The organism is Pseudoalteromonas sp. McH1-7, from assembly GCF_013366255.1.
GTDB classification, from domain to species: domain Bacteria; phylum Pseudomonadota; class Gammaproteobacteria; order Enterobacterales; family Alteromonadaceae; genus Pseudoalteromonas; species Pseudoalteromonas peptidolytica.
Genome location: NZ_JABWPQ010000034.1, coordinates 1 through 57,507, shown reverse-complemented (window position 1 = coordinate 57,507; position 57,507 = coordinate 1). Strand labels below are relative to the sequence as shown.

General features: G+C 42.6%; 59 protein-coding genes and 1 rRNA gene (1 of these 60 only partly in view). 13 read left to right on the top strand and 47 right to left on the bottom strand.

Annotated features, from left to right (window positions below; translation table 11 throughout):
- Nucleotides 1–269, bottom strand: the start of a protein-coding gene (gene murI, locus HUZ36_RS19960) for a glutamate racemase (protein WP_128732256.1). The gene continues 499 nt to the left of window position 1, outside the view; the window shows 269 of its 768 coding nt (coding positions 1–269); its start codon is at nt 267–269; its stop codon lies beyond the left edge, outside the window.
- Between the two features lie 63 nt (nt 270–332).
- Nucleotides 333–1,463, bottom strand: coding sequence for a DUF5610 domain-containing protein (locus HUZ36_RS19955; RefSeq protein ID WP_176033789.1), 1,131 nt, complete (start codon nt 1,461–1,463; stop codon nt 333–335).
- A gap of 164 nt (nt 1,464–1,627) precedes the next feature.
- Between HUZ36_RS19955 and trmA the strand changes: the two genes are divergently transcribed.
- Nucleotides 1,628–2,722, top strand: a complete 1,095-nt coding sequence (gene trmA, locus HUZ36_RS19950) for a tRNA (uridine(54)-C5)-methyltransferase TrmA (RefSeq protein ID WP_128732255.1) — start codon at nt 1,628–1,630, stop codon at nt 2,720–2,722.
- Between the two features lie 10 nt (nt 2,723–2,732).
- Here the strand turns inward: trmA and HUZ36_RS19945 are convergent, their stop codons facing one another.
- From HUZ36_RS19945 to ccoG, 5 genes are read right to left on the bottom strand one after another with little or no spacing between them, the layout of a single operon-like run.
- Nucleotides 2,733–3,191, bottom strand: coding sequence for a DUF523 domain-containing protein (locus HUZ36_RS19945; protein WP_128732254.1), 459 nt, complete (start codon nt 3,189–3,191; stop codon nt 2,733–2,735).
- 48 nt (nt 3,192–3,239) lie between these two features.
- The gene (locus tag HUZ36_RS19940; RefSeq protein WP_125253701.1) at nt 3,240–3,869 is read right to left on the bottom strand and encodes a thiol:disulfide interchange protein DsbA/DsbL; all 630 of its coding nucleotides are present in this window, start codon (nt 3,867–3,869) and stop codon (nt 3,240–3,242) included.
- An 18-nt stretch (nt 3,870–3,887) separates the two neighbouring features.
- The gene (locus HUZ36_RS19935; protein ID WP_125253702.1) at nt 3,888–4,511 is read right to left on the bottom strand and encodes a thiol:disulfide interchange protein DsbA/DsbL; all 624 of its coding nucleotides are present in this window, start codon (nt 4,509–4,511) and stop codon (nt 3,888–3,890) included.
- A gap of 16 nt (nt 4,512–4,527) precedes the next feature.
- Nucleotides 4,528–5,502: a serine/threonine protein kinase gene (locus HUZ36_RS19930; RefSeq protein WP_128732258.1), complete on the bottom strand. Its 975-nt coding sequence runs from the start codon at nt 5,500–5,502 to the stop codon at nt 4,528–4,530.
- Nucleotides 5,503–5,551: 49 nt separating this feature from the next.
- Nucleotides 5,552–7,009 carry a cytochrome c oxidase accessory protein CcoG gene (gene ccoG / locus HUZ36_RS19925; protein ID WP_128732253.1) on the bottom strand — a complete coding sequence of 486 codons (1,458 nt, stop codon included), beginning with the start codon at nt 7,007–7,009 and terminating at the stop codon, nt 5,552–5,554.
- 409 nt (nt 7,010–7,418) lie between these two features.
- Between ccoG and HUZ36_RS19920 the strand changes: the two genes are divergently transcribed.
- Together HUZ36_RS19920 and HUZ36_RS19915 are read left to right on the top strand one after the other, a co-directional pair.
- Nucleotides 7,419–7,778 carry a hypothetical protein gene (locus HUZ36_RS19920; protein WP_125253704.1) on the top strand — a complete coding sequence of 120 codons (360 nt, stop codon included), beginning with the start codon at nt 7,419–7,421 and terminating at the stop codon, nt 7,776–7,778.
- Nucleotides 7,778–7,981 carry a hypothetical protein gene (locus HUZ36_RS19915; protein ID WP_125253705.1) on the top strand — a complete coding sequence of 68 codons (204 nt, stop codon included), beginning with the start codon at nt 7,778–7,780 and terminating at the stop codon, nt 7,979–7,981. The genes HUZ36_RS19920 and HUZ36_RS19915 overlap by 1 nt, the downstream gene beginning before the upstream one ends.
- 4 nt (nt 7,982–7,985) lie before the next feature.
- Here HUZ36_RS19915 and HUZ36_RS19910 read toward each other — a convergent pair whose 3' ends face one another.
- The 13 genes from HUZ36_RS19910 to gspC form a co-directional block, all read right to left on the bottom strand.
- Entirely contained in the window at nt 7,986–8,555 is a 570-nt protein-coding gene (locus tag HUZ36_RS19910) for a UPF0149 family protein (RefSeq protein WP_147391160.1), read from the bottom strand.
- 293 nt (nt 8,556–8,848) lie between these two features.
- Nucleotides 8,849–9,607, bottom strand: a complete 759-nt coding sequence (locus HUZ36_RS19905; RefSeq protein ID WP_125253707.1) for a type II secretion system protein N — start codon at nt 9,605–9,607, stop codon at nt 8,849–8,851.
- Between the two features lie 2 nt (nt 9,608–9,609).
- The gene (gene gspM, locus HUZ36_RS19900) at nt 9,610–10,083 is read right to left on the bottom strand and encodes a type II secretion system protein GspM (RefSeq protein ID WP_147390069.1); all 474 of its coding nucleotides are present in this window, start codon (nt 10,081–10,083) and stop codon (nt 9,610–9,612) included.
- Nucleotides 10,080–11,285: a type II secretion system protein GspL gene (gspL, locus tag HUZ36_RS19895; RefSeq protein WP_176033788.1), complete on the bottom strand. Its 1,206-nt coding sequence runs from the start codon at nt 11,283–11,285 to the stop codon at nt 10,080–10,082. The genes gspM and gspL overlap by 4 nt, the downstream gene beginning before the upstream one ends.
- Nucleotides 11,282–12,283, bottom strand: a complete 1,002-nt coding sequence (gspK, locus tag HUZ36_RS19890; RefSeq protein WP_128731147.1) for a type II secretion system minor pseudopilin GspK — start codon at nt 12,281–12,283, stop codon at nt 11,282–11,284. Before gspK ends, gspL begins: the two co-directional genes overlap by 4 nt.
- Nucleotides 12,280–12,915: a type II secretion system minor pseudopilin GspJ gene (gspJ, locus tag HUZ36_RS19885; RefSeq protein ID WP_128731148.1), complete on the bottom strand. Its 636-nt coding sequence runs from the start codon at nt 12,913–12,915 to the stop codon at nt 12,280–12,282. Before gspJ ends, gspK begins: the two co-directional genes overlap by 4 nt.
- Nucleotides 12,915–13,292 carry a type II secretion system minor pseudopilin GspI gene (gene gspI / locus HUZ36_RS19880; RefSeq protein ID WP_128731149.1) on the bottom strand — a complete coding sequence of 126 codons (378 nt, stop codon included), beginning with the start codon at nt 13,290–13,292 and terminating at the stop codon, nt 12,915–12,917. The genes gspJ and gspI overlap by 1 nt, the downstream gene beginning before the upstream one ends.
- Nucleotides 13,289–13,882: a type II secretion system minor pseudopilin GspH gene (gene gspH / locus HUZ36_RS19875; protein WP_176033787.1), complete on the bottom strand. Its 594-nt coding sequence runs from the start codon at nt 13,880–13,882 to the stop codon at nt 13,289–13,291. The genes gspI and gspH overlap by 4 nt, the downstream gene beginning before the upstream one ends.
- Before the next feature lie 3 nt (nt 13,883–13,885).
- Complete coding sequence (gene gspG, locus HUZ36_RS19870) at nt 13,886–14,311, bottom strand: type II secretion system major pseudopilin GspG (protein ID WP_167508268.1); 426 nt, start codon at nt 14,309–14,311, stop codon at nt 13,886–13,888.
- A gap of 64 nt (nt 14,312–14,375) precedes the next feature.
- Entirely contained in the window at nt 14,376–15,602 is a 1,227-nt protein-coding gene (gene gspF / locus HUZ36_RS19865) for a type II secretion system inner membrane protein GspF (RefSeq protein ID WP_125253714.1), read from the bottom strand.
- Nucleotides 15,602–17,188 (bottom strand): type II secretion system ATPase GspE, encoded by a 1,587-nt coding sequence (gene gspE / locus HUZ36_RS19860; RefSeq protein ID WP_252095164.1) that lies wholly within the window; start codon nt 17,186–17,188, stop codon nt 15,602–15,604. Before gspE ends, gspF begins: the two co-directional genes overlap by 1 nt.
- On the bottom strand, nt 17,181–19,247 hold the full coding sequence (gene gspD / locus HUZ36_RS19855; protein WP_176033786.1) for a type II secretion system secretin GspD: 2,067 nt from the start codon (nt 19,245–19,247) through the stop codon (nt 17,181–17,183). Before gspD ends, gspE begins: the two co-directional genes overlap by 8 nt.
- Before the next feature lie 27 nt (nt 19,248–19,274).
- Nucleotides 19,275–20,159: a type II secretion system protein GspC gene (gspC, locus tag HUZ36_RS19850; RefSeq protein ID WP_176033785.1), complete on the bottom strand. Its 885-nt coding sequence runs from the start codon at nt 20,157–20,159 to the stop codon at nt 19,275–19,277.
- Nucleotides 20,160–20,435: 276 nt separating this feature from the next.
- Between gspC and hslR the strand changes: the two genes are divergently transcribed.
- The 3 genes from hslR to HUZ36_RS19835 all read left to right on the top strand — a co-directional run bounded on the left by hslR (nt 20,436) and on the right by HUZ36_RS19835 (nt 23,504).
- On the top strand, nt 20,436–20,846 hold the full coding sequence (gene hslR / locus HUZ36_RS19845) for a ribosome-associated heat shock protein Hsp15 (protein WP_125253718.1): 411 nt from the start codon (nt 20,436–20,438) through the stop codon (nt 20,844–20,846).
- Between the two features lie 11 nt (nt 20,847–20,857).
- Nucleotides 20,858–21,703, top strand: a complete 846-nt coding sequence (gene hslO, locus HUZ36_RS19840) for an Hsp33 family molecular chaperone HslO (RefSeq protein ID WP_128731153.1) — start codon at nt 20,858–20,860, stop codon at nt 21,701–21,703.
- A gap of 262 nt (nt 21,704–21,965) precedes the next feature.
- Complete coding sequence (locus tag HUZ36_RS19835) at nt 21,966–23,504, top strand: phosphoenolpyruvate carboxykinase (RefSeq protein ID WP_176033784.1); 1,539 nt, start codon at nt 21,966–21,968, stop codon at nt 23,502–23,504.
- A gap of 60 nt (nt 23,505–23,564) precedes the next feature.
- Here the strand turns inward: HUZ36_RS19835 and HUZ36_RS19830 are convergent, their stop codons facing one another.
- The 3 genes from HUZ36_RS19830 to ompR form a co-directional block, all read right to left on the bottom strand.
- Nucleotides 23,565–24,299, bottom strand: coding sequence for a hypothetical protein (locus HUZ36_RS19830; protein WP_217704719.1), 735 nt, complete (start codon nt 24,297–24,299; stop codon nt 23,565–23,567).
- Nucleotides 24,300–24,483: 184 nt separating this feature from the next.
- Nucleotides 24,484–25,803 carry a two-component system sensor histidine kinase EnvZ gene (envZ, locus tag HUZ36_RS19825; RefSeq protein ID WP_176033783.1) on the bottom strand — a complete coding sequence of 440 codons (1,320 nt, stop codon included), beginning with the start codon at nt 25,801–25,803 and terminating at the stop codon, nt 24,484–24,486.
- A 5-nt stretch (nt 25,804–25,808) separates the two neighbouring features.
- Entirely contained in the window at nt 25,809–26,528 is a 720-nt protein-coding gene (gene ompR, locus HUZ36_RS19820; RefSeq protein ID WP_125253724.1) for an osmolarity response regulator transcription factor OmpR, read from the bottom strand.
- Between the two features lie 213 nt (nt 26,529–26,741).
- Here ompR and greB point away from each other — a divergent pair, with 213 nt between their 5' ends.
- Nucleotides 26,742–27,227: a transcription elongation factor GreB gene (gene greB, locus HUZ36_RS19815; protein ID WP_176033782.1), complete on the top strand. Its 486-nt coding sequence runs from the start codon at nt 26,742–26,744 to the stop codon at nt 27,225–27,227.
- A gap of 89 nt (nt 27,228–27,316) precedes the next feature.
- Nucleotides 27,317–29,629, top strand: a complete 2,313-nt coding sequence (locus HUZ36_RS19810) for a Tex family protein (protein WP_176033781.1) — start codon at nt 27,317–27,319, stop codon at nt 29,627–29,629.
- Nucleotides 29,630–29,758: 129 nt separating this feature from the next.
- On the opposite strand, the gene HUZ36_RS19805 is transcribed toward HUZ36_RS19810, so the two are convergent.
- From HUZ36_RS19805 to bioH, 3 genes are all read right to left on the bottom strand, one after another.
- Nucleotides 29,759–30,643, bottom strand: coding sequence for a putative metalloprotease CJM1_0395 family protein (locus HUZ36_RS19805; protein ID WP_128731665.1), 885 nt, complete (start codon nt 30,641–30,643; stop codon nt 29,759–29,761).
- Nucleotides 30,643–30,951: a hypothetical protein gene (locus tag HUZ36_RS19800; RefSeq protein WP_125253728.1), complete on the bottom strand. Its 309-nt coding sequence runs from the start codon at nt 30,949–30,951 to the stop codon at nt 30,643–30,645. The genes HUZ36_RS19805 and HUZ36_RS19800 overlap by 1 nt, the downstream gene beginning before the upstream one ends.
- A gap of 107 nt (nt 30,952–31,058) precedes the next feature.
- Nucleotides 31,059–31,796 (bottom strand): pimeloyl-ACP methyl ester esterase BioH, encoded by a 738-nt coding sequence (gene bioH / locus HUZ36_RS19795; protein ID WP_176033780.1) that lies wholly within the window; start codon nt 31,794–31,796, stop codon nt 31,059–31,061.
- A 57-nt stretch (nt 31,797–31,853) separates the two neighbouring features.
- On the opposite strand from bioH, the gene HUZ36_RS19790 reads away from it, so the two are divergent.
- A complete protein-coding gene (locus HUZ36_RS19790) occupies nt 31,854–32,522 on the top strand; it encodes a ComF family protein (RefSeq protein ID WP_176033779.1) in 669 nt (222 codons plus the stop codon).
- 50 nt (nt 32,523–32,572) lie between these two features.
- Here HUZ36_RS19790 and HUZ36_RS19785 read toward each other — a convergent pair whose 3' ends face one another.
- Nucleotides 32,573–35,098: a M14 metallopeptidase family protein gene (locus HUZ36_RS19785; RefSeq protein ID WP_176033778.1), complete on the bottom strand. Its 2,526-nt coding sequence runs from the start codon at nt 35,096–35,098 to the stop codon at nt 32,573–32,575.
- A gap of 145 nt (nt 35,099–35,243) precedes the next feature.
- Between HUZ36_RS19785 and nfuA the strand changes: the two genes are divergently transcribed.
- Complete coding sequence (gene nfuA, locus HUZ36_RS19780; RefSeq protein ID WP_176033777.1) at nt 35,244–35,819, top strand: Fe-S biogenesis protein NfuA; 576 nt, start codon at nt 35,244–35,246, stop codon at nt 35,817–35,819.
- Nucleotides 35,819–36,097, top strand: a complete 279-nt coding sequence (locus tag HUZ36_RS19775) for a hypothetical protein (RefSeq protein WP_176033776.1) — start codon at nt 35,819–35,821, stop codon at nt 36,095–36,097. Before nfuA ends, HUZ36_RS19775 begins: the two co-directional genes overlap by 1 nt.
- Here HUZ36_RS19775 and HUZ36_RS19770 read toward each other — a convergent pair.
- Nucleotides 36,094–37,362 carry an MATE family efflux transporter gene (locus HUZ36_RS19770; RefSeq protein ID WP_176033775.1) on the bottom strand — a complete coding sequence of 423 codons (1,269 nt, stop codon included), beginning with the start codon at nt 37,360–37,362 and terminating at the stop codon, nt 36,094–36,096. The genes HUZ36_RS19775 and HUZ36_RS19770 overlap by 4 nt on opposite strands.
- Before the next feature lie 27 nt (nt 37,363–37,389).
- Between HUZ36_RS19770 and HUZ36_RS19765 the strand changes: the two genes are divergently transcribed.
- Nucleotides 37,390–38,439, top strand: coding sequence for a polysaccharide deacetylase family protein (locus HUZ36_RS19765; protein WP_176033774.1), 1,050 nt, complete (start codon nt 37,390–37,392; stop codon nt 38,437–38,439).
- Between the two features lie 293 nt (nt 38,440–38,732).
- On the opposite strand, the gene HUZ36_RS19760 is transcribed toward HUZ36_RS19765, so the two are convergent.
- From HUZ36_RS19760 to HUZ36_RS19700, 13 genes are all read right to left on the bottom strand, one after another.
- A complete protein-coding gene (locus HUZ36_RS19760; RefSeq protein ID WP_125253736.1) occupies nt 38,733–39,761 on the bottom strand; it encodes a protein-glutamate methylesterase/protein-glutamine glutaminase in 1,029 nt (342 codons plus the stop codon).
- 9 nt (nt 39,762–39,770) lie between these two features.
- A complete protein-coding gene (cheD, locus tag HUZ36_RS19755; RefSeq protein WP_125253737.1) occupies nt 39,771–40,385 on the bottom strand; it encodes a chemoreceptor glutamine deamidase CheD in 615 nt (204 codons plus the stop codon).
- A complete protein-coding gene (locus HUZ36_RS19750; RefSeq protein WP_125253738.1) occupies nt 40,372–41,202 on the bottom strand; it encodes a CheR family methyltransferase in 831 nt (276 codons plus the stop codon). The genes cheD and HUZ36_RS19750 overlap by 14 nt, the downstream gene beginning before the upstream one ends.
- A 61-nt stretch (nt 41,203–41,263) precedes the next feature.
- A complete protein-coding gene (locus HUZ36_RS19745) occupies nt 41,264–43,951 on the bottom strand; it encodes a methyl-accepting chemotaxis protein (protein WP_176033773.1) in 2,688 nt (895 codons plus the stop codon).
- A 1-nt stretch (nt 43,952) separates the two neighbouring features.
- Nucleotides 43,953–44,474, bottom strand: coding sequence for a chemotaxis protein CheW (locus HUZ36_RS19740; RefSeq protein WP_176033772.1), 522 nt, complete (start codon nt 44,472–44,474; stop codon nt 43,953–43,955).
- Entirely contained in the window at nt 44,471–46,564 is a 2,094-nt protein-coding gene (locus HUZ36_RS19735; RefSeq protein WP_176033771.1) for a chemotaxis protein CheA, read from the bottom strand. The genes HUZ36_RS19740 and HUZ36_RS19735 overlap by 4 nt, the downstream gene beginning before the upstream one ends.
- Nucleotides 46,565–46,582: 18 nt before the next feature.
- Nucleotides 46,583–46,945 (bottom strand): response regulator, encoded by a 363-nt coding sequence (locus tag HUZ36_RS19730; protein WP_099643757.1) that lies wholly within the window; start codon nt 46,943–46,945, stop codon nt 46,583–46,585.
- Between the two features lie 9 nt (nt 46,946–46,954).
- Nucleotides 46,955–47,227 carry an STAS domain-containing protein gene (locus HUZ36_RS19725; RefSeq protein WP_176033770.1) on the bottom strand — a complete coding sequence of 91 codons (273 nt, stop codon included), beginning with the start codon at nt 47,225–47,227 and terminating at the stop codon, nt 46,955–46,957.
- 153 nt (nt 47,228–47,380) lie between these two features.
- Nucleotides 47,381–47,974: an SCO family protein gene (locus HUZ36_RS19720; protein ID WP_128731675.1), complete on the bottom strand. Its 594-nt coding sequence runs from the start codon at nt 47,972–47,974 to the stop codon at nt 47,381–47,383.
- Nucleotides 47,971–48,870: a heme o synthase gene (cyoE, locus tag HUZ36_RS19715; protein ID WP_125253744.1), complete on the bottom strand. Its 900-nt coding sequence runs from the start codon at nt 48,868–48,870 to the stop codon at nt 47,971–47,973. Before cyoE ends, HUZ36_RS19720 begins: the two co-directional genes overlap by 4 nt.
- Nucleotides 48,854–49,861, bottom strand: coding sequence for a COX15/CtaA family protein (locus HUZ36_RS19710; protein ID WP_125253745.1), 1,008 nt, complete (start codon nt 49,859–49,861; stop codon nt 48,854–48,856). Before HUZ36_RS19710 ends, cyoE begins: the two co-directional genes overlap by 17 nt.
- A 10-nt stretch (nt 49,862–49,871) precedes the next feature.
- Nucleotides 49,872–50,363: a transmembrane cytochrome oxidase associated protein gene (locus tag HUZ36_RS19705; protein ID WP_125253746.1), complete on the bottom strand. Its 492-nt coding sequence runs from the start codon at nt 50,361–50,363 to the stop codon at nt 49,872–49,874.
- Nucleotides 50,356–51,084, bottom strand: a complete 729-nt coding sequence (locus HUZ36_RS19700) for an SURF1 family protein (protein WP_176033769.1) — start codon at nt 51,082–51,084, stop codon at nt 50,356–50,358. Before HUZ36_RS19700 ends, HUZ36_RS19705 begins: the two co-directional genes overlap by 8 nt.
- Nucleotides 51,085–51,095: 11 nt before the next feature.
- On the opposite strand from HUZ36_RS19700, the gene HUZ36_RS19695 reads away from it, so the two are divergent.
- Nucleotides 51,096–51,398: a DUF2909 family protein gene (locus HUZ36_RS19695; RefSeq protein ID WP_125253748.1), complete on the top strand. Its 303-nt coding sequence runs from the start codon at nt 51,096–51,098 to the stop codon at nt 51,396–51,398.
- On the opposite strand, the gene HUZ36_RS19690 is transcribed toward HUZ36_RS19695, so the two are convergent.
- The 6 genes from HUZ36_RS19690 to rrf form a co-directional block, all read right to left on the bottom strand.
- A complete protein-coding gene (locus HUZ36_RS19690) occupies nt 51,298–52,173 on the bottom strand; it encodes a cytochrome c oxidase subunit 3 (protein WP_125253749.1) in 876 nt (291 codons plus the stop codon). The two genes, HUZ36_RS19695 and HUZ36_RS19690, sit on opposite strands and share 101 nt — an antisense overlap.
- Nucleotide 52,174: 1 nt before the next feature.
- A complete protein-coding gene (locus HUZ36_RS19685) occupies nt 52,175–52,741 on the bottom strand; it encodes a cytochrome c oxidase assembly protein (protein WP_147390703.1) in 567 nt (188 codons plus the stop codon).
- Nucleotides 52,741–54,315: a cytochrome c oxidase subunit I gene (gene ctaD / locus HUZ36_RS19680; RefSeq protein WP_176033768.1), complete on the bottom strand. Its 1,575-nt coding sequence runs from the start codon at nt 54,313–54,315 to the stop codon at nt 52,741–52,743. The genes HUZ36_RS19685 and ctaD overlap by 1 nt, the downstream gene beginning before the upstream one ends.
- Complete coding sequence (gene coxB, locus HUZ36_RS19675) at nt 54,315–55,457, bottom strand: cytochrome c oxidase subunit II (protein WP_128731679.1); 1,143 nt, start codon at nt 55,455–55,457, stop codon at nt 54,315–54,317. Before coxB ends, ctaD begins: the two co-directional genes overlap by 1 nt.
- Before the next feature lie 349 nt (nt 55,458–55,806).
- Nucleotides 55,807–56,421 (bottom strand): transcriptional repressor LexA, encoded by a 615-nt coding sequence (gene lexA, locus HUZ36_RS19670; protein ID WP_125253753.1) that lies wholly within the window; start codon nt 56,419–56,421, stop codon nt 55,807–55,809.
- Between the two features lie 820 nt (nt 56,422–57,241).
- Nucleotides 57,242–57,355: ribosomal RNA gene (rrf, locus tag HUZ36_RS19665) — 5S ribosomal RNA — on the bottom strand.
- Between the last annotated feature and the right edge of the window lie 152 nt (nt 57,356–57,507).

Below are 57,507 nucleotides of genomic sequence, written 5' to 3'. Positions count from 1 at the left end.
ATTTGAGTATGTTTTCGCGCCTCTTCTAACGCATAAGTTGAGGCGGTATTACAGGCAATAACAATCATATCAACATTACTTAAGTATTGCTCTTGCCAAACAATGAGTCCCTTAATGCGTAATTTAATTAATTCCTGAGGTTGCAGACCATAAGGAAGAAATGCGTTATCCATAACATAGCTAAAAGTGGAATTTTGAAAACGATAGCGCAAGTGTGACAGAACACTTGTTCCACCAATACCGGAGTCAAAAACTAGAATATGTGACACACTTCATCCCCTAAATATTTAAGGAATGAAGTTTGCCATGAGTCACAATGAAAATAAACTCGATCAGCTTGTTTGTTGTTGCTCTGCTGATGAGCCCTTATTTGATTCATTTAAACGGTTGAAAAAGCTGCTCGCATAATCCAAGAATTCATTTAACCTGGATTGCCCTTCATTCATCCATGCAAGTATATTTGGCAATTCGTTGTTAGCATTGAGCGCTTTTGCTTGCTCTTGAATGTCTGCTAGTTGCTTATTCAGAGGTACAAACGCCTTCTCTAGTTCTTTCATCGGATTGCCTTGTTGATACTGTGCAATCGCGGCAGATGTTTTCGTTTGCTTTAAGTCCATTGTGAAGTTGGTGATTTGATCAGAGTTTAAACTAAGTGACTTTGCCATATCGAACGCTTCATCATACTCACCGCCAAAGAACGCATCGCTGACATTGCGAATATCTTCCATCATATCGTTGATTGCTTGCTGCTCTTCTTCGTTCAGCTCTCCATTTACTTTAATCGAAAAGTTCACCTCATGAGATGACTGGGAGCCATATGCAGCACCAAAGTTGTTGCCTTTTTGGGCCACGCTCGCAGCAGACCCTTGTGAATATGCGTCAGAAAATGAAATAACAACCTCATCACCTTCCGCTGTAGTGAACGCATATTCGGCCTGATTCGATAAGCTCGCAAATTGCGCCGCACTGATAGCCATCGCCTTTGGAGACTTTTCTTCAAATAGTTCTTTTTCGAAGTCATCAAGCCCTTTAAATATACCCTCTCGAGACTTTTCAATCCCTTCTTCAATATCAGAATTAAACGCCCCCATCCCTTTTAGCTCTTCACTGGCTTCATCAATACCTTGCAGCACACCTTTGCGTGCCCCATCCAGCATAGATTTTAATTCGTCGTCATTTTTACCGTCTACTTTCGCTTTTTTCACTGCACCTTGAACGAAATCAAGTACGTTTTTCACTATCGCTTCAAAGTCAAACAATGGTTTGTCTTTTTTATCTTGCGTGGGTTTCTCAATGCCAAGCGCTTCTGCGAGTTTGTCATCAAGAATTTTGGCAGCGAGTTTAGATTTATCCCCCGCATAACTATCTGAATTTATTTGGATATGTGGTCCTATCCCTTTGCTCTGCCCAGGCTTGTGCTGCATCGCTGGATTGAGCAATTGATTTAAATGCCCGATTTTCATGGTATGCCCTCCAATATATTAGTTAGATTATCGGCATATTTGTGCAAAGCTAAAGTAAAATGATTAAAAAAACGCCAAAACGATTTTAGTCACTATGCTAGACTGGACAAATTAACGACGCTCCCTAAAATAGCGCCTCTTAATTCAACATAGATGGTTTTAGTATGGCAGTAATAAAGATTGATGATTCAGCATACGAGCAACAATTGGCTGAAAAAGCTGAGCGTATCACAGCACAATTTGCACAGTTTAATGCGCCAGAATTAGAAGTGTATGACTCTGCAACTCGCCATTACCGCCAACGCTGCGAATTTAGAGTCTGGCATGATGGCGACGACTTGTTTCACATCATGTTTGATCAACAAAGTAAAGAAAAGCTTCGTGTTGATAGCTTTGACCCGGGTGCCGAGCTTGTCAATGAAATGATGCAAGTCATGATAGACAAACTTAAAGGCAATGAGGTCTTACGCCGAAAATTATTCCAAATTGATTACCTTACTACCCTAAGTGGTGAAGTACTGATTAGTCTTTTATATCACAAGCAACTTGATGAAGCGTGGCACACTGCTATGCTGGAGTTGCGATCTGAGTTGCAACAGACTTACAAAGTGGACTTTATAGGACGTGCTAGAAAACAAAAGGTCGTATTTGGTCATGATTATGTCACAGAAAAGCTCGCGGTTAATGGTAAAGAATATATTTATCAGCAAGTTGAAAACAGCTTTACGCAGCCAAATGCCCAAGTGAATCAAAAAATGCTAGCGTGGGCGCAGTCTATCAGCGAGCCGCTTAGCAATGATTTACTTGAGCTTTACTGTGGTAACGGTAACTTTTCTATCGCATTAGCTGGTTCATTCGACAAAGTGCTGGCTACGGAAATTTCTAAATCATCGGTAAAGTCTGCACAGTTTAATATCGCAGCAAACAAAGTCGACAACCTTGATATTATCCGCATGTCGAGTGAAGAGTTTACGCAAGCCATGAAAGGGCAGAAGTTTTCACGATTAGAAGGTATCGATTTACAGTCCTATGATTGCCAAACCATTTTGGTCGATCCGCCGCGAGCGGGTATGGATGAGCTAACCTGTCGCTTAGTCAGCAACTACGACAACATTATTTATATCTCATGTAATCCAGATACGTTAGAACGTGATTTAGCCTTATTATGTGAAACACATAAAATCGCACGTATGGCAATTTTCGATCAATTCCCTTACACCCATCATATTGAATCTGGCGTTTACTTAGTAAGAAAGTGATTTATAACGTTTAACGACTGGCTGCCATTGCTGTGATAAGCGCTGGCAGCTGAGTTTCGCTAAATACTTGAATACCGGATTGCTGTAATAAAGACGCCGTCAGACCCTGCCCCACTACTTTTTTACCGGTATGACTACCATCGTAAATCAGATTGCTGCCGCATGACGGACTGGACTCTTTTAATAACGCAAACTTTATATCGTGTTGAAGGCATGCCGCAAGCGCTTTTCTAGCACCAAGCTCAAACGATGCAGTAAAATCATCACCATCTTCACTCAGCACTCTACCCTTTATTAACTCTGCAGGTGGGCGAGGTGTTGGTAACCCACCTGATACTTCGGGGCACAAAGGTAACACCCAGTTTTTTTGCCGCCAATATTGCAAGGTATTATCTTGTAAACTTTGCGATGATGCGTCGTAGCGCACCGGATAACCCAATAGACAACTTGAAACTAAAATTTTAAACATAAAAAAGCCCCGCAATTATGGCGAGGCTAGTCTAATACAAATTATCGACTATTTCTTGGCTAAATAGTTCACCAGCGCTGCAATTTGTTCAGGCTTGGTAGTACCAGATTCACGTAACAACAATTTATACTTGCCATTGACAATAAACGTTGGCACACCAGTTAGCGCACCTTTACCTGAAAGGGTTTTCTGCATTCGCTGCATTTTCGATGTTTTAGTACGAACAGCGAAACTGGCATACAGCTTATCAAATTTCTCTCCATCAACTCCTTGAGCCACAAAAATATCTTTTACGTCTGCAAGTTCGTTAATTTTGGCACGTTTACCATGAATATGGTTGAACATCGCTGCAACGATTTTGTCTTTTTGCGGTAATACTTCCGCTGTCGCTAGTGCTTGTGCCAAAACCTGTTGGATTTCTGGCTCTCTAGGACCAACAAAGTCAATATGGCTCTTTTTAAACTTCACCCCTTCGTCTAGCTTTGGCTTAACGTCAACAATCAAATTTTCCATTACATTACAAGCTGGGCAATAGAATGAGAAGTACTCCGTAAGCTCTGGCTTTTTAGTACCACGCTCAGCAATGACCTCGTAGTGAACACCTTCTTCATATGGTGCTGCTTGCGCCATGAGTGGTAGCATCAATGCAACAGCTAAGCCTTTTAATACCTTAAACATACTCGCTTTCTCCAGTCCTTATTTCTTTAATAAATATGCAATCAATTTATCGAGTTGTTCTTGGCTTTCAATACCTTTCATCTCGATTTTGTACTTGTCATTAACAATAAAAGTTGGGACGCCTGTCAACGCTCCAGCTTTTGAAAACTTCTCTTGTGCTGTCAGCATGTTATTTTCAGCACTTATTACAGGCATACTTGTCACTGCTTGATCAAACTGTGTGGCAGAGATCCCATTTAATTCCATGAGTGTTTTAAGGTCTTTAATATCGAGTAGTCTGTTTTGTTCAACATGGATCGTGTGAAAAATTTTCTCAGCGATAAGATCTGATTTACCAGCTTGCTTAGCAATAATATACGCATAACTTAAGTTCGTTTGCGTGTCTTTAGGAATACCACCTAAAAAGTTCACATGGCTTTTCTCAAAGTACGCACCATCAGGTAAATTTTTCTCTATCGCCTTTGCAATCGGTTCAAAGCGAAAACAGTGAGGGCAGTAAAAGGAAAAGAACTCTGTCACTTTTTGATCTTTACTTTGTGCTGTTGTCAATGTCGAATAGTGTTTGCCATCAACAAAGTCTGACGCCATTGCGACAACGGGCAAAAATAGCGCAATCAGTGCAACTTTTAATTTTTTTAGCATGTTACTCTCTCTAATTTCAAGGAAATAGGCTCAAACTTGGTTCATCAAGGGCTGCCAGTTGCTCTTTTAGTGCAAGGATCTGTTGCTCCCAGTATTTGTCTGTCGCGAACCAAGAAAAGTTCCTTTCGAATGCAGGATCTTGCCAACGCTGTGCCAACCATGCCATATAGTTGATCATTCGCATAGCGCGTAAAGGCTCAATCAGTGCCAACTCGTTAGCATCGAAAGGCATAAATTCTTCATATCCCATTAGTAGGGTATCTAGTTGTACAAGTTTTTCATTTCGATCGCCATTTAGCATCATCCACAGATCTTGTATCGCGGGACCTTGCTGACAATCATCGAGGTCAACTAACATTAACTGATCTGCGGACCACAGTAGGTTACCCGCGTGACAATCACCATGAAGCCTGATTGTCTTTGGAACCTTATACTTCTGCGCCGCTTTGTTAATAACTTGCTCGAGAATAGTAACAAATGGAGTATGCAAATGACTAGGCACTAAGTCACTTTTTAAAAGTGATGTTTTTGCATCAAACAGGAAACGCTGTGTATCTAACATTGGCCTGTGCTCAAAAGCCTGCTGTGCAGATAAGCAATGTAAACGTCCAAGATAACGGCCTAATATTTCTAAATGCTCAAGGTTATCTAGTTCAAACTGCCGCCCACCAACACTGGGAAAAAGCGTATATCGGTAACCTTGGTAGCAGTGTAGCGTTTTACCTTGGATAGCCAAGGGTGCGACAACAGGGACTTCTGCATCTTTAGCAAGCAATGCAAACTCGTGCTCTTCAAGTATTTGGGGATCTGTCCATCGTGCTGGACGATAGAACTTCACAACGTAACGTTTGCCGTCATCGGCACCGAATTGATAAACACGATTTTCATAGCTGTTTAATGGCAGCAATCCGGTTGTCGGGTACACTTCTAGCGCCTCTATCGCGTCGAGGATCAAATCAGGTGTCAGTGCGTTAAAACTAAAATCATTCATCATATTTATTAAAAAAGCGAGGGCTTACCTCGCTCTTTACCTTAGTAATTTATCTTCCCTTAAAGAAGTTAGTCGGCTGGGCTAGCCTCTCATCAGGGTTATCTTGATTGATGAGAACAAACTCAAACTCAGTCACTGGCTTTTTCAAGTCGTACGGGTCAATAACCACAGACAATGGCACATCCATCGTGCTGCCAGCCGCTAAATGAACTTGCTGCTTACCTAACACTTGATAATTATCTAGACCAGAGATCTCAATCGAAAATTTCTGCTCAACTTGAGCTTTATTTATCACCTTAAGGGTATAAGTATTCTCGATTAGCCCTTCGATATTAACACGGTATAGCTGGTTTCTATCGCGAATAATATCAAGATCCATCGGCATACGCATCGCTATGTTAGCCACTAATGCTCCCGTAATTACGAGCAGAATCATTAAGTAACCAATTAGCTTGCCTCGTACTGCTTTGGTTTTTTCAGTAGAGACCTCTAGATTGCGCTCTGTCGTGTATGCGATTAGTCCTTTAGGATAATTCATTTTATCCATCACGCCATCACACGCATCGATACAAGCACCACAGTTTATACACTCATATTGCAACCCATTACGAATATCAATCCCTGTCGGGCACACTTGAACACATAAATTACAATCAATGCAGTCGCCAAGTCCGAGTGCTTTGGGGTCTTGCTTACGACTTCTAGGGCCTCGGCTTTCACCGCGCGTCGCATCATAACTCACGGTAAAAGTGTCTTTATCGAACATGGCTGATTGGAAACGTGCATATGGACAAATATGTAAGCACATAATTTCCCTCATCCAACCAGCATTGCCGTAGGTACATACTGTAAAAACAATGATACTGAGCACGGCATAGAATCCCGCTGAGAAAGCCAACAGATCAGGGATCAGCGAACGTATTGGCGTAAAGTAGCCAACAAAAGTTATCGCGGTGTATAACGAGAATAAAATCCAGCTGCCATGCTTAGCGCTTTTACGCCAAAATTTATCAAAGTCCATGGGTCTTTGATCTAGCTTTTTGCGTTGATTGGCAGTGCCTTCAAACTTTTCCTCAAACCAGATAAAAATAAAAGTCCACACTGTTTGTGGGCAAGTGTAGCCACACCAAACTCGACCGTAAAACGTAGTTACCAGAAATAGCGCAAAGGCAGCAATCATTAGAATAAAGGCGAAAATTGTCAGATCTTGTGGCCATAAAGTCATGCCAAAGATATTAAACTTTTGTTCAAAGATATCGAACAACACAGCTTGATGGCCGTTAAAGTTTAGCCAAGGTAATACCATAAACGCCAACATGCCGATAAAACCAATTCGCCTTCTCAGCAACTGATGTAAGCCCGATACAGCGCGTACATAGATACGATTTCGAGGATTGAAGCGATCCGGCGTCGAGCTATTGAGTGACTTCCCTGCTGCGCCATTTGACGGTGGCTGAATTTTAACTTCTGACGGTATGTTTTTAACCTTGATTCTATCGTTCTCCATGGAAGCTCCTTAGTGCTTTGGAACGAGATGCACTTGCTACAGTGACCTTATACCATTTTATCTTGATACTAGCTCAATTAAGGGAGTATATCAGACGCTAACTGCGTTAAAACTTTCTTATTTAGAACAGCTAAATAACAAGTTTTGTTTGGTTATCGAGACGACCCTCTCGTCCTAGAATACATTTCTTAATTAAGCAAATTGGCATTACATAATAAACGCTAAACTATTGCGATGTGCCCCATGACATTGTTTAGCAACTGCCATTATACGCCTTGAAACTCTATGATTAATAGTAAGTTGAGCTAAAACCCATCATAAATGATGAGAGATTAGTTGCGGCTTGACTGACAAGTTTATTACACTAGGTGCAATATTTTTGTTAGCTAGATCAAGTCTGCACTAGATTATGAAAAAATTTTTAGTATTAGCCATTATAGTCGTTGCGTTATTCACTGTAGATCATCCTTTAATCAAAGAGCCCAGAGAAAGGCTTTTGGGACAAGGTGTAAACACACTCAGTGAATCTAGCAAAATCCAGCGAAGTACAGCTGCAAGAATTGCCAGGGCAAACGTCGCTAAAGCAATCACAATGACAGAAGATGAGAAAGCTTATATCAACGAGGCGCTTGCAAGTGATGAGAAAGTGCGACTTTTTCACCTCAAATACTGTAAAGAGAATGACTATAACCTGTACTTTTACGGTTCAGACCTCATTACTATTTGTGAAATAGCCAGCCAAGCAATCCAAGAAGCTGAGGGGTTATAATGGACTTTAGTCAACTCAACAAACAACGTGCAAAATCTTTCAATGATCAAAAAGCGTTAATTAAAAAACTGAGCCAAGGTAGAACGGTTATTTGCCCTCACTGCGAGTTACCAATCTCACTTACGCTAAATCAACACGCCCAACGTAGCGCCATAGCACGCTGTCAAACTGGCTGCACACTCATTGAGCTTGACCTTATGTAGAGGACTATTCAAATAGTCCACTTTTTACTGCTGCCACTTCAACCAATTCGGCATAAGACCCTGCAAATTCATCGGCAAGTTGAGCTTGCGTTACTTGAAATTCCTCTAGCGATTGCCCTATCTTTTCACAATACAAGGTGAGCTGGTGTTCACCTAACGCAAACAACCCGAGCTGCTCAGTACTTACTTGGAGCGCCTGCTTTATGTCATCAGCCAATGGACTTGACATCAGTTGCTCATAAAATGGCGTAGCAGCCATCAAAAACCCTTCGGCCCAATTTATTTTTTCAGCCAATGGGGTGTCCGCATGCCATGGTAGAGTAAATCCTGTTTCATACACCTGTTCTGAAATCTCATGATGGAGTGCCATTAATGCAAATACCACACTTTCATCCAATGCAGGATCCGCATTCGTTAAAACTTTAAGCCACTGCTGTGCTTCAATCCCGTTAGGATCGATGCAGGTTGCGTATAAATAGCCTTGCAAAAAAGAGATATCAATTGACAGCTTACGCGTTGAGAAATAGTTTTCTAGACAGTGCTGTTGTGCTGGAGTGAATGAGAAATTGTGCATAATATTGCCTTACCAAAGACGCACCTTTTTGCGCCTTGAAAAAAGATCTAAATCTATGAGTGCACCTTGGTACACTGTTTTTTTATATCAATTGTCTTAATTAAGATTGCTATTTTGAGGCGAGAACATCTTGTCAATAACCCCGCTACCGCATCCTGCTATCGCCAAGGCACCTACATCCGTGTAGGCAAAGCAAAAATTTTGCTACTTACTTGTTCTAAATAAGAAATTTTTAACGCAGTTAGCGTCAGATTTACTCCTTCAAATTGAGCAAGTATTAAGGCTAATTGCTATTAAAGGTTTACAGGATAACGTCCATCCGCATCTGGGCGGCCAAGAAATTTCACAGCATCATGCACTTCTTTGGGCAAGCTAGCTTCAGGTTTAATATTACCGGCCACTCGAAACTGAAAGTTTGCAGCCAACGTAGCATCGGCTTGCAGTCCTAAACGATTTTCAGGATCAACAACCACTGCAATGTCACCAGATTTACAGTCAAGCTGACCACTTAAGTCACCGATGCTAAACCATCCATTCATTCCTTTCACATCGATATTTGGACTACTAATCTCACCGTTTAGCCCGTTACAATAAGGTGCGCCGCTTTGATACTTTTTGATATTCACAATAACGCGCCCTTTGGCGTCAACAGGTAACGGTAAAGTGACCTGATCCATCGCTTGTTCAACACTAAAGCGCAACGAAGCGTTACTCACAGATACCGAGCGGTTTAGTAGACTTGAAGAAAAACTCGCTTTGCCCGAAATTTCACTTGTATCTCTTGGGTTACCAAACTTGATATTGCCAGCAAGCTCTCCAAGTATTAAAGCGGCAGGCTCAATCTCCCACTTCACTTGGTTTAGCTGAATGTTATTGAATCTTACTCCACTGACTTGACCATCCCATACTGAGCCATTGACTGCGCCCAATTGAAGATTATTCGGTAACTGCCCTTTAAAAACCTGCAACAATACAGCAGCAGGCATAGTGAAGGTACAAAAGACAATGAAAGCAAATAAGAAAATGATTAGCAGAGTTAGTGTATTTTTCATAATTATTTCTCTAAAACCAAGCGACTAACACGGACAAAACCTGGAGTATTACCTTGTGTTAAATCTAAGTTTTCTACTCTCACTCCGTGGCGATTGGTTAGCTCATCGACCCAAGCAATTAATTGATTGAACTCAACGTTATCTATCGTCAATCTTAATGCGTCACCATTTGGCTGCATTTTACTAATATTGATTTTAAAACGACTCCGCGTACTATTTACAACCTGACTAATGCTACCACTACTAGTCACACGTGTAGGGCTATTAGCTTTTAGCTTATTAACACTTTGCCCCACCCAATTAACCAATTCGTGGTTACGCTGTAATTTTAGTTCAGCATCATTAACCGCTTGGTTTAATGGTCTAAAGATCCCCATTACCAATACGAATACGACAAAGACAGCACCAGCAAAAATCAATAGCTTCTGCTCTTGTTCTTTCAGGCCTTGCCAGTAGTTGATCACCTGCTGCTTCATACTGCACCTCCTATGCGGATTTCACCAACCACAAAGTCACCATCATTATTCAGTGCCCCCTGTTCGACGCTCACTCCTCGCTGTTCCAAAATTGATTTCACTTGACCAAAAACCTGGAACTCTTTCGCTCGCGCTCTGATCCTTAGCTCATTTCTGCGCTTATCGTAACGTAACGTTTCTGGTGTAAAGGCCTCAAGCTCATCATAGATAGCAATAAAGTGGTTGGTGAGCTCTAATAGCCCACCTTGCTCTGCACCCGATAAAGCATTTAACTCATTTTGGATTTGCTTTTTTAACAAGTGTGGGCGAACAACTTTATTTGGAAACGCCTGCTGGTAAAGCGCAACGGCTTGACCCTCTAATTGCTCAGCTTGATGACTCACCACATATAGCTGAGTCCCTTTGATGGCAATAAAGCTCACTACCGCAACACTTGCAGCTAACAAGCCACTACGCCAATCTCGCCACCACTGTGGTTGCTTTTTCTTTGCAGCAAAGCACCCTTGACGTAAATTAAAGTCAATCGTGGGCAGTGTTTTTGCAAAAATTGCCAGTGGCAGGTCATATTCTTGTTGCTGTGCCGAAAGCACGACATCATTTGAGAAGCCGGTCGCAGGGCTAAAATGCGCGACTTGTTCAGTGCCGGCTATATTAAGATAGTCATTAACCCAGTTTATTTCTGCTGCACCAACTTGCCAGTCACTGTGCTTAAATAACCACTGTGCTCCTAACTGCACAGCACTTTGCATCCCCTTCTTTAGCGGGAGGCACAGCGCATCAGGAATTGCTTTATAAACAGTGATCCCCGCATCTTCGCAGATATTGAACCAACCCTGAAGCCACTCACTGTCACAGATTGCCACGTCAATCGTGTGCACATCGCCTTTCATTCCGGGCTTGCCGATTGCAACAAATAAGTCATCAATGTCTGTTGCGACCTGCTCTTCCAACATAAAGGGAATTGCTTGCTCTAATTTTCTATTCCATTTTGCTGGCAGTTCAAGCGTTCGCAATTGTACCGCCGTTGCTGGCAGTAGTAACACCACATTTCTTGTTTGCGCTTTCTCAGTAAGATTGCTGAGTTGCTCACTCCCTTCCAGCTCACCACTGGCAATAATTTGCTGCTGCTCGGTTGACCAAACCATCCAGTTTATTATCGCTTGGTGTGACTGATCCACTCGGATCAATAATTGTTCTGTCACTCTACGCCTCCAAATTTGCGAGCAAGCACGTACGCTTTACCATCTTTTGTTTCTATAATTGATGTGAGAGAAAAGCGCCGCTCATCAAACACAGCTGTTGCTCGCAACTGAAAATAGTTGCTGTTAATCGTAAATATTTTGGAAGTCTTGTTAGGCTCTTTGACCCCTTGATTTGCGACTTCCGTGTAAAACTCGTTCAGATCTGTAAACCCTTTTTTGGGTCTCGCAGAGATAATGGCTTCTGCACCTGACTTTGATAAACCTGGAATTAAGGCACTCAATAAAAGCGCTTGCTCTGGCAACACTGTATTGACGTTAACCGCCAGCTCTTCACTACCTGGGATAACACAAACATATGGCTTTATCTTTTCCATGACTAATGGGTTAAAGCCTTTAATCACTCGAAGTTCACTCACTGATGCCAACAAGTTGTTTGCAGCCAAATAAGGAGTTTGATTTGACATATATTCATCTTCTTCAGCGCCAGAGCGATATGTAATACTGTCCTCATCAAGCCAATCGTAAACACTGTCAGCTAGCGTTTCCTCACTTTCCGTACTCGGCAGGTCTTCGATATTTTTTAACAGTTCGAGTAGCGCGCCATGAGCGACGTTGGTGCTCTTAGCACCAACTTGCTGGCTACGCTGATTGCCATCATTTACCTGTGCTTTGGCTCGTAATGCGTTAAGATTTAAACAAGCTTGTAAATCCGTTACTTTGCCACTTAATGTGCCATGATCAACTGGGTATGGAACTTCTTCTCGCGCCCAAGGCTGATCTAAATTGACCGAATCTGGGTCATCTTTTTTAGCTTTAATTAGCGCCCTTTTTACGAGCTCTTCCGCTCCATAGCTGTACCACTTTGCTTGCTGTTGTGTCTGAATGTTTGAGGCCTTTTGTACCTGAACCATCAAACTGGTAGCCATGTCTGCTGCTATCGTGGCAGCCAATGCGACAATAAATAGCACGATGACTAGCGCTGCCCCCTGCTGCTTCATGGGTTTTGCTCCTTATCATCAGCCTTTCCACTACCTGGAGTTAGAAACAACCGGCTGATAGGTTCAGAATCTTTTCTTTGTAACGTAACCTTAACCGCTTTGGGGAGTGATTTTGACTTCCAATCAGTTTGCCATTTTAATTTATCATCAAGAAACTCAAATTTAAGTTCCTCTACATCCTCTAAAATAACCTGAGCTCGAGGCTCTGTACCATCAAGCTGATCAACATACACGCGGTAAATACGTTCTAAGTTGTCATCGACTACACGATAACCTACAGCTTGCAGTTCAGAGCGAGGCAATAAACTAATTGGGTTAGTCCAACCATCACGAACAAACGCAATACCATCGTATTGACTCTCTAACTCATAGCGACCATGAATAATGTAAGTCGGACTAAAGTCGCCAGCTTCATTGCGAACTTCGCGCTTAGTGATCTGATTAAAATCCTGATCCATTAAACGAAAAGTCGTTTGAAGCCCTTCTATTTCTTTAATCGTCTCTTCTGACGCAGCCTGCGCTTTTAATGTTGAATCTAAGATTTGATGCGTGGCAGTTACCACTACTGCCAATATAGCGAGTGCTAATAACACCTCAATGAGTGTAAAGCCGCGATGTTTATCTATTTTCACTACTTACCTCGGTACATAAATGTCGTGATGTCATACACCGAGTTTTTAAGTTCAGGTTCGCGAAAGACGTGAACGGTCAGTTTCACAAAGTTTGGATCTGCTGTCTTTTGGATTTGCTGCTGCCAATACCAAGTTACCCCAGCCATTTCCTCTTCGCCTTTATTTCCGCTCTTTCCGTGCCAGTTTTCCCCTTGAGCACGTAAGAAAACTAAGCGATTTTCAGCAACCCATGACGCATAAGTCTGCTCCTCAAGTGAGCCTATATGAGTGATATGTTCACTGGTTGCTTGCATCGCAGCAATACCTGCTACAGCACAAATACTTAATGCAACCATAACCTCAAGCAGGGTAAAGCCTAAGCTCTTATGACTACTCATAGCTGCGGCTCCCGCTTAAGCGCAACAGGTGCCATAAACTCCCCTTCAATGAAAAATATAGGTTCTTGAAGCGCTTTGTCTTCAATACTGAGCCTAAACGCACTCACTTCACCAGAGGATAAAATCAGTACCTGAGGAATTTTAAGCTTTTTCAATTCAAGGAAATTATCATCATCGCCGCCTCCCATTAGCTCTCGCCAATTCGCTTGCTCAAGCAAGTTATCCTGTGACCAAGGAAGATCTTCTAAGATCAATTCAACCTTGTACTGCTCTGGAAATTCAACAGCTTTGAAAATATCGTCAGCTTCAAAAGGACGCCATTTCTCACTGTCAAATACCAAAAACTCTAGTTTTGCTTTGTCTAGATGGAAGCCAAGCTCCACCTGATTGAGCACTGCAAATTCAGAAGCGAGATTCACTGTTCCCTGCAGGCGAAGTGCCATTTGTTCAAGCTCTTCTTCGTTACTATCACTAACCGTGTAAGTAATTAAGTTAACGGAAAAGGCAATGATCACTAAAACAACGAGGACTTCGAGTAAGCTGAAGCCCTTGAGTTTACTACCCACTTTGCCACGCAGAGGATACTTCATCGCTTAACGTTCGTCTTCTGAGTCCCAGTTACCGATATCATCATCGGTGCCCACTTCTCCATCTGGCCCCATCGAGAAAATATCGATTTGGTTCATCTCACCAGGACTAACTAACTGATAAGAATTTCCCCAAGGATCTTCTGGCAGCTCAGAAATAAAACCACCTTCAGGGAAGCGCTTTGGCACAGGGTCAATGCTGGTTTGAGTTACAAGCGCTTCTAAACCTTGTTCTGTCGTTGGATAGCGCTTATTTTTTAACTTATACATTTTCATCGCATCTTCGATTTGACGAATATCTATACGCGCTTTATCTTTTGCAGCCTCTTCTTGCTGCCCCATCACATTTGGTGCAACGATAGATAAAATCATACCGATGATCACTAGTACTACCATCACTTCTAGTAGTGAGAAACCTGATTGCTTTTTCACAATGTTTACCTCAATGCTGTTATTAACGGCCAAATACAACAGGTACAGGGCCTTTCCTTTTTGACTATAATCCTACGGCTTTGTTCATCGCCATTATTGGCTGAAGAATTGCCATAACAATAAACAGTACGATAATCGCCATTGTCGCTATCATTGCAGGTTCTAGCAATTTCAGCGAGACATTTACCATACTTTCAAACTCTTGCTCTTGGTTATTAGCTGCACGCTCAAGCATTTGCTCCAACTCACCTGATTTTTCTCCGCTGGCTATCATATGTAACATCATTGGCGGGAACATCTTGGTTTGTTGAAGTGAAGCTCTAAGGCTTGCCCCCTCGCTCACCCGAGTGGCAGCCTCAGCGACTGAAGCCTTTATTTTTTCGTTTTCGAGTACTTGCCCTGAAATTTTCATTCCCTCAAGCAGCGGAACCGAACTTGATGACAATATACTAAGGGTACGAGCAAAGCGCGCAGTATTAACACTACGAGTTACCTTGCCCAGCCCCGGTAAGCTCAGCAATTTGCTGTCGTACCAAAAACGAAATTTAGGTTTTTGAAGTGCTTTTTTAAATATATAGGTACCAATGACACACACAGCTAACGTGATCATCCAGTAGTTTTGCACAAAATTACTTGCTGCCATTACCCACTCAGTTGTCCATGGCAACGCTTGCTTTGATTTTTCAAACGTTTTCAAAATTTTTGGTACTACGGTACCGAGCAATATAGAGACAATCGCAATGGCAAATACAACCAAAATAATTGGATATACCATGGCCTGAGTAATTTGACTGCGCATATGTTGGCGCTGCTCTGTATAATCAGCCAAGCGGTTCAGTACTTCATCCAAGTGGCCTGATTTTTCACCTGCCGCGACCATTGAGCGATATAAGTGATCAAACACATGCGGAAATTCTGACATACCATCAGCAAGCGTATAACCTTCGACCACTTTGGAGCGTACCGCCATCAGCATACGCTTTAATCTTGGCTTTTCACATTGCTCTGCTACCGCCATAACCGCCGCCTCTACTGGCAACGAAGACTGTATTAGGGTAGCAAGTTGACGGGTGATCAACGCAATATCTGAAACCGAAGGGCGGTACCCTTTAAATAGCGAAAATCCAGCGTTACTTTGACTCTTTTCTTTCTCAGCAGCCGGTAGCACTTCAAGCGGCATTAACGCCTTTTCTCTTAGCATCTGCCGAACTTGCTTTGCGGTATCAGCTTCTAAAATTCCTTTTTTTTCTTTACCTTTACCATCCAAGGCGCGATATTCAAAAGCTGCCATTAGCCTTCCTCACGCGTTACACGCAATACTTCTTCCAAGGTTGTTTGGCCTGCAAGTACTCGCGAGCAACCATCTTGCCTAATGCTTGGCGTACGTTTACGGATATACTTTTCGACGGCTTGTTCACCTTTGCCGTTGTGAATAAGCTCACGGATTGCTTCGTCCACTATTAGTAGTTCATGGATACCAGTTCGACCCTTATAGCCGTTGTAATTACATTCCTCACACCCTACAGCACGATATATTTGTGTATTACTGTCTTTGGCTACACCCAGTAACTCACATTCACGTTCATCGGCTAAATGTGCTTCTTTACAATTAGAACAAAGTGTTCTGACCAAACGCTGCGACAACACCCCTAACAGTGACGAACTTAACAGGAATGGTTCCACTCCCATGTCTTCCATACGAGTGATGGCACCTGCGGCAGTGTTCGTGTGTAGGGTTGATAACACCAAGTGACCGGTTAGTGAGGCTTGCACGCCGATTTGTGCAGTCTCTAAATCTCGGATCTCACCAACCATAACAACATCAGGGTCTTGACGCAGGATTGCACGCAACCCTCGAGCAAATGTCATATCTACTTTAGGGTTAACTTGAGTTTGGCCTATGCCGGGGATCTCGTATTCAATGGGATCTTCAACCGTTAAGATATTACGATCTCTGGAGTTGATTTGCGTCATACCTGCATACAAAGTAGTACTTTTACCAGAACCTGTCGGGCCTGTAACCAAGATGATGCCATGAGGTTTTGCGATGATCTCAGCAAAAGCATCTCGATTAGCTTGAGTCATACCAAGGTCTTCTAGGTCTAACCTTGCGTTGTTTTTGTCAAGTAAACGTAATACGACTCGCTCACCAAAGCTCGAAGGCATGGTTGATACCCTAACATCCACAGCTCGACCTGCGATTCTAAGGCTGATCCTACCATCTTGCGGTACACGCTTCTCAGCAATATCTAACTTTGCCATTACTTTGATACGCGATACTAGTAGCGAAGACAACTTACGGTTAGGCTTTAAAACCTCTTTTAACACACCGTCAACCCTAAAGCGGATCACCAACTCTTGTTCAAACGTTTCGATGTGTATATCCGACGCACCTTCTTTAATCGCCTCGCTCAGCATCGCATTGATTAGCTTAATGATTGGTGCATCATCATCTGCGGCGAGCAAATCTTCGGTTTGTGGAAGCTCTTCGGCCAACGAAAATAGATCCATTTCGTTGCCTATGTCCTCCATCATCTGCTGAGTCTCAGAGCTATCTCGTTGATAGGCAGCTTCTAACATGTGTTCAAACCGAGCTTCATCCAGCTCCTCAAGATAAAGTGCTTTAGCTGCGACGCGACGAACTTCCATCAAGGTTTCTCGGTCAAGCGTGCCTTTGTGGATTAACTTGACCTGATCGCCATCTGGACTGAGTAACACACCTTTTCGACGTGCATAAGAAAATGGCAAACGAAGTGCTACCGTAGAAGTATCTGCTACCGCAACAATATCATTAGGTGCTGAGCTGGCGTTTTGTAACTGCGCCGCCATTTCCTCAGCTTCAGCATCTAAACTCGGCGCGACTTCTTCGTTAATCATCTTCACGCTCTTTACGGTTTTGCTCTTTTAAAAACTCTTCATACGTCGGTGGTAACGTCAGCTTGTCATCCCACTTTGGTAGTATTGGCGTATCCTCAAAGGGCATAAGTTCAATCCCATCTTCCCTGTGTTTATGCTGTTCACCACGAATGAAGTTGTATTTAGAATGACTGATTTCATTCATACTGCGACTATCACGAATGATAGTTGGGCGAATGAACACCAATAGGTTACGCTTTTCTTTTTTGGTACCTGTCGATCTGAATAAGTGTCCAAGAATTGGAATATCACCGAGTAACGGAACCTTAGAAACACTCTCTTGTACCGTTTCATCAATTAGACCACCAAGAATAACCATGCCACCATCATCAGCAATAACAGTTGTATTAATAGCCCGCTTCGCAACTCTAATATCGACAGAGGTGGCACCTTTAACACTAGAAACTTCTTGTTCAATAGTCAGCTGAACAGCACTTCCGTCATTGATCTGTGGCGTTACGGTTAACTTGATACCCACTTCTTGACGGTCCACCGTTTGGAATGGGTTAGAGTTATTATCATTAGCAGTCGAGCCTGTTACGATTGGCACTTCTTCACCGACAATCATAGAGGCTTCTTCGTTATCCATCGTTGTTACCGATGGCGTTGCCAAAATATTTGAATTGGTGTCTGTGGTGACGGCTTGAATAATCGCACCCCAATCATTCTTCACAATACCAGCCGCCAGACCATTGATATTTTGCAGTAGGCCTGCCAAACCGCTATAATCACCGCGCTGAGTTTCTGTTGTATTAGAAACTTTGTTATCGTCACTTCCTACTATAGTACCTTTCACTTCGATATCGCGAGCTTGTTGTGCTGCAACAGCTAGTGAACCGATCGGAACAGTGTTGCCATCATTAAACTGCAGCATCCCGCCTTTTTCAGAGATCCATTGTAAGCCAAGGTTAATACCATCGGCTTCAGAAACCTCAACAACAATTGCCTCAACGAGTACTTGAGCCCGACGAATATCAAGTTTTCTAATCACTTGGCTGAGCGAGCGCATTGTGTCAGGTTGTGCAGTGATCACCAATGAATTCGAATCTTCGTGGGCTTCTATGCTGGTATCTTGTTTTTTAGTGTTTAGCTTTCTAGCTGTTTGACCACCTGCTTGCTCTTCCTCGATTGACTTGCTGACCCCTTGCAGTACCTTCACTAAGTCTTCAGCTTTTGCATAATTCAGATAGAAAACCTGAGTATTGCCTTGTGATTGCAGCTCGTCATCTAAGCGTTTGATCAGTTCTGCTGCTCGGCTACGAGCTTGAGACTCTCCGCTCACAATGACGCTGTTGGTACGGGTGTCTGATACAATCTTGGGGATCAAAAAATCAGGCATGCCGCCTTTACCCGAGTCTTGGAAGATTTTCTCTACCACTTTTACCACATCGTCTGCGGTCGCATGCTTTAGCTTTACAATATCTACTCGTTTATCACCGGCTTGGTCTACCGTTTTGATGATATCAACGAGGCGATTTACAGATGAAGCATGCCCTGTCAGCATCATCACATTGGCGGAGTTAAGGTTAGTCACGTGACCGCCATCTTTTTGGTCACTGAATTGACGGATAAGAGGGCCGAGCTCCTGTACGCTCACGTTTTTCACACGTACCACGCGCGTAACCATCACATCGCCATTTCCGCGTTCTTCTGCTGATACCAGTGGCACATTTGACTTCTTACCATCGGAGCTACGAACAACTTTAAGCACACCGGTATCCATTTCAATAACAGAATAGCCGTACACTTCGAGCACATTTAGGAAAAACTGATAATATAGCTTTTCATCCATCAACTCATAGCTGCGCACGTTAATGTTACCGCGCACATTAGGATCGATAATGATGGTTTTGTTTAGCTTATCACTAACGATATTAATGAACTCATTGATATCAGTGCCTTTGAAGTTCGCTGCATATTCAACCGCAGAAACAGAAAGTGAAATACCAGCAGCAATTAAGAGTGTTGCATACTTAGCTAACCCTTTTTTGGTTTTTGTGAGGTGTAGCTTTTTACCCATTATTCTAAAACTCCAAAATTAGTAACTTTACAGGCTAAACTGCACATCCATCACCTGACCGTCTCGCTCGATCGTGATGTTCGCATCTGTGCTCGTTCTAAGTTCATTTATAGCTGACATAGCCTGTTTCATATCCGTGAGCTGAAACCCATTAATTGCGATCGCTAAATCATTCGCTTGTAGTCCTACCTGTTTGAATAGTTCAGGATCTTTGCCGGGTGAAAGGCGGTACCCGATTAACTCACCACTGCGTCGCTCGGGTGAAATTTTTATATAGTCAAATAGCTTTCCAGGATCGCTGAGTAGCTCTTGACGACGATTTGCTAATTCATTGCGGGTCGGGGTAGGCGAAGTGGTATAATTTACTATTTGTTTGGTTCTCGTGGGCATTGCCACATTACGGCTAAATTCTAATCCGTCTAACATCAAAGTTTCAAAACGACCGCTTACATCCAAAATCACACGATCTGGAAGCACACGCGCCAACTTTGCTCGAGTCCCCTTAATCGCAGCATTTACTGAGTACGTTTCTTGGCGACCTTGTGACTCAATAATCGCCAGTCCTGCACCATCATCTTGGCTGACGGCAACAATCCCAGTTAATCTCACATTTAATGTCGTTTCGGGCGCATCTGAGACAATCGGTTCCGGTTTAACTTCAGCTACTGAATTGGCTTTTCCAAATAAGTTTTGTGCTACGATCCCTTGACTAGTAACGCTTTTGCCAGATTGGCTATATAACTGTGAAGCTGGCAGTAAAGGTTGTGTTTGTGGCACAGGCCATAACAACCAAAACAGTTGCGAGAAGAGAAACGCAACATAAACAACCGACAGGACAACAATAATGCGACTCAATTTTGCATGGGGCAAACCAAGCCAGAGCTTCTGAAGCTGTTGTATCTGTAATTCCATATAATACTTTCTTATTCTATTTAACGCCCCAGTGTACCGCCTTGATATTTTTTCAACAAGCGCGCAATTGTTAAACTTTTTATTTAATTAGGTACACCGTAAGCTAATTAACTGAATCTAAACTTAACGTTAGAACATAGACACCCATATTCGTTCACTTTTTAGGTAAAATGCGATTAACTCACAAGTTTAGTGCCTGCCGTTCACTTTGTTTGCATAGCGAATTATGCTAAATTTACTAGGTTAAATTTCACTCTTGCAAATAGTTAACGAATTGTGACAAAACTCCAACAGGAAAACAACCAATCTGAACAGAAAGTTCGAATTGATAAATGGTTATGGGCTGCCCGCTTCTATAAAACCAGAGCACTTGCGCGTGATATGGTTCAAGGTGGCAAAGTACACTATAACGGTCAACGATGTAAACCTAGTAAAACGGTTGAAGTCGGTGCGGTTATCAAGTTGGCTCAAGGCTATGAAGAAAAAGAAGTAACCATACTCAAAATTATGGAGAAGCGCCAGGCTGCTCCTATCGCTCAAACGCTTTACGAAGAATCTGAAGCGAGTATTGAGAAACGAACTCAAAACGCGTTGGCGCGCCAAAATAATAGTTTGTTTGCGCCACGTCCAGCAACTAAGCCGGATAAGAAACAACGCCGTGAATTACTTAAACTGAAATCAAACTAGGATTTTCATTGATGCAGACTGATTTACTCCATCGTTATATTTTTGACAAACTTGACGTGCGCGGAGAGCTTGTACAAATAGAACAAACTTTTACTGACATTATCAGTGGTCATAATTACCCGGAGCCAGTACAACATCTGCTTGGTGAGCTATTAGTTGCAACCAGCTTGCTGACTGCCACACTAAAGTTTGAAGGTGATATTGCCGTCCAATTACAAGGTGATGGACCGGTGAAGTACGCAGTGATCAACGGAAACCACAAGCAACAAATGCGTGGTATCGCCAGGTTGCAATCAGAAATTAAGGGGGGATCTATCCCTGAGATGATTGGTAAAGGCTATATGGTTATCACCATTACCCCTATCAAAGGCGAACGCTATCAAGGTATTGTACCGCTCTCAAAGGATACCCTTGCAGAATGTCTTGAAGATTACTTTGAACAATCTGAACAGTTAAAAACACGCTTATGGTTTGCAACAAGTGTTACGGACGAAAAAGTAAAAGCTGCGGGCTTGTTCTTACAAGTTTTACCTGTAAATAAAGAAAAGTCGATTGCTGACTTCCAACACCTTGAGGCATTAAGTAATACAATAAAGCAAGAGGAAATGCTGGATCTTGATGCCAACACTGTATTAACACGACTGTATCACGAAGATAACCCACAGCTATTTGAGCCGCAAGCTATCTCGTTTGTGTGTGGTTGTAGCCGTGAGAAAACCGAAAACGCGCTAGTAAATGTTGGGCAAGCAGCCTTACTTGAAGACTTACAAAAGCAGGGTGAAATCAACATCAGCTGCCATTATTGCTTAAAGAACTATGTTTTTAGCGAACAAGATGTGAAGTCACTATTTAATTAAATTTATAGTAGGACTTTATTGTAGAATGAAACCGCCATTTTTGGCGGTTTTTTTGTGGCCCTATGGTGATACCGGTGTCATAAAACTGGCAAAAGTTATGACACCGGTATCATTGAAATTATTCAAGTTTTTTGACGTTTTTATGTAATTTTAAGGCCTCCAAAGGCTCGAATATCTCAATTTCATCTGTTACTATAAATTTAGCTAAGGGCAAGAGTACCCCAGAGCTATCCCGTTCAACTCTCACATTTTAGGTATAAACATGACTTCAAGCGCTACTCGTTTTGTCGATCTAACCGCAGCTGAACTTGTCGAACACGCTATCCGTCGTGGCGAGGGCACTTTAGCCGCAAATGGAGCTTTTGTTGCAAAAACAGGTCGTCGTACAGGACGTTCACCTAATGACCGTTTCATCGTACAAGAATCAAGCACAGAAAATGATATTCAGTGGGGAAATGTAAATCGCCCATTCGATAGTGCTAAATTTGATGCGCTGTGGACTCGCGTTGAAGCGCACGTTCTTGAAAATGACCACTTCGTCTCTCACTTAGAAGTGGGTGCAGATCCAGAGCACTATTTACCAGTGGTGGTTACTACTGAAACTGCTTGGCATCACATATTCGCAAAGAACATGTTTATTGAACCTACTTCATATAACAAAGCTGATTTACCCGAATGGCAGGTGATGAATGTACCTTCTTTTGTTTGTGATCCAGAACGTGATGGCACAAACAGTGATGGTACCGTTATCATTAATTTTGCTCAGCGCAAAGTGCTTATCGCGGGTATGCATTATGCCGGTGAAATGAAAAAGTCGATGTTCTCAGTACAGAACTTCCTTCTTCCTGCGAAAGGCGTATTGCCTATGCACTGTAGTGCGAACGTTGGTGAAGCTGGCGACACCACCTTGTTCTTTGGATTATCGGGAACCGGTAAAACAACACTGTCGGCAGATCCTAAGCGTTTCCTTATCGGTGATGACGAGCACGGCTGGGCGCCAGGCAGCGTATTTAATATCGAAGGTGGCTGCTACGCTAAGTGTATTGACCTTTCACAGAAAAATGAGCCTGTGATCTGGAATGCAATTAAGTTTGGTACTATTTTAGAAAATGTTGTACTTGATGAAAATAAAGTACCAAATTTTGCGGATACCAGCCTCACCCAAAATACTCGTGCAGCCTATCCACTAGAGCACGTTGAAAAACGCAAAGTGGAAAACCGCGCGGGCGAGCCTCGTGCAGTTGTATTCTTAACTTGTGACGTGAGCGGTGTATTACCTCCAGTTTCAATCCTGAGCGAAGAAGCTGCGGCTTATCACTTCCTTAGTGGTTACACGGCGAAAGTAGGCTCAACTGAGATTGGTTCAACCTCTGATATCGAATCAACTTTCTCAACTTGTTTTGGTGCTCCTTTCTTCCCGCGTCCAGCAGGCGTGTACGCTGAGCTACTAATGAAACGCGTGCGTGAGTTTGGCGCTAAAGTTTACCTAGTAAACACAGGTTGGACTGGTGGTCCGTACGGTATTGGTAAACGCTTCGACATTCCGACTACTCGTGCGGTTATTGATGCCATTGTGAACAACACATTAGAAGGTGTTGAAACACAACATATTGAAGCATTAAATCTAAATGTACCAGTTGCTGTTGAAGGCGTAGATAGCAAACTATTAAATCCTGTGAACACTTGGCAAGATCAGGCTAAGTATGCTGAATATGCAGCTAAGCTCGCAGCTGATTTTAAAGAGAACTTTGCTAAATACGATGTTTCTGAGGCAATCAAAGCAGCAGGGCCTCGTGGCTAAACACGATAGATAAAGATTCCTTTATCAAAAGCGCCCCTCGTTGGGCGTTTTTTTATTGTCTCATTTTTGAAAAACCGCGCGCCAGATCATTTTTTTCAACGTCAGCACAAACTGTATGAACGTAATTGGAATGATAGTGACTAGTGCAATCCCTTTGTCAAAATTTGGGTTAACACGACAATAAAGCGCAATTTCTGCTTTTTGACTTTCTCGAAAGCGCGCAATCTCCGCGTTACTATAGTTAGTTTTGCGCCCCACGGCTTTTAGGCAGCGCAGGCCATTTTCCGCACTAATTAAGCCTTCAGAGTTAATCTCATTGTATAGCTCAGCAATAGCTCGATCGGGAGGCCCTTGGTTGGGGTAAACCTGTGCGATATTTTTCGCCATGGCTCTAAACATGGCAGGGCTTAACATGGTGTCCGCGTATAATACACGGCGTAACGGGTTACGAAGGTAGTACTTAAACACCTCAGACAATGAAAACGCAAAAGTGCTATTTTGGCCTCTATGTTCTGGTAAAAATGCAGCTGACGCCCCCACTAAGCAAAAATGATGGTGACTATCATCAAATGTTAAAAGGCAATAGCCTACGATATTGTGATCAATAAAAAATAATCTCAGCCTACGCTTTACTTTGGCATCTTGTTCAAAATAATATTCAAAGTAGGCATCGACATCAATGTCAGCAAAACTCTTGGCAATAATATGCTTTAATTGACAAACTTTTTTATCATCAAGTGCGCTGTCTCGATATGTCAAATCAGCATGTGTAAGCTTGATAGAATGACGCAGCATTAGTTATCTACACCCTGTGTCGCCATTTGAATGCTGGCAATATTATCTCTTGTAAAGCTCAATAGTGTGCTGGGTACCACAATATAGCCACAAATTACTTTCCTTACGCTCTACTGGAGGCACAGTTTTGAAAACTGAAGCCAAACAGTATTCGAGCTAACCTGAAGGTATACCATATAAGGTATTAATTATTATTTTCTTCTAGCTTACCACGGTAGGCTGGCAAAGAAACCTCAGCGATCAACCCCCCGCCATCACGATTGCGTAGTTTCACCTTACCACCATGCGTAGTCACGATCCGCTTGATAATCGCAAGTCCTAGACCACTTCCCTCACTGCCTCTTGCTTGATCCCCCTGCTTAAAGGGCTCAAATACAGACTCGAGTTCAGACTCTGGGATCCCAGGTCCTCTATCCATTACTTTAACAATCACAGCACGATGCTTTGGACTATATTCGGTTGTAACTTCAATATCTTTGTCTGAGTAGCGGATGGCATTTTCAATCATGTTAGTAAATACTCGCTTCAAGGCAACAGCATTCATCATAACTGACGGCAAATATTGCTCAGCTTGTAAATGGATTGGGCGCTGATGCTGCTGCTCAGCATGCACAACTTCCTCTATCACGGTGTTAATGTCATCGGCCGACATCTCAGCGCCATTGTGGTGACGTAGATATTCGATAAACTGATCGATAATCGCATTCATATCTTCGATGTCATCAATGATACCTTCGCGCAGGTAGTCTTCTTCGTCCGACATCATTTCTGTGGCTAGGCGAATTCGAGTTAAGGGCGTTCTTAAATCATGAGATACGCCTGCCATAAGCAGTCTTCTATCACTTTCTAACTCTGCGATACCTTTGGACATTTTGTTGAACGCACGAGTTACCTCAATGACTTCTGTAGAACCTTCTTCAACTAGTCGTGTAGAGAAGTCTCCGACACCAACTCGACTGGCTGCAATTTGTAGGGACTTTAATGGCTTATTTAGATGACGAGCAAAGAGCCAACCACCTAAAACACTCAAAAAGCCGATACTGGATAAGTAAAAAACAAGAAATTCCATTTTAGTTTCACTCAGGCCGCTTAGCGGTACTCTCACCCAATAACCGGGGGCTTGAGGTGCTTCTACCCAATAAACCACTGGATCTCCTTGGCTTATCCTCACACGTGCAGAGCCATTTAACTGCTCAGACATACTACGTGAAAGCAAAGTGTACTCTTTTGCCTGACCAAGCCCGTTGGCATATGCTTGGCGCTGTGTCATTACTTCAATCCCCGTTATCTCAAAAAATTTTTGAGATAATTCACTGCCGACCTCAACTCCCTCTTCCCAATCAATGAAGACCGTTTTGACTTGCTTGGCTAACATTAAATTGACTTGTTCAAATGTCGGTTTAAACACATAAAGGGTGACAGTAATATATGACACAACCTGATTTATCAGCAGCAAAGCCCCAACAAAAAAAACGGTTTGCCCAAAAGCACTTCGTGGTAACATTGCAGCTACTTCACACCGTCAGGCACAAACACGTAACCTAGACCCCATACGGTCTGGATATAACGCGGATTTGACGCATCATCTTCAATCATCCGACGCAGTCGAGAGACCTGAACATCTATACTACGCTCTAGCGCACTATAATCTCGGCCTCTGGCAAGATTCATTAACTTATCACGACTTAAAGGCTCTCTTGGGTGGCTAACTAGCGCCTTCAATACTGCAAATTCACCAGAGGTCAGTGAAATTGTATTTTCCCCATGCTGCATTTCTCGAGTGGCTAGATTAAGCGTAAAATCACCAAAACTAACCTCGTTTTCCTCAGCAGCAGGAGCCCCCGGCACTTCTTTCGCACGACGGCGCAAAATAGCTTTAATACGGGCAAGCAACTCTCTGGGATTGAATGGTTTCGGAATATAATCATCTGCACCAAGCTCAAGACCAATAATCCGATCCACTTCATCACCCTTGGCCGTCAACATCACGATCGGGATTTCGTTTTCTTTTTGCCTCAAACGGCGACATATAGATAAACCATCTTCTCCCGGAAGCATCAAATCTAATACCATCAGGTGGAAGTTTTCTCGCTCTAGCAATCTATCCATTTGCTCTGAGTTAGCAGCACTTCGTACAATAAACCCTTGCTCAACTAAATAACGCTCCAATAAACTACGTAAGCGCATATCATCGTCAACGACGAGAACTTTGGTGGTTTCGTTTCCCATTTTCATTTCTTCTATTTATCAATTTACTAACGTTCACCGAGTTGCGGTATTGCGCACGCAACTTCTATTCCTGTTCATTCAACGCTCATCGTAAATCTGGACTATGTATTATTATGCTTAAATATAATTGAATTTAGTGCTTTGTGACACCATACATTGATACTAGATTGTTACCGAACATTACAACGCTTTAACTCAACAGACCTAAGCTACATGAAAACGAATTTAATCACACCCGAGGGATACCGCAAGCTACAGCAAGAACATGACCATCTGTGGTTTGAAAAACGTCCAGAAATTACCAAAATAGTTAATTGGGCCGCAAGCTTAGGCGATCGCTCAGAAAATGCTGACTACACGTTCAATAAACGCCTACTGAGACAAATTGACAGACGAGTACGCTTTTTACGCAAGCGCTTACCTGAACTTAAAGTCGTGGAGTATAGCCCTGAACAAAACGGCAAAGTCTATTTTGGTGCATGGGTAGAGGTAGAGAGCGAAGACGGAGAAACGCGCGTATTTCGTGTTGTAGGGCCTGATGAAATATACGAACGTAATGACTATATTTCCATCGATGCGCCTATGGCTCGCGCTTTAGTAGGTAAACAAGTAGATGATGAAATCATGGTCAAGACAGCCCACAGTCAGAGACTTTGGTTTATCAACCAAATCGAATATCGTAATAACACGGAACAATGATAACATTGAACTGAATTTTGCTTGCCCAACTTAACGCACTTTTATATCGGGCCTGCACAAACTGATTAAGATGAGTATAAGGATTTTGCATGAGCAATATCGCACAACGTTTAGCAACTGAGCTTAACGCCAAAGAACAGCAAGTTAATGCTGCTATCACTTTGCTAGACGAAGGGTCAACCGTACCATTCATTGCACGATACCGTAAAGAGGCAACAGGTGGCCTAGATGACACCCAACTACGCTTACTTGAGCAAAGGTTAAGCTACCTAAGAGAGCTAGATGAGCGCCGTGAGTTTATCGTCAAAACCATTGACGAACAGGGCAAGCTCACACCTGAACTACATGCAGAAATCCAAGCTGCTGACAGCAAAACCGTATTAGAGGATTTGTACCTTCCTTACAAACCAAAGCGCAGAACGAAAGGGCAAATAGCCATTGAAGCTGGACTTGAGCCACTCGCTGACGCGCTATTTAACGATCCAAACCTTAACCCAGAGCAACAAGCAGCAACCTTTATTGACTCAGATAAAGGAGTCGCAGACAGCAAATCTGCGCTAGATGGTGCTAAATTTATCTTAATGGAGCGCTTTGCAGAAGATGCAAAATTACTTGCTAAGCTTCGCGCCCATCTCAAAGAGCATGCGCAAATAGAAGCGAAGGTCATCACAGGTAAAGAAGAGACTGGCAACAAATATCGCGATTACTTTGAGCACAATGAGCTATTAAATAAAATCCCTTCTCACCGCGCCTTGGCAATGTTAAGAGCACGTAATGAAGGAGTACTGCAGCTTTCAATCAATCCTGAGCCAAGTGTCGAAGACGCTAATCAATTTTGTGCGCAGATCATTGCCGATCATTATACTCTTGCGGTTTCAGGCGCGCCAGCGAGCGAATGGCTGATGAGCGTGGTGCAATGGGCCTGGAAGATCAAAATATCATTACACTTAGAAAATGAATTTTTGGGTGCTATGCGCGAAAAGGCTGAACTCGATGCCATCGAAGTATTTGCTAAAAATCTAAAAGACCTGTTAATGGCAGCGCCGGCCGGTGCAAAAACGACTATGGGTATCGATCCTGGCCTTCGCACTGGATGTAAGGTTGCCATTGTCGATAAAACAGGAAAATTGATTGCCACTAGCACTATTCATCCACATGCGCCTCAAAACCAATGGGAAAAGTCACTCAAGACACTTGAGCAAATGTGTCGCCAATATAAAGTTGAACTCATTGCAATAGGTAATGGTACGGCATCACGAGAAACCGATAAACTTGCAGCAGAGCTGTTAAAGAATGCCCCAGAACTCAAGCTCAATAAAATCATGGTGAGTGAAGCAGGTGCATCGGTTTACTCTGCATCTGAGTTTGCAGCCAATGAATTTCCAGATCTTGACGTGTCACTGCGCGGGGCAGTTTCTATCGCACGGAGACTACAGGATCCGCTTGCAGAGCTGGTAAAAATAGAGCCAAAATCAATCGGTGTTGGCCAATACCAGCATGATGTCTCGCAGAGCCAATTAGGACAAACACTAACAGCCGTTGTGGAAGACTGTGTAAACTCTGTTGGAGTAGACGTGAATACCGCATCAATCCCATTATTAACCAGAGTCTCGGGGTTAAACAAAACTTTAGCCAGCAATATCATCAAATATCGCGATGAAAACGGCTCTTTCACTAATCGTAAAGCACTCAAGAAAGTTGAGCGCTTGGGGCCAAAAGCCTTTGAACAGGCCGCTGGCTTTTTGCGCATCGCAAACGGTGACGATCCATTAGATGCCTCAGCGGTACACCCAGAGGCATACCCTGTCGTTAAGGCTATTTGTACAAAACAAAATATAGAAGTAGACGCATTGATAGGTAATCATGATATTTTAAATCGCTTGGTTGCTAACGACTACGTAGACGAGAAGTTTGGTGTACCTACCGTCACTGATATTATTAAAGAATTAGATAAGCCAGGCCGAGATCCTCGTCCTGAGTTTAAAACAGCACAATTCAAAGCGGGTGTTGAGACCATTAATGACTTAAAAGTCGGGATGACTTTAGAGGGAGTGGTGTCAAACGTTGCTAACTTTGGCGCTTTCGTTGATGTTGGTGTTCACCAAGACGGCTTAGTGCATATCTCTGCACTCACGGATAAATTTATCTCCGATCCACGTGAAGTGGTTAAAGCTGGTGATATTGTAAAAGTTAAGGTGATTGAAGTTGACGTACCTCGTAAGCGAATTAGCTTTACAATGCGCCTCAACGATGAGGTGTCTCATCACCCAGCACAAAAACAAAGTACCAAGTCTCACAAAGGCAAATCAACACAAAAGCCGTCAAAACCAAAATCACGAGATGCTGGTAATGCGGCCATGGGCAATGCCTTTGCAGAAGCATTTGCCAAGCTGAAAAAGTAATAATAGGGGTAATGCTCACTTCGATGAGCTAACAAAGAAAAGCGCGGCCTTAGTCGCGCTTTTCGATTTTGGGGGGATTAACTCGCTATTACTACATTGATCCGCGGAGGAGAAGACCAATATCTAGGGTTAAATCTGTACAGACAGCGAAGCTGGCTGGTTTGGCATTGCAACATGTTGGTAAAAATCTGAGATCCGAAGCGACCTGGCTTGTATTTCAGGATCAGCTTCTATCGGCATCGCTACAGCATAAGGGTCAGCATCTTGTTTGAGCTTTGCTTGCTCTTCTTCAGATTCCGCTTTCGCCTGTTCCCCACTCAAACGCCTTGTTTGAATGTTTTGCACGCGCTGACTGTCGTTTTGTTCTTCACCACTAATAGCAGCCTTAGCAAGATCTGCTTGCGCTGCCGACAACTTTTGCGTTGCATCTGCAGCAATAGCCCTATCAGCGCCAGACGGCTCGGCAGGAGCCAATGCTGCGGCCCTCACCGTTTGCATTTTCTCGATCGTCGCTTGTGGATCTCCTTCGATCGGCGCGACGTCTATCATAACCTGACCACCAATGGCGTAATTATTACCATCAGGGCCACGCTGATATTCGTAACTTGGAGAGCCAGCATACTGCCCCCCAACCCTAGCATGAGCTTGTTCGTGTAATCGAACCTCTCTATCTCGAGCCTTTAACTCTTGAACAATTTGTTCTTCCTGCTCAGCTTGCTGCTGTTCTTGCTCACTTTTACCTTTTTCCTGGCCTTCCTCTTGCTGCTCCTCTCCTTTACCTTCTACTTTCTTACCTTGCTCGGTTTTTCCATCAGAGCCATAAAGTTTGGTTTCATCAGGCTCCGACGCTCTGCCTTTTTCTGAATCAGAGAGATTACGGTTATCTGCAAATGAAGGGTTAGTAGGGGTTGCCTTGGGGATCGCTTCACGTAGCTGGTTGTCGCGTACGACCGATTCGGTGTACACGTTGGCAGTGTTGAGGTTCATCGCCGGTGGTGGCGTTACTATGTTCATTACACTTTTATATCAATCAACGTACCTAGTGCTTCGTCTGCTGTGCGGATGCTTTGCACATTGGCTTTCGCATTAAATTCTTCCACTTTCAAGGCAACAACAGACTCAGTGAGACTCGGGGTCTCACTAACAGGCGCAGTCACCGCTTCTTCGGTACTCGCCCCTTGTAACTGCCGCCCAAATGCACGGTCTGTGGACGTTTGCTCTTCAGCTGCGGCTCTATTTATATCGGCACTCGCCTGAGCGATGCCTTGAGCAGCACGGTTGTAACCATCAATCCCGTTATTTAGCACATCACCTATTGGCATAAGCACACCTATTAAATAGACCTTTTCTTACTGACTAATTATTGCGCAAAAAATCAACAAAGGAAAGGAAAAGCGGCAATTTTTTGCCGCTTTATTATTTTAATTATTTAAATAATTGATTTTAGTAATGATATAAACGTATCTTTGTGCGAAATAAATGGTGCATGAGACGCTTTTGGCAGAACATGACTCTCAAATTTAGGGTTCAATTGGTGCATTTGATTTATCGCAGCATGCGGTACAAGTGAATCTAAACGGCCAAAAATACCCGATATTGGTTGTTCAATTTCTACAAACATATCTCGTAGATCCACTGTTTCTAATATCGTAAGTCCACCAGAAAGTGCTTTATCCTCCGCTTGGGGAAGCTGCCCAAGTAAGGTTCTAAGCTGTTTAATATCATCTCTAGCATGTTCACTTCCCATCGCTTGAATAGCCAAAAAGCGCTCAATGGTTTTACCTGTATTCGTTGTCAGTTGTGTCGCAAAGTTATTTAACACTTTAGGAGCAATGCCCGGCCAATTAAACTTTTCAGCAAAAAGTGGAGTGGAAGCGACCAATATTACTTTACTCACTTTTTCTGGAAAATGTTTCGCCAAGTAAAGTGCAAATAGCCCACCTAACGACCAACCAACAACAACACTCTGACAGGACAACTGCTCGGCGATTAGCTCTGCATTTTTTTCAAGTATATAACCACCTGCGGCACTACTTGAACCTCCAAATCCAGGAAGATTTATTGCTTTGAGTGTATAGGGTACTTCACTTTGTAATGTGGCTTCACATAATTGCCACACAGCCTTATTCATTCCCCAGCCGTGAAGAAATACGACTTCATTTTGCATTTGTTTCTTCTCTCAACCACACTTGAAGCCATGATAGCTAACCTAGGATGGAAAGCAATGCTCCAACTCAACAGGTGCTTTACAAGCGCAATCACACAAATTTGTACCAGTTGCGGACAACGCGCACCGGATCCTGTGTGCAAATATTGTTTACCAACATGCTTAGATTTTGATGATAAGGAGATAAATCTCTTAAGTTATCCTAATATCAAACGTTTGGTAAGCCTTGATCACTGTGATGGATTAAGTGCGGTAAGCTGGTATCGGCCACCCATTTCACACTGGCTTCAAGGGATTAAGTTTCACCACAATAAAGTACACCAGTGTGCGCTAAGAATCTTGGCGCATACACTCTGGCAGCGATTTCAAAAAGCATCCCCCCTCTGCCTAGATGTAGCGTGTTGCTTACCTTTACACCGCTTTCGCTTCATTCAAAGAGGCTACAATCAGGTGGAGCAAATATGGCAGGGGTTACCATTACAACCAACAGTTTTAATAAGAAACAAAAAAACTCAGGCGCAATCCACTCTTAGTAAAGCTCGCCGTAAAGTAAATTTACGTGGTGCGTTTTCAACCGTAACCCCTGTTGAGGGAAAAAACATTCTGTTGCTAGAGGATGTGATCACAACAGGAGCAACAATGGATGCGGCAGCTAAAGCCTGCAAACAGCAAGGAGCCAAGTCGGTGTGGGCGATGAGTATTAGCCTCACACCGTTTGAAGGTTAGCTGGTAATGGGTTTATTATTTTCGCTTTATTTCATGTTTATTGCCTCAGACTATCGCACGCCTTGAGCGAAGAACAACGCATTGTTTAATAGCCTGCTTGAACCATACCAAAAACCGCGGAAGACAGGGTTATCAGCCATACCGACCACAACTCCACGACCAGCTTTTGATGCAATAAGAGCTGAAGAGCTTGCTATTTGTTCAACATTAGTAGTATCGGCGTAGCCCGACAATAGCGGAGCACTAGTATAGGCTAGCGACTCAATAAAAGGTTTATCTTTGCGATACATAACCCAAGTACTATTCTTAAACACTGGCAACTCTTTATTCTCAAAACCAAAAGAGAGTGGGTGGCTAAGGTCAAGTCGAGTATCAAAAATAGCACCGGCAATACGCTGTCTCGCGGACAATCGGTCTTTGTCTGCAAAAGTCAGATTTTTAGTATCAAATTGTCTGCGCATTTCTTTGCTAGAAGTCATCTCTGCATCAAGGAGCTGCTGTTCTATAAGCCATTGTGCACCACGCTTGTGGCCCCAAATCACTCCTCCTTTTGCTACCCAACTATGTATTTTGGCTTTTACTTTATCACTTAAATCATTGTACTTGCCATCCGCTAACAAAATATGGCTATAGCGTGTAAGTTCAAGCTTATCTATCATCTGCTTTTCTACGATAGAAGGAGCCAGCATCAGGTGCCTATCTAGGTGATACCAAAGCTCACCTACTTCATATTGACTAATACCTGCACCTGCAAAAATAAGTACTTCTGGCTTTTGCAGTTGCAGCATTTGTCTTGAACCTAAATCTATACCGCTTTCAGTCAACCCTGTGGTGACACTATATACCGGCAGTCCTAATTCACTTGTGATCGTTTTTAATTGCTCATACCAATCATCATGTTGTTGAATTCCGCGAGCAATCACCAAAGTACCAGGCTGAAAGTGTTGTTTACCAGAAGTGGTCGATGCCGAAAATGGTGACATAGCAGCTGCTACTTTTACCCCACCTTGCAACAAACGATTAGCTAGCTGTGGAGCCAAATAATGATGCCAACTAATCGCATACGCATAGCTATCTTCTACTGGTGTAAGCTTTTGTTTTTCAGTATTCGTGTTATCACTTAACTTCAGCCCCCACTCACTTTTCAATGCAACAAAATCAAGATCGTAAGCATAAGGCATTGTCCAGCCAGAGACATCATAAAATGTGTTGTCATTGAAATGCGTTTGCGTGCTAAACAATGCTTTGATCAATCGATATTGCGGCTGCTCCAGTGGAATATATAAGTCACCTTGTTGGTATACTTGGTCGTCAATTTCTTTTTCTTTTGATAAATACTTTATCTCAATCTGGTGCTGCTTTAATAAGTGAATGAATGCTTCAAAGCGATAGCTATCTTGACCACGCGCAACCACATACCCTTTAGTATCATCTTTACTCGCAAGCACCTTTGCTTGTTGGTAAAATTGTTGCTGATATTCCAGTAAAGTACGTCTATGTGTTATGCCAGCTTGAAAAGTCGATAAACTAGTAGTCACTTGGTTTTTAATCGTTTCAGCAAAGCTGAGCACACCATATTGGGTTTCTTGAGCGTGTCCTCGACTGCTCGCCTGTTCAAATAAAATTCCCACTGCGCCATTCACATCTGGATAAGTTGATCCTTTACCATAGTAAAAGTCATCAAAACTTTCTTGAGTGAAATATAGCTTACCTTGTGCATCTAAAGCTTTGGCATGAAATTTACCAATCAAGTTCGTTAACTGGGTATTCTCCGCAGGTGTAATAGGATGCGTTCTAGATGGGATCCCAGGTTGAAAAAAATAGGTACTGTTGGGGCCCATTTCATGAAAGTCCGTTAATATATTGGGCTTCCAATTATGAAAAGCTTTGATCCTCGCACGTGATTCCGGATGCTGTAACAGCAGCCAATCACGGTTTAAGTCAAACCAATAATGATTAGTGCGACTTGAAGGCCAAGCCTCCGAATGTTCACGATGTGCAGGATCGGTCGATGGAGAGTTACTTTTATTACTGTTAACCCACGTTGCAAAACGGGCAAGCCCATCAGGGTTCAAAGCAGGGTCTAGCAGTATAATAGCATTATCCAATAGTTGAGATACCCACTTCCCCTGCGCCGCGGCCAAATAATAAGCAAGTAAAACAGCCGCATTGCTGCCAGACGACTCATTGCCATGCACACTGTATCCCATCCACATCACCACAGGTTTATCACTACGGTTTGAGTCATCACCGATTGAGGCCAAGTGATTTTGTTGAATGCGGGCTAGGTTCTGCTGGTTTTTCGGCGAACTTACCTTTAATAATAATAGTGGTCGCTTTTGATGGCTGTAGCCTATCGTTTCAATGCTGAGCCTTGGACTCTCTTTAGCGAGTGTCTGAAGGTAGTAGACAATTTGATCATGGCGTAAATGCCACTGGCCCACCTCATAACCAAATGCCTGCTTTGGGGTAGTAATACTTGAGTCAAACTCCACGTCGTTACCAAAATAATATGCAACCGGTTTTGCCTGCAAGCTGAAGCTCAGCAACAAGATAAAACAGCTTATTAAGCGCATGATGGTTTCCTTTAGTTCTGTGTACTTTTCAAGCTAACAAGCACTCTGTCGATTGCCAAATTTTTACGCTGAACACTAGCGACAATACGATGAGGAGAGTATGATACGTATTAACCGAGTAATTTAGTCAAGTATAGAGCGAATTATGATCCGTATTTCAGATTCTGCACAAAGCCATTTCGCAAAGCTATTAGCTGATCAAGCTGAAGGCACCAACATTCGAGTTTTCGTGGTTAATCCAGGCACGTCTCAGGCTGAGTGTGGCGTGTCATATTGCCCAGCAGACGCTGTTGAATCCAGCGATATCCGTCTACCATTCAATGGATTTGAAGCTATTGTTGATGAAGAAAGTGCACCATTTCTAGACGAAGCCGACATCGACTTCGTTACCGATAAAATGGGTAGCCAGCTAACTCTCAAAGCACCAAATGCAAAAGCAAAACGACTACGCGAAGACGCAAGCCTTGCTGAACGTGTGGAGCATATGTTGGTCACTGAGGTGAATCCACAATTAGCAAACCATGGTGGCCAAGTTAGTCTAGTCGAAATTACTGAAGATGGTATTGCTGTACTTCAGTTTGGCGGCGGCTGTAATGGTTGCTCAATGATTGATGTCACGTTAAAAGAAGGCATCGAAAAAGAGATGGTTGCAAAGTTTGACGAAATTAATGGTGTGCGTGACATCACGGAGCATGCGCGCGGCGAGCACTCTTACTATTAATGAGCAAAGCTCTCATTTATCGCTTAGGGTCTAACCCTAAGCGAAGTCTCAAGTTTTTTCTCTTTGGTTTATGCGATGTTATTCTTGCCGCAATTCTGATTGCGCTTGGATACTATCAAGACCACCGTTTTCAGATAGCTGGCTTATTCATATTGCCAATTGGTCTGTGTAGTGCCTTTTACGGTTACATCGGTATTTTCGCCAATCGGTTTTCTCAGGTCATAGAAGCACGAGAAAAACGCCGTCAAACACTGAGAAACCAAGACCCCTTTGCCTAGGCTAATAATGCTCCCTGACGAGACAACTGGTAATATTTATATGCCAATGTCAGCCCTCGTAACCCCATAAAACAACTCATTGCCAGCCATAGCGCATGGTTTCCAAGTGAATATGTAAGCCAAAAAGGTAAAAAGAAGCCAAAAAGTGCTGAGATCAACATGCTGTTTCGCATTTCCTTTGCCCGAGTCAGCCCTACAAATATTCCATCAAATAAAAAGCAACTCATTGCCACTAAAGGTAAAGCCACCAGCCAAGGTAAGTAAATACTCGCAGCCGCTATAACCTCTGGTATAGTAGTAAGAGAGCCAATAATCCAGTCACCAAAAAAATAGAAGACCATACTGTAAAGTAATGCGAATAACGCTCCCCAAAACAGGCTTATTTTAACCCATAACTGCAATTGAACAGGATCCGCTCGGCCTTTAGCCGTACCCACTTTAGCCTCTGAGGCATAGGCAATTCCATCCATTGCAAAACTAACTAACATCAGAAAATTGAGCAATACAGCATTTGCCGCAAGTGTAACTTCTCCCAATCGAGCACCATAAAAGGTCATAAAGCTAAAGCACAACTGTAAGATCAATGAACGAACAAAAATATCCCTATTCAATGTCAGCAAACTCAGCCAGTGTGCCCGTTCTACAAAGCTGAACTTTAGCTCAAGCCCATGTTTATTAGCAACATTGATGGTCAGTAATATTGATAACCCCAGTGCTGCGTAGTCCGCAATCAAAGATGCCCACGCAGCCCCCGCGACCCCCCACTCAAAACCGATAACAAATAACACATCCAGAACAATATTCACGACATTAGTGAAAAGCACCAGATAAAATGGCCCGCGTCCATAGTGCATGCCTAGCATAAAACCAAGTAGCACTAGGTTTAACATGGCAGCAGGCGCACTAAATACACGAATTTGAAAGTACAGCTTTGCTTGTGTAAATACCTCATTAGACGCATTTGACAGTGATGCGATTACTTGAAGTAAAAATGGTGATAATAAAATTAGACTCAACGCAAAACAGATTGCTATCAGCACACTAGTGTAAAGTGAACCCACGAGCTTTTCGTTATCCTGCTCGCCGCTTGACTGCGCAATTACGCCCGTTGTGCTCATTCTCAAAAAGCTAGCCAACCAAAATAGTACTGAGATGGAGCTAGACCCAAGCGCAATCCCTGCCAAAAAATGAGCACTATCTAGATGACCAATTACCGCTGTATCGACTAATCCTAACAGTGGCACCGTAATATTTGATAATATCATCGGACCTGCAAGCAGTAAGAGGCTCAGATGTTGCGCTTTATAACACTTAATAAATTGATACAACATATTATTCTTGGTTTAGCCCTGTTCTCGGCACATAGTTGGGGTGCTGTCATCTTACAGTATCATCACGTCAGTGAAAAACTTCCTGCGGTAACCAGTGTCAGTGAAGAAACTTTCAAGTCACACTTGAGTTATATTAAAAACAATGGCTATAACGTGATGCCACTGCCGAAGCTATTGAATGCACTGCAATCCGAACAGACACTACCGGCAAAAACCATAGCCATCACTTTTGATGATGGCTATGAAAACAATATCACTGCCGCAGCCCCACTTTTAGAGCAGTTTGGTTTTCCGTACACTATTTTTGTCAATCCTCAACTTATCGATGAACAAAAAAGTTATGTAATGACTTGGCATGAACTGCGTAAATTGGCCAAACGAGGGGCAACGATAGCGAATCATAGTGCCAAGCATGATTACCTTCATCAAAAGCTTGATGATGAATCCATTGCCGAATGGCGAGCACGAGTCAAGCAAGATATCACTTGGTCACAACAGCGTATTAAAGAAGAAATCGGTCATGATTATCCCTACTTAGCTTACCCTTACGGCGAATTTAATCGTAAATTGCAAGAACTTGTAAGCGAGTTAGGGCTAATTGGTATTGGTCAACATTCTGGTGCGGTGGGGCTCACATCTGATTTTACGCGCCTCCCTCGGTTCCCTGCCTCAGGCATATACAGCAACCTTGAGACCCTCAAAACGAAATTAGACACCAAAGCGTTTCAATTACAAAATATGCACTACGCAGATAGTGTTACTAGTAATACAAAACCACAAATCACTCTACATTTCAAAACTAAGGACTTTCACAATACTCAGTTTGCCTGTTACGTTTCAGGTGTTGGTCAAGCCACGCTTGTTTGGGAGTCAAAAGATAGTGTTCGGATCCAAACTCCTGCTGAATTACCTAAGGGGAGATCAAGATACAACTGTACAGCACCGTCTATTCAAGAGCCGGGGCGTTACCATTGGTTTTCTCAACCTTGGGTTATTGTAGAGCAGCAGTAGTTAGCCTGAGTATTTGATAATAATACCAATTTTCTTAATTAAGTGGTCTATTTTGAGGCGAGAAAGTCTTGTCGATAACCAGGCAAAAATTTTGCTATTTAGTTGTTCTAAATAAGAAATTTTTAACGCGGTTAGCGTCAGATTTACTCCTTCAAATTGGTATAAGTGCTTTCAAAGCTGTATTCGTTAGAAAGAGATAGCAGTGGGTTAAGTTAGCATTAGAGCGAGCTTCGCCATAAACTCGCTTACACTCATCCTCTACTGGCACCAGCTCTATTGAGGCTCATCCGCCGTTACTTTTTTACTACATCAAGCATTGTTTCTGCTACCTTACTCAGTGGCACCAAAGATTGCACTGCACCTAACTCATAAGCCGCTCTTGGCATTCCCCATACCACAGAACTCAATTCATCCTGGGCGAATGTCTTCGCTCCGTTCTTTTTAAGTGCCAACATTGCTTTTGCTCCATCACTGCCCATTCCGGTCAGCATCACTGCACAAACATGCTTTCCTATTGGCACTAATGAATTAAATAACACCTCTACGGACGGTTTATGTCTATTCACAGGTTCGCCGTCATCCAGTCGACAAACGTACCCAGAAGATACTCTCTCGACTTTGAGGTGTTTATCACCAGGGGCAATAAACACGTGCCCGGGCTTCAACATATCGCCATCTTCTGCCTCTTTCACTGAAACTGCACACGTTCGGTCCATTCTTTGTGCGAAAGATGTACTGAATACGGGTGGAATGTGCTGAGTAATGACCACAGGCGGGGCATGAGTAGGTAGACGCATTAATACTTCACGTATAGCTTCCGTCCCTCCTGTTGAAGCGCCGATAGCAAGAATAGCATTGTGTGCAAAGGTGAAGGAGGTTCCTACCTCTAATTGTCTTTCTGACTTTGGCGCTTTAAATGTTCGCACTCTGGCTTTGGCTGCGACTTTTACTTTTTTCTGCAGAATATCTGAATATGATTGCAGTTGCTCTATAACATGACTGGTCGGCTTAGAAACAAAATCAACGGCACCTAGTTCTAATGCCTCAATAGTTGCAGGTGACCCTTCTTGTGTCAGCGTTGATATCATCACCACTGGCATAGGCCTCAAACGCATCAAGTTTTTTAAAAAACTGATACCATTCATTCTTGGCATCTCAATATCTAGCGTCAGCACATCCGGTGCGGTTGATTTAATCAACTCTCGTGCTTGATACGGATCCTCCGCGACGCCTACAACCTCAATACCATTCCCCTGATTTAATATTTCTTTTAATAAGCCGCGTATTAGCGGTGAATCATCGACAATGAGAACTTTGACCATATTTCACCCTTAAAACAGCTCGATGTCTGTTTTGTTGTCTTGAGCTTCAATGTCGTGTAGGTAACGTACCTCACGTTGCTCAATCGTGTTATTGTGCATGGTGCGCAGTTTTTTTACCTGTGCTTTACCACTTTGAGGATGAAAAATAACTTTCCTTGGCCATGGACCACCTACATCCTGGGAAATTAGCTTCAAACACTCTTCCTCAACATAAGCTTGGGCAAATCGGATATTCCCCTCACCGATGTCCGTCATTGAACTAATTATCTTACCGCCACCAAACAATTTAATTTTTAAGTTCGCTCTAGATGCGCCGTTTTTTACAACTTCGTTTATTAAATATTCCATCGCCCAGTTACCATAGCGACAATTAAGATCATCAGCATGAACCTCTCGTAGGGACTTTGCACCGGGTAGCATAAAGTGATTCATCCCCCCGATCCCTAACTTCTCATCATACACACATGCGGCAATACACGAGCCAAGTACGGTTGAAATTAGCTCATCTTGTTTAGATACATAAAACTCTCCAGGCAATACTTTTGCAACAACCATCGCTCGTCCTGAGTCCCAAAACCGTTTAACGTGTTCAAAGCCCCTTAAAACAGGTTTAAATTCTCTCATTCAACTGGCCTTTTTGATAAATGGTTTTACCTAAGTTTTTGAACTGCAAGTGCTCCTTACCCATGGTTTCAGAGTGTCCAATTAGCAAATATCCATTCGGTACTAGCATCCGATGGTACTGCTCGAAAAGTTTGTCTTTTGTTTTTTTATCAAAATAAATCAGAACATTACGACAGAATATGGCATCAAACGGCCCTTTCATTGGCCATGGTTCCAGCAAATTCAAGCGCTTGAAATGAATGAAAGACTGTAATTTTGGTTTGACTCTATATGTACCGCCATCTGCGCTACGCAGAAACCATTTTTTCAATTTATCTTCGTCCAAACCTGTGACATTATTTGCGGTGTACTCTCCGATACTCGCCTTACTTAATACATTTGAATCTAAATCTGTTGCCAGTACCTTTACATCCCAATCATTAGGAAATGCGTTAGCAACTGTCATTGCAATACTGTATGGCTCTTCACCCGTTGAGCACCCCGCAGACCATATCCTCACCCTTTTGTCCTGCTTATGCCGAGTAGTAATTTCTGGCACCACCGTCTTTGCCAGAAATTCGAAGTGATGATTTTCTCTAAAAAAAGAGGTTAAATTTGTAGTTATAGAATTAATAAAGTGACTAAATTCTGCGTCTTCATTTTTTTCTAAAAATGATAGATATTCAGCAAATGAACTCAAGCCATTAGCACGTATGCGTCTTGCTAACCGCGAATACACCATTTCTTTTTTATGTGGCCCAAGCACTATGCCACAAGCATCATATACTCGAGCCGAAACCTCAGAGAAGTCCTTATCTGTAAGCAAAAACTCCCGCATCGCAATATTCCCTCAATCTTACTCATCACGCTGGTTTTGTACCAGCTAAACACACCTTATGCTAAAACTCTTCCCACTCTTCAGAATCATCAGCAAACTGGTTGTTTTTTGTGTTTTGCAATGATGTTTTGCTCGGTATCATGGTGTGCTTGGGTGGTTGTTTCTCTTGAATATCATAATGACGTTTTGACGAGCTCACATCGTGGCTGTGACTAGCTAGGTCGTCTAGCGTAAAAAAGTTCAGAAGCCTTCTCATATCGTTCGCTTGCTCAGCCATAGACTCACCAGCAGCAGACGCCTCTTCAACTAGTGCGGCATTTTGTTGGGTCATCTCATCCATTTGGGAAACGGCTTTATTCACTTGCTCTATCCCAGAGCTTTGCTCAACAGAGGCTTCAGCAATATCCGAGATCATGTTTGTTACACGCTTTACCGACTCCACAATCCCTTTTAGGGTTTCGCCTGATTCATTCACCAATAATGTGCCATCTTCGACTTTGCTGACACTATCTCGTATTAAATCTTTAATTTCTTTTGCCGCCGCCGCGGAGCGCTGCGCTAAGTTTCTCACCTCTCCAGCTACAACAGCAAATCCACGTCCTTGTTCACCTGCTCGCGCGGCTTCCACAGCCGCGTTTAAGGCCAGTAAGTTTGTTTGGAAAGCAATTTCATCTATAACCCCTATGATGTCCGCTATTTTTTTACTCGAGCTGTTTATTTCTGACATACTTTCTACCGCGCGAGTCACCACCTCTCCACCTTTAGTTGCCTTATCACACGTTTCTTCTGCCAGTTGGTTCGCGACTTTTGCATTATCCGCATTTTGCCTAACTGTACTGGTCATTTCTTCCATACTAGAAGCCGTTTCTTCTAAGGAAGATGCCTGTTCTTCAGTCCGCTGACTCAAGTCAGCATTGCCTTGTGATATTTCTTCTGCGCCACTTGCGACTAGGTTTGCTGAAGTGCGGATCCGACCTAACACCTCGGTCAATTTTTCAGCCGTGGTATTGGCGTCCTTTTTCAGCTTTTCATAAGCACCACGATAATCTCCCTCTATCCGCTGGGTTAAATTACCCGTAGCCAACGAATCCAGCATTTCTCCCATGTCAGTAACTGTTTCATCGACAGTCGCAACTAAACTATTAAGTCCTTGTGCTAATCGCAAATAAAATCCTTCTTTACCCTCATCAGATAAACGAACACTTAAGTTACCACTGTTAGCTGATTGCACTAGTCCTGCGACTTCTTTTTCAATCTGGACTTCCTTGGTTCTGTCGTTCCATTCAACTACGGTTCCTACACGTTCGTTATTACTATCAAAAATGGGATTTGCCACCAAACTAAAGGTACGTCCGCCAACGGCTATCTCAGTTTTGTACTCAGATTCAAGACGAGAGAGCATACTACGCTGATGACTTGGATTTTTATGGAAAACATCAATATTAGCCCCCATAAGCTGCCTGCTGTCAAAGTTTGGCAAGTCACGTTTTAAATCACTCTCTGCGCCTCTCATCATTTCTTTAACGGCGCGGTTTAAGTATACGATCTCAAACTTTTCGTTTGCGATCATGGTATTAGTCGACACATTATCCAGCGCTCTTCGTACTCTTAAATTTTCCGCTGCAGCGGCTTTTTCCAGAGCTTCCCGATTTAACCTATCAGTCTTGTCTTCCCACTCAACCACCGTACCAATACGCTTACCGCCATCATCAAAAACAGGGGTTGCAATTAATCCAAATGTGAACCCTGCAATCTCAATATCAGCACGATATACATCGTTTAACTTATCGAGTATGTGTCTCTGATGACTCGGGTTTTCGTGAAATACATCAATACATTGCCCAACAAGTTTATCAACATCGAAATTTGGAAGAGACTTCCTAAGCTGAGGCTGATTATCTCTTAGCATCCTCACTACAGAATCGTTGACATAAACAATGTTTAATTTATCGTCCGCAAGCATGACGTTGGCTTGGCAGACATCAAGTGCACTAGAAATTCTCGCATTGTGACTCGCCAACTCAGCTTGCCTCTTTTCAACCTCAAGCTCTCTTGTTAAGTCTTTCCACTCCACTAAGGTGGCTAAGCGCTTACCTTCTTCATCAAATACTGGCGTTGCAATAAGGTCGAAGGTAAGTCCTGCGACTATAATCTGGGCAACATAGGGCCTAGAGAGATTAGCTAATATACCTCTTTGATGGCTGGGGTTACGGTGAAATGAGTCGATGTTAGCGCCAATTAAGTTATCTACATTAAAACCTGGTAATTCTTGCTGTAGTTTGGCCTGATTCTTTCGCAACATACTCGTAAGGGAATCATTTAAATAAACGATATTAAGAGACGCATCAGCCAACATTATGTTTGCTTGACAAACTTTTAGTGCTAATAACAGGCTGTGGTTATGCTCTTTATCATTCGCTATATCATTATTTAAGAAAGTAGCTACTGCTCTGAACAGCGTCGGATGCTCTGCCTTGAAGTGGTTATTTAGTAAGCTTGCATCGTTATTTTCGATTGCCGATATAATACTTTCAACGCTCTGTAACCTAGCTAGCAGCGTGTTTACACTTTGCTTCAGTAGCAAAACCGCTAATGCAACGCTTACGCCCGCAATTACTATCGCGACGTAAGTTTGAGTAGACATACTCACGTTTAACATCTGAATACTGACTGCCAAACCCACAACTATTATGGCACTGGCAACTAATACTCTGCTATTGACTTGACTCACTAGTGCGTGATCGCGCATGTTATCCCCCGACAACCAATTGCTCATCATGTTTTACTTCAAGATCTAAAATTTTTTTTAAATTTAAAAGTACAACCATTTTTTCACCAACATTGACAAGTCCTTGTACGAACTGACTATTTTCCGAGTCCTGAAAATCAGGTACATCTTTAGCAGTTTCTTCATTGATGCTGTACACGTCCGAGACTGCATCTACCACTAGTCCCATAATTTTCTGCATCCCTTTGATGAGCACAGACACGACAATAACGACTGTTAAAGCACCATATTCGATCTGAGGTAAGCCAAAGCGGATCCGCAAATCAATGATAGGTACTATGGTTCCACGTAGATTAATTGCACCGTTTACATACCTTGGTGAATTAGGAATTGCTGTGACCTCTTCCCATCCCCTAATTTCTTGGACAGCCAAGATATCCATGCCATATTCTTCTCCTGCCATCATAAAGGTCAAAAACTGCTTATCACCTTCCTTATTAGCCAGCATAATTTGCTCATTAACTGCTGCACGTTCAGTGATCATGTCATCACCTCTTCTAGCTCCTGCTCTACCAACAGCTCTTGACTTCCGGGTCGCTTAAGGCCGCTTAGTTTTATTAAGCCACTGATATCTATAATCAAAGACACTCTGCCGTCTCCGAGAATAGTAGCGCCAGATATGCCATTGACCTTTTGATAATTCGCTTCTAGGCTTTTTATCACCACTTGCTGCTGTGCCAGTAAGTCATCCACCAGCAGCCCAACCTTATGGTTGTCGCTTTCAACCACAACAAGCAGAGTTTTGTCGAGTTCTTCGATTGCTCCTTCATGGCTAAATAACTGATAGAGTCTGATGATTGGAATGTACTCGTCTCTCAATCGCAAAACCTCTAAACCATTTCCGACTCTACTCACTTTTTTAATATCGATCTGCAGTGATTCCACAATGGAAATAAGGGGGATGATATAGGTATGTTGCGCAACTTTGACTAGCTGACCATCCAAAATAGCGAGTGTAAGCGGTAGACGAATCGTAAATGTTGAGCCAACTCCCTTAGCCGAAGTAACCTCTACACTACCATTAAGCGCTTGAATATTTCGGCGTACAACATCCATCCCGACACCACGACCCGAAATATCACTTACTTCATCCGCAGTAGAGAACCCCGGCTTAAAAATAAGCTCATTTACTTCCTCAACAGTAAGCTCATCTGTTGCCTGTACCAACCCATTCGCCAAGGCTTTACTCTTGATTTTTTCTGTATTGAGACCTCTGCCATCATCCATAATCTCAATGACGATATTTCCGCCTTGGTGAAAAGCATTTAACGTCACAGTCCCAACGGGATCCTTTCCTGCTTTAATTCTTTCCTCGGGTGTTTCTAATCCATGATCTAACGAGTTTCTTACAAGATGCACCATAGGATCAGAGATTTTTTCCATCACTGTTTTATCTAACTCTGTTTGTTCGCCAAGTAGCTTGAGCGCTACTTGTTTATCCAGCTTCTGCGATGTATCTCTAACCAAGCGTGGAAAGCGACTAAAGACGAAACTAATAGGTAACATCCTTATCCGCATTACGTTTTCTTGCAAGTCTCGGGTGTTGTGAGCCAGCTGCGCCAACCCCTCTTGCATTGCAGCCAATGTATGCTCTGTGGGCTCTTGTTCGCCGAGTTGAGTTAACATTGCTTGCGTTATTACTAATTCACCCACCATATTTATCAGTGAGTCGACTTTATCTATACCTACTCTGATTGATGTAGATTCGCCTGACTTCTTATTCACCTCAGATTTAGGCTTAGCCATGGCGGTCGGTTTCTGAGTTGTTTCAGTATTGTTCTGAGTTTCTTTTTGCGCTACTTGCGATTCAGTATCTGTTTTGGACGCTATATTCACTTCTGGAGCACTATCATTTTCAAATAGGCCGCCACACAACGTGATCACTATCTCGGCGTCATCCTCAACCCACTCGAAAACCTCTCTAATAGCTGACTCAGAGTGGCTAGTGTTTAAATATAAACGCCAACTTAGGTAGCAGTCTTCAGGGTTAAACCTTTCAATATCTGGAATTGCATCGCAAAAGGCGTGCGTTTCCAAATCCCCGAGTTCGGACAGCTCACTCAACATATACAAAGGCTCATTGCCAGTTTTAAAAAGGTGTGTAAGCGGTTTGAAGTCAATTTGATAGGTTTGTAATTCAGGAGCTACCTCTCGGCTTGGTGAGGTCTGAGCATCTTGCGACTGTTGAGCGCCTAAAATCCCTTCAAACTTCTCTCGTAACGTATTCGCCACAGAAAGGTCAGGCTCTTCTTCAGCTTGCAAGCTTGTCAATAGAGCTCTTAAGCAATCGACGGACTGAAGTAAAAGATTTACATGTTCAGCTGCTAGTTGACGTCTACCATCACGGATTTGATCAAGCAAGGTCTCTAAAACGTGGGTGAAGTTAGATACGGATGTAAAGCCAAATGTTCCACTTCCACCTTTGATACTGTGCGCTGCACGAAATATGGTATTGATGGTCTCCGAATCTTCTTGCCCTGGCTGTAAGTTTAGAAGCTCCGCTTCCATCACATCCAGCCCCTCAAAGCTCTCTTCAAAAAAGACATCAAAGAATTGGCTTAAATCAATACTCATGTCGACGCCCCTTTATGTCTACCTGATGACTTTCTTTAGTACAGCTAGCAGTTGTTCAGGGTTAAAAGGTTTAACTATCCATCCGGTAGCACCTGCTGCCTTACCTTCTGTTTTCTTATCCAGTCCTGATTCAGTAGTTAACATCAACAAAGGAGTAAACTTATAATTAGGCAGGCTACGAAGTTCTTTGATCAGAGTTATGCCATCCATAACTGGCATATTCACATCTGAGATCACAGCATCAAAGCCCTGCTGTTTTGCAATAGATAGAGCCTCACTGCCATCTTTTGCTTCTATCACATCAAAGCCAGCTTTTTTCAATGTAAAGCCAACCATTTGACGCATAGAGGCAGAATCATCCACAGCTAAAATCTTTTTCATAATCACCTCTTAGTTTTCAATACTATGGAATAAATAGTGCGTTAATCCGAGCTCATTTACGGCTTGTGCGAGCGCTTCACTTTCACCATGCCAAACAATTTTGTGCTCCATTGAATGTAGGTGCTTTTGCACAGCGCATAGTAACTGGATAGAAGCAGTGTCTGCTTTTTGCACTTCGCTAATGTCGATAGAAATGTCAGATGTTTCCAAAGAGTCCTGGAAAATTTGATGGTACAAGCTTTCCACATGATTAATTGCCATTTCTGGTGGAAGTTTCAACATGAGCTGAAGACTATCCCTGTAAAAGTGAGTAATAAAATTAGCTTAGACTGTGATCGTAAAATTGCCACAAAGATTAAATAAAAATCCGCAAATAATGAAAGCGTTAGAGGTAGGAAATAAAATCGCGTAGGGCACAGGCTACGCGATATGGAGCTAGTTTATTATGCTATTAAGGTCTTTTAATAACTGTTTTTCATCGATCGTCGGCACAGTTCCAACTTCATGAGAGGGTTTAAAAATAGCCTCCAGCTGTCCCTTTGGATTGATTAGTGCGACTGATGCACTGTGATCAACATAGTATTCTTCTTGCTGTTCTTGATTTATCGCATAGATCAAGCCAAGATCTCTGACAAAAGGAAACAATATCGAATGCTCTGCAGAGACCGCTTTGAAGGTTGGATCAAAGTGCCTAATATACGCTTGTCGTCGCTCCTTTGAGTCTCTGTGAGGATCAACAGATACGAACCATACTTGTAATTTACTCTTATCTTTCATTGATTGATACACATGAGTCAGTTTCAATAATGTCATCGGACAAACGTCAGGACAGCTGGTATACCCAAGAAAAAGTAAATTCCACTTGCCTGCAAAGTCTTGATTGGATAACACTTCACCATACTGGTCTTGAAGTTGAAACGACTGCACTTCTTTTGGTTTTGGATACCAAACTACTTTTTCAGACACATCAGGCGCAGGGCTACAACCAGATAATATCGCCACTACAACGATCAAAAGAATTTTTTTCATATAAATGCTTTATCCACAAAAAGTGCTACGAAAACAATTAGCAAATGCCAAATTGAAAAATAAAATACACGCATAGCATACTCTAAACTCTTCGTTTTAATAAGCTTTGCGGCCTTATATATAAAGGCCACATTAACTGCCCCAGAGCACAGTAAATAAATCCACCCCGACATTCCGACCAAATAAGGCAATAGGCAAATTACGGTCAGTAATATGGTGTAAAATAATACACAAAGCTTGGTAAATTCATCACCGTGTGTCACAGGTAGCATGGGTATTTCAGCTTTCTCATAGTCACGTTTTCGCGCTATGGCTAAAGCCCAAAAGTGTGGTGGAGTCCATGCAAAAATTATCATCACTAATAACCATGGTTCAGCACCCAGCTGTCCTGTCTCGCTAACCCACCCAAGCAGCGGTGGCATAGCACCAGCTAACCCTCCAATCACAATATTTTGGGGGGTTGCTCGCTTCAAAAGTAGCGTATACACAACGGCATATCCAACTAACGCAGCGAGAGTTAACAAAGCACACAGCTGGTTTGCAAAAATGGAGAGTAGTACATAGCCGAATAAAGCCAAAGTACTGGCAAACATTATGGCTGAAGAAACAGAGACTGACTCTGTTGCGAGCGGTCGGTCACGCGTTCTGACCATCTTTTTATCTATTTCTCTGTCAACCACATGATTTATTGCTGCGGCACTGCTCGACAGCAAGCCGATTCCCAATAGACTCATGATTTGAGACAATAGCGTTTTATCGCTTTGTGGCGCTAAAGCCAGACCAACCCACGCGGTGATCACCAGCATGCAAACTACTTTAAACTTGCACATGCCAAAATAGGCCTTTAGCAACGATGTTATTCTTTGATATTCAAAAGTATTAGTTAACTGGTGCATATTTATCTCCTACTTTTTGCGCTAAATTCACAAAAAAGCATAGTCTCACCATAGCTAGTAATACCATGGCTGCCATAAAGTTATGAAATAAGGTGAGTAGCAATGGAAATTGGAAATGAACGATAGCGGCGCCGACGGCCACTTGCAGAGTAATCAGCACTAATACCAGATAAGCTGAATTTCTGATCACCTGATTTTGTGCCTGCTTTAATAAAGGCCAGCATGCTATAAGTAAACTGAATACGGTTATAATTGCCCACACTCTATGAGTAAAATGGATAGACACCCTTGATTCAAAAGGGAGCACACCAAACTCGTAGGTGGCTGAAGGCTCAGGCAGGGTAAATAGACTTTGCCAAGAAAACAATTGTAAGTTGTCACAAAGCGGTAAGCCTGTACAGTGAGGCGCAGCATAGTTGGCAGCTAGCCAACCTCCAAGCGCAATTTGAATAACCAAAATATAAAGCGCTACATAACACATCAGAGCAAGGCGTTTTGGGACATCAGCGATAATGTCACGGTGCTTCAGTCGTAAAGCAAGCAAAACAAGCAACGCCAGAATACTGAACCCTCCTAGTAAATGCCCCATTACTATTATCGGCTGTAAATTCATTGTTACAGTCCACATTCCTAAAGCTCCTTGAAACAACACTAACAGCAGAAGTAAATAGTAATGTTTATTAGGGCCTTCAACCTGTGGCTTTTTAAAGAATTGTAAGCATGCCAGGAGGAGAATAATGGCCCCCAAAAAGCTAGCAAAGTAACGATGGATCATCTCGATCCAAGCTTTGTCGGCTTCGACTTCTAAATGCGGAAACTGATCTTTTGCAGCGATTAACTCATGAGCTTCATTGGGCACAGTCAAAAAGCCATAGCACCCAGGCCAATCAGGGCAGCCAAGACCTGCGTCACTCAAGCGTGTGAAAGCACCAAGAGTGACAACCGCAAGCGTAACAAAACAGGTAAATATTACCAGCTTGATTCTATTCATATATAACCTCCTAGCTTGAGCGAGAGTAGTTCAATAGTTTTTTGAGGTCACTTAGCAAGCCTTTTTGTATACTTCTCGTTTTTCTTTGATCTAATATAGGCGCGTACTGAAGAACAAATAGACCAGTCTTATCTACCAAGTAAATATAGTTATCTTGCAGTTGGGAGATTTGTAGCGGCAATGAAGTTGCGTGCTCAATAAGAGGTTCGCCTTGATTCTGCAACACCACGATAGTTACCTTCTGCTGATGCTTGCCAAGTGCCAAATACAAATTAGGAAGACTGTTAAGCAACAAAGAGCATTGCTCATTACATGACTTTGGACGCTGATACACAATACTCCACTCTGTATCTTGGACGACTGCAGGCTGTCTCACCTCTTGACGTAGAAATTCACCATGGTTAGTTGTGCTACTGGGAAGCCAACCCAACTTTAGTGCAACGAATGCTAGTAGTAATGGCATAATGAACAAACTGACAAACCATATCGCTGTCTTAGACATATCCACTCTCCTTTTTTGAAAGTTTCCATCCGATCACTAGTGCCGAAAACGCAATCAGCAGCCACTGAACAGCATAAGCCTCATGCTTCTGTGGTGACATTACAACTGGTTGGTAATGTGGCTCAGTACTACCAAGTACGTCATGTGTCATGTATGCAATGATAGGCAATAGAGTGCGGTTAGAGGCTTTAGATAGGTAGTCGAGATCAATATACTGAATTATCGAATGAGCCTGCTGACTTTCCGCTGCAGAGTCAGCCAACGTAAAGCCTTTACTCACGTTTGTTTTAATGTATGCAGGGAAAGTTACCTTTGTTTCGGAAAGAGAAGTAAGTGTTGGAATTCGACTTGCTTGCTGTGGGACAAAACCCAAATTTACCACAACATATTCACCAGTCTTACTCACTTCTAAAACAGATATAACGTCAAAACCTACTCGGCCTTTTACTACTTGGTTATCAAGATACCATACCGCGCCAGCAACAAAGCGCCCAGTTAGTTGCACTTCACCATCAATTTGCTCGATAGGAACTTTACTTTCAGGATTATTTCTATTTGCAAGGTTTTGGTCTTGTCGCTTCTCTATATGTTGGTTTATTGCATGCTTTTTGGCTGCACGTTGCCATTGCCAATATGAAAGAGCTACACATAACAACATCACGATTAACGCTGCCAATATAGGCGTTTTTGATCTACCTTTAAAAAGTGCACCTAAATTCACGGACACTCCTTATGATTAAAATTATTATCGTAGTACTTCTGCTATTTATTTTTCTTAGTTTATTTAAAGCGATGTTCGTCATGCTCAAATCAGGGCAACAAGGGTCAATGGCAAAGCAGCTATTAAATCGAGTATATGCCTCTATAGCTGTGATTCTTATTATTTGTCTGGCTGCTCAGTTTGATTTAATCAAATTACATTCGTCGCCTATTTCTACAACACATAAACAAATACAAACAAACACAGCCACACCACATCAACAAAGTGCCAATACCAAGCACCAGCCTGAAACGCAAAGTGATTTTTCGCACTAAAGTGCCCTTTCAGAACTCTCACCCATATCACAAATAAAATTATCGCCCCAAGCGTAACATGAACTCCATGAAATCCAGTTAGTAAAAAGAAGGTGTTGCCATAAACTCCAGATTGAAGAGTTAAACCAAGTTCTTGATAGGCATGAATATACTCTTCAACCTGTAGAGTTAAAAAGCCAATACCAAGCAGTACCGTTAACCCTAAAAAGGCTTTTACTTTTGCCCTTTGATCTTTTTCTAGGGCAACATGTGCCAAACTTAACGTTATTGAAGAGGCGAGCAGTATGATGGTGTTGATCAATGGTAAGCCCTGCCACCCCATGGCTTGTGTTACCGTTCCATCAGGCGTTGTTAATAGTGGCCACGCGGCTTCAAACTGAGGCCATAGCACTTCGTTTGTGCTCACATTATTACTTGCTCCACCTAACCAAGGAACAGCTATCATGCGTGCATAAAACAGCGCGCCAAAGAAAGCACCAAAAAACATTATTTCGGAAAAAATAAACCAACCCATCCCTTGTTTAAACGAGCGATCCATTTGCTCTGAATACAATCCAGCTTGGGATTCTTGAATTACGTTTCTAAACCAACCAAAAATCATATAGATCAGCGTAGCGATACCTACAAGTAACAGGATTGCGCCACTATTGTTCGGGGAGTCAAGTTGAATGATTGTAAGCGCGCAGCCCACTGCGATAAAAAAGAGCGCAAAAGCGCCAACAATAGGCCAAGGGCTTTGCTCTGGAACGTAGTATTTTTCTTGTTCATGGTTCATGTTAGAACTCCTTTAGAGCGACTAACTGGCCCAACTGCACATTTTGTGTCTGGCTTACTCGCTCTGTAATATCAAATAACGTGTATGAAAGCGTTAGTTCTTCCACATCATCAGGCAGTTCTGTATCTACATAAAACCTCAATACAAACTCAACCTCTTCTTTACCCTTCATTGGTTGTTGGTCGAAGCAAAAACAGGCCATTTTATGTAAATACTTGGCAGCTTTCCCCGGAGATACAGAGGGAATTGCTTGTAAAATCCGATCACTGTCACTGATATTCTTTGCAATAAACTTCACGTCTGTTAATTTTCCGGGTTGCACACTGACAAAGTGTTGAGCTGCATCAACCTTAAATGGTGCATGACCCTGGCTATGTGTTGTGAAACTTACCTCAACTTGACGGCTATCAATAATAGCCTCGCTTTGCTCTGCCACTTTCATCGAAGGTTTTCCATTGAGTCCTGTTACATCACAAAATACGTCGTAAAGTGGGACTAATGCAAAAGCAAAAGCAAACATGCCCAGAGTCAGCAGTAGAAGCTTTCTAAGGAGGCGTCCATGTTGCATTACTTGACCTCCGGTGGAGTAGAAAATGTATGATATGGCGCAGGTGATGGTACTTCCCACTCAAGGCCTTCAGCTCCATCCCACACTTTACCGGGCACCTGCTCACCTCCTTTGGCACACTTATACACAACAGCCACGAATAATAGTTGTGATAAACCAAAAGCAAAGCCACCAATGCTGATAATGGCATTAAAATCAGCGAACTGAAGTGCATAATCAGGTATTCGTCGAGGCATTCCTGCCAAGCCAACAAAGTGCATGGGAAAAAACAATACATTGACACTCACAAGAGATAGCCAAAAGTGCAGTTTTGCTAGTTTGATATCAAACATGTTGCCAGTCCATTTCGGCAGCCAATAATAAGCAGCAGCCATAATAGAGAACACGGCACCTGTTACTAGCACATAATGGAAGTGTGCAACGACAAAGTAGGTATCGTGATATTGAAAATCAGCAGGCGTAATCGCTAACATAAGTCCGGAAAAGCCACCTATCGTGAATAGCACAATAAAAGCGATAGAAAAGAGCATGGGTACTTCAAAGCTGATTGCCCCTCGCCACATAGTCGCGACCCAATTAAATACTTTTACCCCTGTAGGTACAGAAATCAACATTGTCGCATACATAAAGAAAAGCTCACCTGCTAGCGGCATTCCTGTCGTGAACATATGATGAGCCCACACAACAAAAGAAAGTAAAGCAATCGAGGCTGTGGCGTATACCATTGAAGCATAGCCAAATAGTTTCTTTCTAGAAAAGGTAGGCACTATCGTGGAGATAATCCCAAAGGCGGGTAGTATCATAATATATACTTCAGGGTGACCAAAGAACCAGAATATGTGTTGAAACATAACAGGATCACCACCACCTGCGGCATCAAAAAAGCTCGTACCGAAGAACTTATCAGTTAACACCATGGTGACAGCACCAGCCAAAACAGGCATAACTGCAATTAGTAAAAATGCAGTTATAAGCCAAGTCCATACAAATAGTGGTAGCTTCATCCATGTCATACCTGGCGCTCGAAGGTTCACTATAGTAACGATGACATTAATAGCGCCCATTATTGAGCTTATCCCCATTATATGAACTGAAAATACAAAAAACGCCGTATTATCATTACTGTAGGTTGTAGATAGTGGTGCGTAAAAAGTCCATCCAAAAGCAGGCCCCCCTCCTTCTAGAAACAAAGACATGAGCAAAATGGCAAACGCAAAAGGTAAGATCCAGAAGCTCCAGTTATTCATTCTTGGAAGCGCCATGTCTGGAGCTCCGATCATCATCGGGATCATCCAATTGGCAAGCCCCGTAAATGCCGGCATCACTGCACCAAATACCATGATCAAGCCGTGAACGGTCGTCATTTGGTTAAAAAAATGCGGATCGACTAACTGTAATCCTGGCTGAAATAGTTCAGCCCGTATCACCATCGCCATTGCACCACCAATCAAAAACATGGTCAGTGAGAATAATAGGTAAAGCGTGCCGATATCTTTATGATTGGTTGTAAAAAGCCAGCGTTTTAGGCCTTTAGGAGTTCCATGATTTGAATGTTCTTCTACTATAGCACTCATTACTTGGCCTCCTCTAAGGCATCAATTTCTTGCTGAATTTGACTCGGCTGGATCACCTCTCCTGTGTCATTACCCCAGCTATTCCTTTTATAAGTGATGACTCCTGCAATTTGTTTAATCGTTAATTGCTTTGCAAATGCTTGCATAGCAGTACCAGGACGACCAAGCAGAAGGATGTCAATGTGTGGTTTAAGATCACCTATAACAACTTCACTCCCCTTCATAGCGGGGAAGACGCCAGGTAAGCCAAGCCCAGTTGGCTGGTGACAAGCAGCACAATATGCCATGTAGGTTTGTTCGCCGACCTCCATTAACTCTTCTTTCGATAAAATTTGCTCTGCCACCGCCTGTGATTCTGCTGCAGCTTTTGCTTTGGCGGCTTTAGCATCATCGAGCCACACCTCAAAGTTTTCAGGGCTTACAGCTTCTACCACCACAGGCATAAATCCGTGATCTTTTCCACAGAGCTCTGCGCATTGCCCTCTGTAGATTCCTTCCTCATTAACTTTGGTCCATGCTTCATTGATAAAGCCCGGATTAGCGTCTTTCTTAACAGCAAAATCAGGTACCCACCATGAGTGAATAACGTCATCTGACGTCATTAAAAAGCGAACTTTCCTATCAGTTGGGATCACTAAATGGTTATCAACTTCCAAAAGATAATTGTCATTTTTATCTTGCAGATCATTGATTTCATCTCTTGATGTAGATAGTAAAGAGTAAAATTCAACATCATGTCCCATATACTCGTAATGCCACTTCCACTGTGAACCTGTTACCTTAATAGTTAGATCAGCTTTGCTTGTATCTTCCATCGCAATAAGCGTTTTCGTAGCTGGGATAGCCATTCCTATCAGTATCAGAAAGGGGATTGTGGTCCAAAGAATTTCAACTTTAGTACTTTCGTGAAATTGAGCTGCGACAGCCCCTGTTGATTTACGGTGCTTGAGTAATGCCCAGAACATCACTCCAAACACTATAACTCCTATCACACAACATATAAGGAAAATAGTCATGTGGAGCTCATATACTTGATGGCTAATGTCTGTTACGCCCTGCCTCATATTGTAATCACTATTCGCAAGTGATGGCATGACGATTAGCACGGTGACAAATGCTACAACTAATCGACAAATTTTCATTTGACGTCTCCTTCAAGGCAGCGCTTAGCCCCTTTTGTTATTATCGGATGACTGTCATATTGTCTATTGGTACATAGACTTACTGCACGACTCTTAACCAAATAGTCAAGAAATTTACAAAACGCAAGATTTTAGGAAAAGATGCCAGTTAGAAGTGTTTTTATAGCTATGAACTAATAAATGTAAGAAGGCAAAGTATTATGTAGAATTATCAAAGTAGTAAACTAACCTAAGAGTAGCTATATTTGACCCCAGCCGAGGGCAATATTAGCAATACTTTAGATAAGCAATAAAAAAGGCGTTTATCTAGAGCGTAACACCATTTAATTAGTGCTACGCTCAACTTAAGTTACATCCAGTCGGCGTTTCTGATGACACCCACTGCAAGCCCTTCAATAGAAAAGTTCTGATGTTCAAGATCAACCTCAATAGCTTGAAACTCTTCATTTTCTGCATGAAGTAAAATCTTTTTGCCTTTTTTCTCTAGGCGCTTAACTGTCACGTCTTCCTCTACACGCGCCACTATTACTTGACCATTATCAGCTACCTGAGTCTTATGCACAGCAAGCAAATCCCCATCCATGATCCCAATGTTCTTCATGCTCATACCACTAACCCTAAGTAAATAGTCCGCATGAGGCTTAAAGAAGCTAGCATCTACATTGAAATGACTTTCAACGTGTTGTTCTGCAAGAATGGGTTCTCCAGCAGCTACCCTGCCGATGATTGGCAACCCTAACTGTTCTGGTTCATCCTCAACCAACCTAATACCTCGACTAGCTCCAGGAACCATTTCTATAACCCCCTTCTTGGCAAGTGCTTTAAGGTGCTCCTCTGCTGCATTTGCACTTTTAAAGCCTAACGCATCAGCGATTTCAGCTCTAGTCGGGGGCATGCCAGTATCCTTAATGAATACTTTAATCAGTTCAAAGACTTGCTCTTGTCGTTTAGTTAAAGGTCGCATCAACTGGTATTCCATACAGTATTATATTTACTGTAAGTATATACAGCTGAGAAAAAATCGCAATGTTTGTTTATTCTTATAAATTAAGTTTACAGCCTTAGTAAGGTATGTAAAAAATCCAATAAAGAGAAAGAGTTAAATTTACTTTCCTTAAGGAAAGTAAATTATAAGCTGATAGATAAGTCGAAGAGAGAAGTTTTAAGTAGAGCAACGTCAAAACTGAGTAAGGAGTTTTCTCAAACCCTCGGCGGGTAAACCGCCTCCTACCAGTGCAGCACTTTATTGATATTGTGGTGGGAGCGAGTTTACCTCATGATGTTACAAAGTAGGATGTTTTATTCTTTTTGTTTGATAGACCTAACAGCTCGGCGGGTAAACCGCCTCCTACCAGTGCAGCACTATGTTGATGTTGTGGTGGGAGCGAGTTTACCTCGCGAGGTGTTGATTGCTTTGTAATGTGTTGATTGCTTTTCGAGGTGTTGATTATCTTGTGAGATTTTCTTTTCAAATCCCACATAGCAAAAAACCCGTCGCATTGCTGCAACGGGTTTCTCTAATAAGGCCCTGGCTCGCTACGAAGTAGGATGTTCTACTTTCACATGGGAAGCCCACACTATCATTGACCGGGGCCGACCCTTCGCGGGGCTCGCCTTCGGCTGTTTTGTTTCACTTCTGAGTTTGGGTGACAAGAAACCGAAGTAACGCTTCCAGTTCGAGGAAGTGAGCGCATGGATACGCGAAGGGGAAATACTACATGGAAGTACTTTACTACAAATGCAAAAAACCCGTCGCATTGCTGCAACGGGTTTCTCTAATAAGGCCCTGACGATGTTCTACTTTCACATGGGAAGCCCACACTATCATCGACGCTGTTTTGTTTCACTTCTGAGTTCGGCATGGGGTCAGGTGGTTCCAAAACGCTATGGTCATCAGGAAATTCTGTTCATTAATGAAGTATCCTTCATTAATATAAATCTGGAAAAAGCTATTAAATTCTTTTGTCTACTTCAGTCTATTAACTTCTGTCGCTAAACCACTTTGGCGTTGTATGGTTAAGCCTCACGGGTAATTAGTACGAGTTAGCTT

Coding starts and splice junctions, on each gene's coding strand:
- HUZ36_RS19955 (WP_176033789.1), bottom strand. CDS start 1,463: ATGAAAATCGGGCATTTAAATCAATTGCTCAATCCAGCGATGCAGCAC.
- trmA (WP_128732255.1), top strand. CDS start 1,628: ATGGCAGTAATAAAGATTGATGATTCAGCATACGAGCAACAATTGGCT.
- HUZ36_RS19945 (WP_128732254.1), bottom strand. CDS start 3,191: ATGTTTAAAATTTTAGTTTCAAGTTGTCTATTGGGTTATCCGGTGCGC.
- HUZ36_RS19940 (WP_125253701.1), bottom strand. CDS start 3,869: ATGTTTAAGGTATTAAAAGGCTTAGCTGTTGCATTGATGCTACCACTC.
- HUZ36_RS19935 (WP_125253702.1), bottom strand. CDS start 4,511: ATGCTAAAAAAATTAAAAGTTGCACTGATTGCGCTATTTTTGCCCGTT.
- HUZ36_RS19930 (WP_128732258.1), bottom strand. CDS start 5,502: ATGAATGATTTTAGTTTTAACGCACTGACACCTGATTTGATCCTCGAC.
- ccoG (WP_128732253.1), bottom strand. CDS start 7,009: ATGGAGAACGATAGAATCAAGGTTAAAAACATACCGTCAGAAGTTAAA.
- HUZ36_RS19920 (WP_125253704.1), top strand. CDS start 7,419: ATGAAAAAATTTTTAGTATTAGCCATTATAGTCGTTGCGTTATTCACT.
- HUZ36_RS19915 (WP_125253705.1), top strand. CDS start 7,778: ATGGACTTTAGTCAACTCAACAAACAACGTGCAAAATCTTTCAATGAT.
- HUZ36_RS19910 (WP_147391160.1), bottom strand. CDS start 8,555: ATGCACAATTTCTCATTCACTCCAGCACAACAGCACTGTCTAGAAAAC.
- HUZ36_RS19905 (WP_125253707.1), bottom strand. CDS start 9,607: ATGAAAAATACACTAACTCTGCTAATCATTTTCTTATTTGCTTTCATT.
- gspM (WP_147390069.1), bottom strand. CDS start 10,083: ATGAAGCAGCAGGTGATCAACTACTGGCAAGGCCTGAAAGAACAAGAG.
- gspK (WP_128731147.1), bottom strand. CDS start 12,283: ATGAAGCAGCAGGGGGCAGCGCTAGTCATCGTGCTATTTATTGTCGCA.
- gspI (WP_128731149.1), bottom strand. CDS start 13,292: ATGAGTAGTCATAAGAGCTTAGGCTTTACCCTGCTTGAGGTTATGGTT.
- gspH (WP_176033787.1), bottom strand. CDS start 13,882: ATGAAGTATCCTCTGCGTGGCAAAGTGGGTAGTAAACTCAAGGGCTTC.
- gspF (WP_125253714.1), bottom strand. CDS start 15,602: ATGGCAGCTTTTGAATATCGCGCCTTGGATGGTAAAGGTAAAGAAAAA.
- gspE (WP_252095164.1), bottom strand. CDS start 17,188: ATGATTAACGAAGAAGTCGCGCCGAGTTTAGATGCTGAAGCTGAGGAA.
- gspD (WP_176033786.1), bottom strand. CDS start 19,247: ATGGGTAAAAAGCTACACCTCACAAAAACCAAAAAAGGGTTAGCTAAG.
- gspC (WP_176033785.1), bottom strand. CDS start 20,159: ATGGAATTACAGATACAACAGCTTCAGAAGCTCTGGCTTGGTTTGCCC.
- hslO (WP_128731153.1), top strand. CDS start 20,858: ATGCAGACTGATTTACTCCATCGTTATATTTTTGACAAACTTGACGTG.
- HUZ36_RS19835 (WP_176033784.1), top strand. CDS start 21,966: ATGACTTCAAGCGCTACTCGTTTTGTCGATCTAACCGCAGCTGAACTT.
- HUZ36_RS19830 (WP_217704719.1), bottom strand. CDS start 24,299: ATGCTGCGTCATTCTATCAAGCTTACACATGCTGATTTGACATATCGA.
- envZ (WP_176033783.1), bottom strand. CDS start 25,803: ATGTTACCACGAAGTGCTTTTGGGCAAACCGTTTTTTTTGTTGGGGCT.
- ompR (WP_125253724.1), bottom strand. CDS start 26,528: ATGGGAAACGAAACCACCAAAGTTCTCGTCGTTGACGATGATATGCGC.
- greB (WP_176033782.1), top strand. CDS start 26,742: ATGAAAACGAATTTAATCACACCCGAGGGATACCGCAAGCTACAGCAA.
- HUZ36_RS19810 (WP_176033781.1), top strand. CDS start 27,317: ATGAGCAATATCGCACAACGTTTAGCAACTGAGCTTAACGCCAAAGAA.
- HUZ36_RS19805 (WP_128731665.1), bottom strand. CDS start 30,643: ATGAACATAGTAACGCCACCACCGGCGATGAACCTCAACACTGCCAAC.
- HUZ36_RS19800 (WP_125253728.1), bottom strand. CDS start 30,951: ATGCCAATAGGTGATGTGCTAAATAACGGGATTGATGGTTACAACCGT.
- bioH (WP_176033780.1), bottom strand. CDS start 31,796: ATGCAAAATGAAGTCGTATTTCTTCACGGCTGGGGAATGAATAAGGCT.
- HUZ36_RS19790 (WP_176033779.1), top strand. CDS start 31,854: ATGCTCCAACTCAACAGGTGCTTTACAAGCGCAATCACACAAATTTGT.
- HUZ36_RS19785 (WP_176033778.1), bottom strand. CDS start 35,098: ATGCGCTTAATAAGCTGTTTTATCTTGTTGCTGAGCTTCAGCTTGCAG.
- nfuA (WP_176033777.1), top strand. CDS start 35,244: ATGATCCGTATTTCAGATTCTGCACAAAGCCATTTCGCAAAGCTATTA.
- HUZ36_RS19775 (WP_176033776.1), top strand. CDS start 35,819: ATGAGCAAAGCTCTCATTTATCGCTTAGGGTCTAACCCTAAGCGAAGT.
- HUZ36_RS19770 (WP_176033775.1), bottom strand. CDS start 37,362: ATGATATTATCAAATATTACGGTGCCACTGTTAGGATTAGTCGATACA.
- HUZ36_RS19765 (WP_176033774.1), top strand. CDS start 37,390: ATGTTGCGCTTTATAACACTTAATAAATTGATACAACATATTATTCTT.
- HUZ36_RS19760 (WP_125253736.1), bottom strand. CDS start 39,761: ATGGTCAAAGTTCTCATTGTCGATGATTCACCGCTAATACGCGGCTTA.
- cheD (WP_125253737.1), bottom strand. CDS start 40,385: ATGAGAGAATTTAAACCTGTTTTAAGGGGCTTTGAACACGTTAAACGG.
- HUZ36_RS19750 (WP_125253738.1), bottom strand. CDS start 41,202: ATGCGGGAGTTTTTGCTTACAGATAAGGACTTCTCTGAGGTTTCGGCT.
- HUZ36_RS19745 (WP_176033773.1), bottom strand. CDS start 43,951: ATGCGCGATCACGCACTAGTGAGTCAAGTCAATAGCAGAGTATTAGTT.
- HUZ36_RS19740 (WP_176033772.1), bottom strand. CDS start 44,474: ATGATCACTGAACGTGCAGCAGTTAATGAGCAAATTATGCTGGCTAAT.
- HUZ36_RS19735 (WP_176033771.1), bottom strand. CDS start 46,564: ATGAGTATTGATTTAAGCCAATTCTTTGATGTCTTTTTTGAAGAGAGC.
- HUZ36_RS19730 (WP_099643757.1), bottom strand. CDS start 46,945: ATGAAAAAGATTTTAGCTGTGGATGATTCTGCCTCTATGCGTCAAATG.
- HUZ36_RS19725 (WP_176033770.1), bottom strand. CDS start 47,227: ATGTTGAAACTTCCACCAGAAATGGCAATTAATCATGTGGAAAGCTTG.
- HUZ36_RS19720 (WP_128731675.1), bottom strand. CDS start 47,974: ATGAAAAAAATTCTTTTGATCGTTGTAGTGGCGATATTATCTGGTTGT.
- cyoE (WP_125253744.1), bottom strand. CDS start 48,870: ATGCACCAGTTAACTAATACTTTTGAATATCAAAGAATAACATCGTTG.
- HUZ36_RS19710 (WP_125253745.1), bottom strand. CDS start 49,861: ATGAATAGAATCAAGCTGGTAATATTTACCTGTTTTGTTACGCTTGCG.
- HUZ36_RS19705 (WP_125253746.1), bottom strand. CDS start 50,363: ATGTCTAAGACAGCGATATGGTTTGTCAGTTTGTTCATTATGCCATTA.
- HUZ36_RS19695 (WP_125253748.1), top strand. CDS start 51,096: ATGATTAAAATTATTATCGTAGTACTTCTGCTATTTATTTTTCTTAGT.
- HUZ36_RS19690 (WP_125253749.1), bottom strand. CDS start 52,173: ATGAACCATGAACAAGAAAAATACTACGTTCCAGAGCAAAGCCCTTGG.
- HUZ36_RS19685 (WP_147390703.1), bottom strand. CDS start 52,741: ATGCAACATGGACGCCTCCTTAGAAAGCTTCTACTGCTGACTCTGGGC.
- ctaD (WP_176033768.1), bottom strand. CDS start 54,315: ATGAGTGCTATAGTAGAAGAACATTCAAATCATGGAACTCCTAAAGGC.
- coxB (WP_128731679.1), bottom strand. CDS start 55,457: ATGAAAATTTGTCGATTAGTTGTAGCATTTGTCACCGTGCTAATCGTC.
- lexA (WP_125253753.1), bottom strand. CDS start 56,421: ATGCGACCTTTAACTAAACGACAAGAGCAAGTCTTTGAACTGATTAAA.